Origin of the sequence: Leptolyngbya sp. AN10, assembly GCF_050565645.1 — a bacterium.
Lineage (GTDB): Bacteria > Cyanobacteriota > Cyanobacteriia > Leptolyngbyales > Leptolyngbyaceae > Leptolyngbya.
On sequence record NZ_JBNXVP010000008.1, the window covers coordinates 230,686 to 283,426 of the forward strand.

A 52,741-nucleotide genomic window follows, 5' to 3' on the forward strand; every position below is an offset into this window, starting at 1 on the left:
GCAACCATCAAATCGTATATTAAAACCTTGCGGCAAAAAATGCATCGAGCAGGCGCACCGATTGATTTGATTGAGACAGTTTACGGGTTGGGCTACCGCTTGAATCCCTCGGAAGCAGACACTTCAGAACCATCTCAACCCGATCAAATCGAACAGCAAACAGCATTAGCGGTTCAAAAAGCGCGAGACAGTTTCAAAACGAAATTGAGCGATCGCGTAACGATTTTAGAGCAAGCGATTCTTGCACTAAATCAGGGCAGCTTGAGCGAGGAACTACGCCAGCAAGCTCAACATGAGGCACACAAGTTAGCTGGAGCATTAGGAACCCTTGGATGGACAGAAGGTTCTCGATGGGCAGAAGCGATCGAGGATGGACTTCAGGCTCAAAACCTTACCAATCAAGCTCAAACGCTTAACCAAGCCGTGAATCAACTTCGTGATCTATTCGAGGATGTGCCCGCGCTTGAACGCTTGTCTCCCCAAAATCAAGCTCTGCTACTCGTGCTGAGTCAGGATTCAGAATCGGTTAAACGCTTAACAGAAGCAGCAAAAAATTGGCAATTGCAAGCTATCACAGCTACAGTTGAATCCGATTTGTACGTCGAGCGAGGTCTGGGGATTGTTGCCGCTCAAGCTCCTGATATTGTGCTTTTGGATCTAGAGAGTGCCCCAAGCTTCCAAGAGGGCTTAACGCTGCTGTCGGAACTATCTGAGCAACCCTTACAGATTTTTGTTTGGACTGAACGAGAGGGATTACTCGATCGAGCCGAAGTTGCTCGACGCGGGGGAAACAAATTTCTGCACAAATCACTATCGGCTACTGCAATTCTTAAAGAAGTGATTGAAAGCCAGAAAAGTGATTGGACTGAAGCGAAAATTCTACTCGTTGACGACGATCCACAAGTTTTAAGTACAATGCGATCGCGATTCGCCTCTTCGTCCCTAAAGCTAACTACACTTGAAGCCCCAGAACAATTCTGGCAAGTTCTCAACGATTGCGCTCCAGATTTGCTCATTCTAGATGTCGAGATGCCTTACTTGAATGGGATTGAACTTTGTCGGGTTATTCGCAGCGATCCCCATTGGTCTGACTTGCCAATCTTGTTTCTCACAATACATACCGATATTGAAACCATTCATCAAATCTCTTTAGCGGGCGCAAATGATTGTGTAAATAAATCGATCGCGGATTCAAAATTACTCACTCGTATCTTCAATTGCTTAGAGCGAAACACGGACAAAGTGGCGAAATCAGACGATGGTTTAGTGGGCTGATGTGTCTTATTTAACTATCTCTACCAGTTGATAGAGCAACAAACATAGCTATGATGCTAATCTGAGCCATTGCTCTCAGCATCGTCTGACACGATTCATCCGAGCAGTTTTGACTAAAAGGGTTTTGCAGCACCGTTTGACGAGATTTTTCAGGATGTTGACTTAGCTAGCTGCATCGAGACTATACAATTTTTGAGGAACTATCCATGAAACAACACACTTTGATACCCATTATCTCTGCAACTCTGATGTCCTTAGTTGCATTACCAGCACTTGCTCAAACATCCGCTCGATCCGCTCAAACTTCGGGAAGTACCCCCGAACGCAGCAATGCTTCCTCTCTTCTGTTCGTCTATGGAACCGTTAGCAATCCTACTGGAAATCGATTTATCCTGAACCGTAGTAATGATCAAATTGTTGTCACCACTGGACAGTATGCGATTAATCTAGCCCCCAATGAACCAATCGCCGTGACAGGAACACTCAACCCACGAACAGGTCAAATTGAGGCTTACTCAATTACTCGATCGACCGGAACTAATATTACGCTCCTTCCAAGTGGTGTCACAATTTCCCCACCGATTGAAGGAATCAGTGAGTTACCCACACAGGTGATTCGAGTGCAATGATTCAGGAGAGAACACAAAAGTCCAAGCGTTGCAATAACGCAGGAGCTAATCATTAAAACAAAATACGGACGATCCGAAGTAGCTTCGTCTAACAACTCGGCTTGAAGTTGACGCAGGCGATCGGCAGCAAGCGGTTGGCGGCGAAATTTCCGCGATTTGCTTCTCTTTAAGATTGGCACAACCAACTGTGAAAACTCATAATCCAGTCTCGTGTTGATCAACAGATGTCAGCAGAAGGTTTCTCTTAATAACATCCTTATCGACTAGGATGGTTCTATAACTCAACCGCTTACGGAAAGCAAAATCATCCACCCCTAACGTCTTGGGAATGTCGTACACAGGCAGTGGCTGTTTGAGCGGCAATCTTCGGTCGCGTCGATTTAACAATCAAGCTGTTGAGCTATTGGTTAAATGTGCGGCACTCTCCAGCTTCGCTGCACCGAAGGTGTCCGCATGATTCAGATTGCTAAACCGGATAGCTATCGACAAGCTTAATCTCAGCTTCCCTCAATCCTAGAACAGTCGCTTTTTCGATTCATGCAACCAAGCCGTAAGAAATTGAAGATAAACAGAACCCAGATAGTCGTACTCGCGGTATCGAGAAACGGATTGAGTCCCCAAATTAGTTTCACCATAAACAACGCCAGCCAAACAAAGCTCAAGAGCAACATTGGTACATCGAGCTAGTCTTCAAGCTGTTGGAGAACTTCGCTACGAGCTTGAGACAGAGAGGGTTCGGGTGGGCTTGCCTGATTCATACTGCCGATATAACTCGTTTGGTGTGGCTATAACTGCGATCGCGCTTCCCATATTGAAGATTTGCAGTCGTTCCTCGAACATTAAGCTAAATCAGCCTCGTTAACCCCTCTCTGTAGAACGATTTCAGCAACACGACTAATCGTTGTATCGAGCAATTTGGGCGTGATTCAGTGCAGCCACAAGCGACACTCCACCCACAATGTTGCCAAGTAATGTGGGTGCTAAGAATTGTCCAAGGTACTGTCCCCAAGTTGCTGCCCCTGTCATGACCAGGTATAGCACCTCAACTGAGCCTGCAATACTGTGGGATAACTCAGCTAAACCGACTAAAGAAGTAATCAAAACAATCACCCAGAACTGAGACGCTTCTGCGGATGGGAGCAACCAGACCATTAAAGCGATCAACCATCCTGCAAAAATTCCCTGCCAGAATGTTTCTACTATTCCACCTTTGAGCGCTTCTAATCCAATCTCTGTAAAAGCCCGTTGGACATCAACCGAAAACACCTGAATGTTTCCAATCACCATCGCAAATAAGCCTGCTCCAGTGAGATTACTCAGCAACACAATTGACCACAAACGCAGGACTTGTAGCAGCACGGCTAATCTCGTTTGAGAGAGCAATGGAAGAATCGCGGTTAAAGTGTTCTCTGTGAAAAGCTGCTGCCGACCCATAACCACAATCACGAAGCCAACGCTGTAACCGAAACTAGCTACGATCGCGCTCCAGGACTGATCGGGTAAATTTGCGCGAAGTAAACCTTGTGCGACTAGCGAAAATCCCATCGATAATCCAGCCGCTAAAGCAGACCAAGCAAGCGCAGAAGTGGGGCGGCGCAGTTGACGTTCGCCTTCGAGACGAATGACTTCGTGAATCATTAAGGCACTGGGACGAATCCGTTCGATGATGTCTTGTCGCTCTTGTGGACTCAATCTAATTTCCTGCTGAAAACGTTCCTCAGTCAGTGGGGCTGTTTGCTCTTGAAGTGGGTTCATCAAATTCCTTTCGCTGTTTATGCGGTGGATAGTCTAGAACTAGCCTATAGCTAGCTCAATGTTTTTTTATCTGGCTCAGGCATGAACTTTAAGAACAACCTTGCGTAATTCCTCACCACGACAGATGTATGGCTCTAACTTAGAAGGGTGAATTGCCCATCATAAACAGAGTGACCAATCTAGCACCGTCTACAGATCAATCTGTAGTTGGACTTATTTTGATTTTGCGTGTTCAGAGTGCCGCAAGAAAGCGAGGATATAGATTACCTGAGCTTTCAATGTTAGACGCGATTTTGCCATTATTTTATTTATTGCGTGGTCTCGTAGCCTCATGTCTCTAAACAACTATCAAATCAAATTATTAGCAGCAGTCTTGATGCTGGTGGATCACATTGGCACAGTCTTTTTCCCGGACAGATTGATTTTCCGCATTCTAGGACGCTTTAGCTTTCCGCTCTTTGTCTTACTGCTGGTTGAGGGTGAAAAACATACCCGTCATTTCGGGCAGTATTGCCTGCGCTTATTATTGCTGGGAATCGTATCTCAGCCGATTTATCGGCTTCTATTTCGCTCAACGCTATGGAACATTTTGTTTACATTATTGCTGGGGCTGCTCTGTCTGCGACTCGTGCGGCAATTTCCACGATGGCAGCTATTAATCTGGGTTGTGGGAGCTACGATCGCTCAGTTGTTGTTCCTGGAATATCAAGCTTACGGAATCGCCTTGATTGCCCTAATCCATCGTTTTCGAGCGAGTGCGTCTTGGTGGACGGAATGGATCGTCTTTAACCTTAGTTTGCTGATTGTTGCTCCAGAGTTTTTTCTCTTTCAGTTTCCCGTCATTTTTGTACCGTTCTTGCTGTCTCTCGCAAATTATCAGCAAGGACAGAAAGCAAAATGGTTCTATTTGTTCTATCCCTCGCATTTGTTCGCGTTATGGCTCCTTCGTTACGTTTAATGACTCGGTGATAGAGACAGAGGCTCTGATAAAATCCAGCCGTGATTCGTTTTGCATACCTACTGACTTGACTTCTTTCCTCTGATTCATCGAGGGGAGAAGTCAATTGTAATGCTGTGCCATTAAAAGCTCTTCATACTCATGGAAGCTTCCATTTGCGTTGAGATAGTCTAAGCGATCGTAGATTTCAGAATGCGGAAGAGAATATTTTGTGCCATAGATCCCTACACTAGAGGTTAAAGAAGCGTAGATATGGCTGATCTTTTCCTCGTAATTACTTCCATTTCTCAACTCGCCAGCAAAATCGGGTAAATCTGTAATCTGCTGCTTCGCGAGTTGAGAAATCCGAATACATTGCTTTTTGTGATCAAGTTGCACTAAACCCGCAGGAATTAGCACCTGTCTACCAACATACTCCAATCCCGTCTCAACAATCAGAAGCCGAAAACGACCTGTTTCCTCATCGACGAGAATGTTTTTTACTAAGCCTACTTTCTCATCGTTAGCTGCATACACATCAACATTTCTGATTGTGGAGCCGCCAAAAGGATCTTTGTAATTTGGATAGTAAATATCAAATTTCCGCAGCACTATCATTCCTCCTTCAAGTCTCATTAATAGGTGTCTGGATAAGCTAACACAGTATTTTCAACATTCTGATCCTGCTACCAGAAACGTTAGAGATCAACCGTGGAAAACTGGTGGAAAAACATGATGAGTTAGTAAATTTGCTTCTAAAGGAATAGGTTGTAATATCAGTTCAAATCTTTGCGGAATTTCAAATCAGTAGACTCGCGGTGAGCGACAACACCGATTTTCTTGGCACTGATAGAGATTTGACGCAGGGACATAGCCCTCAAACCTGACTGCAAGGTTAACTAAGCTTGAATGCTACATTTGAACTGTCTTACAGCCTATTTTCCGCTCGATGCCTTATTCGGGGATTGCAGAGGGGTAGAGTCCATCTGCTACTAAAACCGGGCGATTCCGATACTCTGCTTCTAATGTCCGCACGAAACCTTGGTCCCAGTTAAAATCGTACTCTCGCTCTAAGTCAGCAACAACGAAAGGACGAACCACTCCTGTAACCGCGATCGTATCTCCGGGTTTGACAGCTAAATTTGGATTGGCTGCATTTTGCAAGGGTCGGGCATTCAAGACTAATAAATCTTGTGTGCCAAACAGTTTATCCTCATCCAATGTGAAGACTTGCGGATTCTGCACCGCCTCAATTTCTCCAGTGACCGCAATCGTTTTGTTGTAATACTGCTTTGGATTCTGACCAATATCTCCAGGTTCGGGAGCAAGCGCGATCGATTGTGCGATGATTGCAGGCTGGCTTTCATAATCGCGATACAGATTGGGATCTAAGCCTAACTTGTACTCCCGCTCAATATCAGCCAGAACGAATCGGCGGACTTGTCCAGTAACTTGAACGTCAGGTCCTTGAGTCGTGGGTAGGACAAACGGTTTGCCCGATGCGTTGACTACCAAAATTGGTTCTTGCCCAAAAAACTGATTGCTGCTCATCGTAAAGGTATTTGGAGCAATCTTTTGGAGCGGTTCGCTTCGGATCGTTACAGTTTGTCCAATCCAGCGATCGGTATTGCTTGCAACCTTCTGAGCAGTTGCATTGTTAGGAGCCGTTGCCTGATTACTTAGGTTACAAGCAGGCAGAATAAATGCCATGAGTGCTAGGGCTGCTACTCCACTGCGCTTGTATAGTTTGCGATTGAACTGAGAGCGACGGAGCAATTGATTGAAACTTGATCGATTCATGTGTCGAATTTCTCTTTTTAACTGCCTTCTAAGCATAGTAATTCTCGCAATCTTTTCTCTCCCTCAATTGATAGAAACTCAATTAAATAATTATTCTCAATACTTTCTAAACATCGCAATAGACAGCCTTTGTAGTCGCGTTTTCCTGAGTTGGAATCCTTGCCATAAGCCTAATTCTTAAAGTTTATAGAACAAGTAATCAACTTTTAACTCGTGAAAATGAACGCGCAAGTATACAAATAAAAGGTGGAAATCTTGTGGAGATACTCGAATTTATAGGCTAAACAACTTGCGTCTTATATCTGATTCATTTTCATAACAAAAACACTGTCATGATTATAGAGAGCAAGAATGCTGACCTACGATCGCTCTCGGTTCTAATGAAAATTCTAGATAACCAGGAGCAGTGTACTGTAGATTGCTGCTCCTAGCGCAAATGCCCAAAAGCGACTTTCCCGTTCCTCTGGTAGCTCTTCTTTTAGAACATTGAGAACGACTCCGCCTGCTAAGAAGGCAAATAAAACAGCAATTGCGGCTTCGTGAATTGCGATCGCGCTTCCAATCACCCATCCAACAATGATTGCTGCCGCTAAAAGCCACCGTCCAATCCGGTCATATCTCTGCTTGTGATGCTCACGCAGACCGTAATCATTCACCACAAAATGCACTCCCATTGCACCAGCAAAGAACAGTAAGCTGAGAAGCCCTGTCTGCTCACGATGCAGCAACAAATAACCGATCAGCACATTATAAGCCGCGAATGATGCCATGTGAATCCAGAACACTCCAGCCGTAGTTACGTCTCCGTCCCCTGTTTTCTGATTGCGCTGTCGAGATTCATCAGCAGCACGCTCTAGCCCATAGAACATAGCTAACCCTAGCAAAGCAAGTAAGTAAACGTGGTGTTCTAAAAAAGCAAGTTCGGCAGCAACACTATCTCGAATGGTGTCCTGATACTCGTCTAGTTCAGGCAGAATGTGGATAAAGACATACGCTACCGAAATGCCACCGCCAAAGGAAAGCCATCGGCTACGTGGGGTCGTTCTCAGAAAGCGTAGCCTACCGGAAAAAACGTGAACGATCGCTAGAAGAACCGCAAAGAAGGCGGAGAGAAAAACAATCGGGAGAGGCGAAGTTTCCATAGCAAAGGTAGGAAATCTGATGCCCATAATTGTGATGATTTTCTGCTATAGCGCCATCTTGCAATTGGAATAGCACAAAGAATTCAAGGTGACAGTAGCTAGATCAATATCTAATCAATACTTGTAATTGCTTTTGCGAGTTGGAGATTCTCTAAACATTCAAGATTCTATACGTTATAACTTGTGATAGAGGATGACTGCATCTTTATTCAGTTTTATTGCAGTAAGCATTGGTTTAAGTATAAATCTCACATAGCATAAATGATTCACTTCACATTATAACTGCTGTAATCTAAATGTACCGCTTCTATCATCGATTAAAACGTCAAGCAGTTAAGCTTTTGCTTCTAGGAAGTGGGCTGATGCTATCTTGGGGAACTATGGCTCCAGTAGAAACGATCGCTTGGTGGTTAAGACAGGATGATGAACAAGTGCAACTAAACACCGCACCGACAGCGGGCTTCAATGGGTTCATCCGCTCCGTTCCAGCCAGTCCTACCTCCATTAATTGCTATATTGTTTTCTTTCCGGGTGTTGGCGATTTTGCCGCAGACGATCTATCGCCTGGTCAAACCTGGTTAATCGATCGCTTGGTTGAACAACATCCGAATTGCATTGCGGTTAAAGACGTTTTCCCATATTCCGTTGCAAGCAACAACTTAGGCGAACTACCGATTGAGGGAGCATTATGGAAAGCGGCTTGGGATGCTGAGGGCTGGTTGAATGATTTAGATGTGCTTGTCAAGATTCGCAATCTCTGGCAATTTGCTATGTCTGCTGACGATCGCTACAGCCCGATTTATAGTCAGGGAATTGCAAAAGCAGTCGTCGATCGCATGAACGCGGCTCATCCTATCTCCCCTCATCAACCCATCAACATCATCCTCATGGGAACAAGCGGTGGTGTTCAAATCGCGTTAGGAGCAGCACCCTATTTAAAAGATTCGCTGAATGCGAAATTAACAGTGATTTCACTTGGAGGGTGTTTTGATGGAGGTGTAGGACTGCAATCAGTTCAGCGGATGTATCATCTACACGGACAATACGATTGGGTTGATGATGTTGGAGCAATTATTTTTCCATCGCGCTGGCAATGGGTGGGTAGTTCCTCGATTGATGAAGCTAAAAAGCAAGAACGATACGAGGCGAGAATGAGTGGTCCTCATACGCACGATGGCGAAACAGGTTACTTTGGTTTAGGAAAGCTAGAGAATAGCCGTTCTGCTAAAACCTATGTGCAGTTAACGCTGGAGCAGCTAAATCAATTGCCAATCTGGGCAGAAATGACATTGCCTAATCACAAGCAAATCTAGAAGAAAAGGCAGGTGAAGAGTTCCTCCACTACAGTGAGTTGAGGTTCACTCTTGAAACCTGCCTGTTGATTGCAAAATCCGGAAACTGTCTCGTCGGCAATCATTCAGACGAGGAATATTACCGAATTCGGGAACGATCGCCGCGTCGTGCAATCAGTTGGTTTTCATAGTCGCGGAAACTACCTGTTGCACCATAGAAGGTCGGATAGCGATCGTAGATACCTGGACCTGGAAGGGGATATCCTGTGCCACCAATAGGGTCTGTCGGAGCTAAGGGACTGTAGATAGTTCGCACTCGCTCTTCGTAATCGTCGTCAATTCTCAAATCTTCTGAAAACTCTGGTAAGTTCTCAACCTGCTGTTTAGTCAGTCCAGGAACAACCACCCGTTTATCCTCGTAGTCCACTTGAGCAAAACCAACCGGGAGCAACACTTCTTTCCCCAAGAACCAGAAGCCCGTATCGACAATGAAGTAACGGAATTTTCCGGTATCTTCATCCACCAAAACATTCTTCACCGTGCCAACCTTGTCATCGTAATCTGCATAAACACCAAAGTTCTTGATGTCATGACCTGCAAAGCTTTCTTTGTAATCTGAATAGAAATCATCAACCTTGTAGAGTGCCATAACTCAATCTCTCCTAATTAACGTTAATGTCGTGATTCAATTCGTGAATCTTTCTAGCGAAAAAGCCCGTTTACTCTGCCCCAAACTCTGAATTTTGATATGAACTCTGCTGTACTAGCATTGGAGAAACCTGCTGCAAGATCCTCTTACAGCAGGAAAGAAGGTTCAAGGAGAGACACACGGATTAGAAACTTTTAGAGGAAAGTTAAATTTTCCTAGTATCTGCTTGGGTCGCGATAGGCTGTTGCATCATTACGATTGGCATCTCGATTTTTGCCTCGACCTACCAGTCCGAATAATCCGACTAAGCCAACTAATCCCCACAAGCCCCAAGCATCATTGTCATTGTCGTAAATGCCTTCCCGCTCAAGACCAACACCCGGCTGGGCAACTTGAGCTGAGGCAAGAAGTGACATTGGTAATACAGTGGCTCCAGTAGATAGGATGCCAATGCTAATGAGCTTAATCCAATTGTTTCGATTCATCGTTCGGTCTCCTTACGGTACTTTCCTTTTGAATGTTTGCAGTGCTAGTTGCAGATTAATTGCAGCATCGACAGATTCGTCAGAGTAGCGCGGTTTCTGTACTAGTAGAATGCTCGATCGCTACACAATGTTTAGAGGAACAATTCGCAGTACAACTGCGAGTACGATGTTTGGTAGCAGGTAGGTTAAGTTTGCTTATGGTTTGACAGTAAGCGGTGAAGGTGGAAATGAAGTGGAAGAAACAGAGAGTTTCTACTTCATCTTCACTTGAAAATTGGATGTTCTCTGTTCATCTCATCCTTTCAATAGAGGAACACAGAATATTAGTTCATAAGCTAAGAGTGAAGTCCTTGATTTTGGAGATGAACAGAATGTCATTAATGAAGATTGGAGATTTTTATCCAAGCTATAACCAGGATTCAGAGTTTAGAGATCTGAAGCACTTTGATGTTTATGCTCAAGACGATAAAGTTGGATCAGTTTGCGACATCTTGGTTGATAGCGAAACTGGACGACTTCGCTACTTTGCAGTTGATACAGGCTTTTGGGTGTTTGGTAAAAAAGTGCTGCTTCCGGTGGGTCGCACCTCGATCGATCATAGTGATCGTAAAATCTATGCCATGAGCATGACTAAGGATCAAGTCGAAAGCTTGCCCAACTACGATGAGCTAGAAGAGATTGATTACGACTACGAAGAGCAGGTTCGCGGCGTTTATCGCTCAGATGCAACAATGGGTACGGCAACTCTGCCGACCTACGATCGTGATTCCTATAACTATGACTACGATTCTGACTTGTATAACTACAACGATCAGAATCAAGACTCGCTGAAGCTTTACGAGGAGCGACTGGTTGCAAACAAGCGGCGTGAAAAAACAGGCGAAGTGTCGATCGGGAAACACGTTGAAACAGAAACTCAAAGTGTGGCGGTTCCCGTCGAAAAAGAACGAATTGTAATTGAGCGATCGACACCAACGCGCCAATCCGCTGCTCCTGGTGAAGCACGATTCCAAGAAGGTGAAGTTGCTCACATGGATCTCTACGAAGAAACGCCCGATATTCGCAAAGAAGCGTTTGTGCGTGAGGAAGTGCGAGTTAGAAAAGAAATCGAACAAGATACGGCAATGGCAGAGGAAACACTGCGTCGTGAAGAGTTGGACATTGATTCAGAGGGTCGCCCGGTTGTAGAGAAGTGATAGTTCAGAGAAAGTTAGGAGAAGCTTTATCTACTCCACCAAATTTCCACCGTTCATGCTTATCGTGGAAATATTCCACACCATAGGCAAAACAACAGCATTCCGCAAGGACAATAAACAATCCTTGCGGAATTTTTTGGCTGACCATCGGTAGTAAAATGACCGCTCTGTAGTTTGTGACTGTACCTACTCGCTAATGCTCAGTTGACGTAGAGAAATTTGCTTGCAAAGACATTCAACGGCTAAGGTCAAAGATTGCATCAATTCAGATTGTTCATGATAGTCAGCGGGGGCGAAGTTAGAAACTCGCTGGCTTGAAGTGACTTCAACTTTCTCCCACTTTTGCTCTGTATCGGGCTTGTAAACCCCGATCGCAATTCCATTTTCATCATTAATCAAGGAAAAACAAGGCACATCAGATGCACCATCTCCGACATAAATAATTTGAGCGAGGGGAACGTGCAATTCTGACTCTGGGGCATCACGGTAAGCAAAAGCGCGACTGTCTTCTTCAGGGCTACCGCTGCCTCTAGCAACTTGAAGTAGATAACGAGCTTTTTCGGTGTGACTGATACTGCGTTTTAGAAATTCGATTTCATGTCGATCGTTGTAGTGAAACTCGCATCCCCAAATTTGCTTGAAGCAATCCGCGATCGACGTATTCCGAACAATTTCGCCAAGCCCTCCAGTAATGCAGTAAAACTCAAGCTCTGTCTCTGGATTAAGTTGTTGAACAGTTTTGAGCAAGCGATCGAACATTGCTGCAACGCCATCATAGATTGGGAAAGTTTGACCCATCTCAATCAAACGCTCTTGGGTGATTTTGTTGGTATCTGAGCGTTGATGCGATTCTTGAATCAGACAATAGAACCGAGCAGCAACCTTGTCCCATCCTTGATCAATTAAGGGTTGAACGTGCTGTTGTCGAAATTTATCTACATCTACTTCTAGTCGCCGGAGCAATTCATCAAAGCTATCGACTCCTAGCGTGTCATCGAAATCGAATACGATCGCGATACGATTGCAGAGGGGCTTTGTGTACTGTGATTGTTTTGGTTTAGAATGTTTCTCTGTTTGCATACGAATGTTACCGTGACAGTCAGAATTTTGAGCCAAACTAATTGAGAACTCGTTGTTGTGCGGGTGAGCAGTAAGCTAAGTTTGATGCTGCAACATAGCCTTGCACTGGGAGTTCGATTTGTACCCAACCGTTCGCGCCTGGATTTACAATATTCACAGATCGACCATTCTCTAGTGTCCGAATCACTGAGCTAGAAACCGAAGGGGCTTGTCTGATATAAGAACCAGAGGGGGCAGAGATTCGTCTACAGCTTGCGGGCGGAATAGCTGAACCACACTGTTTTAAGTATCTTGAAGAAACATAACCCTGCACAGGTTCATTAATTGGAACCCATCCATCTCGCCCACCGTTAATGATAGAAACTCTTGCGCCATTTGCAAGTTGACCGACCACTGGACTATAACCAGAAGCATCTCGCTGAATCGTTAATCCATCGCTTGCACTAATACGGCGGCAAGTGTCGTCATTAGATTGTGCAGAAGCGATCGATGCAACTGAAAAAGCAGCCGAAACAATAAACAGAGAGGCGATGAGTCGATTTTGGTTACGAAAATGGTTTTTTAACATGATGAACCTCTAGGTAAACAGAATTGAAAAAGAAGTAAAAAAGACTAAGATGACTATGCGTGACGATCGACATTGACAACCACGTTCTGGAGTTCTCCAGATTTAGGAACAGCAGCTTTGATATTTAACTTGATCACGCCTGCAATTTCGACCCCGACTTCCAGTTGAACATTCTCTGTAGGAATTTCTCGCTCTCGAACTTGTTGTCCTGCCACTTCAAGCACATGAATTGCCTGATCGACCGCGATCGCAATGGTATCTTCGGTCAACTCTGAAATCATCTCTTTTGGTCGGTGGACAAGTTTATCGATCGTGCGTTGACTGTACCTCCAGATCGAGCGAAAGAAGGAGTGAAACATTAAGAGTCCAGATTGTTGTAGACGATCAAGTTCTCGCCGCTGAAAATCCATCGCTGTGTCAATCATCTAATTGTTTCGAGTCAGTGAAAATTCAGGAGGAAGAAGAACAGAGTTAATCGGGTAAATAATGCCGTTGGTTGCTTGAATGCTTGGCTCTGTAGCTCGATTGCGATTGACCTGAACCTGATCGCCTTGAATCTGTATTGTTACGGGAGCGCCTGTTAACGTATTGATTTCAGAAGCTTGAGAAGTCGAGGTAACTTTGGCAGGAACAATGTGATAAGAAATCAATTGCTCTAATTGCTTTCGATTCTCTGGTCGCTGGAGTTGTTCTAGTGTACCAGCAGGCAAGGATTCAAAGGCACGATCTGTCGGCGCAAATACTGTGTACTGCACATTTTGAGCGAGTGTCTCTGATAGTCCTGATGCTTGAATCAACCGAGTCAGCGTCTGAAAATCATCATTGTTAACGAGTTGCCAAGTAATACTGTTTTGGCGTTCCTCTGGTGGTGCTACATTAATTCGATCGTCGGCAGTACTGGGAGCATCTACAACACCAGGGCTTGTTGTAATGGGGTCATTTCTAGAAGCACAAGCGGATAGAACGATCATGCCGCTAACTAAGGCTAAAATAAAGGGTTTAGAACTACTTAATTTCATATCATTTTCCTTCCAGTAGAGGAGCGGAAGTACATCATGCTGAAAGAGTAATAATTCTAGTCCCGAAACTCCTCAAACTTATGGAAGAACTTTCGCGATGAACCTACTCTTTTGAAGAAGTAACAGTAAGCCATAGCTATCTTGAAGAAGTTATAGAATTGAAACATTGGGGGTGCTAGTTCGCTTTAACGATCGAACAGTTTTTTATTGAGCATTTTTTGCAGAGCAACACGGTTTAAGAAGAACTTAGTTGTCATGAATGCTATGGATGTACACAGGAGTAACGTATGAATAGAGATACTTGGATTATCGTTGGCATTTCTGCATTCATTACCTTTCTGATCGGTCTTGGCATTGGGGTACAACTTTACTCAGTCACTTCTGAACCTTCTGTTCGTGATAAAAATAATCCTGGATTGCAGCAGAATTAAAATAAAGCACCTTGAGAATGCTGCGATCGCGATTCCTCGCTTGATCCGAGGTCGCTGAAGTGCCCGAACCAGTCGATTTAACACCGTTGCTGCAACAACCGCCGCAAAGACGAGCAGCAAGACTTGGCGAATCTGCCACAGAATGTAAAGTGCAATTACGATCGCAACAACACCGAGCCATTGCCCAAATCGAGAGGATCGACCTCCAGTACTGGTCGAAGCGCGGGATTGCTGCTTCATAACTAAGGGGTGGCAACGCTTGGTAGTGAAAGGAATATCCTAAGCTAGTTGAGCGATTAAACTCAAACATAAGCTTAGGACGCGGCTGAATTTTAGTTAATTTACTCGTCCGATCGCGACGGCTGCAACGAAGGGTTGATTGACGTATTCCTGTTCGACTTCAGGAGTAATATCAATGCCGTACTCTTTCTCAACATCTGCCACTACAAGATTACGAACAACCCCAGTCATTTCAATATTAGTGTTGGCTGGAGGAGCTGGATTTTTACTGACAACAAGGACGGTTTGCCCTCGCAGGGATTCAACATCGTAAACAGTGAAAACATTGGGTGTGATCACTTTTTGGACTTTCGTGCTGACCGTAACATTTTGCCCGACTAGCTCCGCGAGCGGTCTAGTAATTGGGATAGGTGAAGTAGTCGGTGAGGCTGTTGGTGAGGCAGGAGTGGCAGGAGCGACAGGAGTAGCAGTGGTCGGTGAGGCAGGAGTAGTCGGTGATGGTGAAGCAGGTGCTTGTGAAATCGGGGCGACAACTTCTCGTTGCTCAGTTGCACAGGCAGAAACTACGAGAGCAAGAACCCCGGCTGTAATCATTCCCTGAACTCTTCCAGAAAAGGAGCGCTTAACACCCTGTTGAATCTGAATACTGCTTGTTTTACAAACCATGAGAAAAATGCTCCTCAACAATGAATTTTGGTGGCAATCGTCCTAGAGTGCTGCTTGAGATGACGATTGCCGAATGTGCCAAAAAGCTCGCCTGAGCAGTCACAAACGTAATCAGTAGATTTAGAAGTATGAAAGCTTGCAACAGCCATCATGATCGCTATAAAGACCGATTGGCACATCAGTTACTTGAACCGTAAGCAATGCGGGTGGAAAACTGGTGGAAAGTCGTAGAAATTAGCTCAAGTTCTCTCTGGGGAGGTAGGGATAGAAAACTCTTTATTTTGAGAAAACAGGTGCAATGTCATATCAACAGCTTGCTTTCTGCCTTTAGTCAGAGGGAGCCGAAGTCATCGTTTTCTAAGTTGGAGTTTGTCGATCGATTAGCCGCTTCTGCCTCCAGCCGGGCTGCCTGATCGCGTCGGAGTAACTGATTTCGCTCTTTTTCAGCTTTGGTGCGAGCAGTGATGTCCTGCATAATTTTCGAGAACCCGCGAAGACTTCCCATCTCATCGCGTAGGGGAGTCATTACACACTGCGCCAAGATCGAGAACCGTCTTGCCGAAGATGCCAGGGTCAGTTTCATCTTGTGCCATATCTATATTTGAATATTGCTCCTGGTGCATCGATGAGTGCAACTGCAACGGATATGACTCACTTTATGCTGGCGCATTTATTAAAGGGGCAGTATGAAAGCTCGCAAATTCTACAGCCGGAAACAGTGCAATTGATGCACCAACAGCACTTCACGCCACACCCAAAATTACCAGGAACAGGCTAACTGCTGAAATCGCAGCAGCAGGAATGAATGTGTTTGCCGCGATCGACATTATTGATTCGCGCTTCCTTTGGGCTTGCGAAGCAAACCGCCTAACTCAAGCCATTCAAGCTCGTTTATTAAATCCAGGCTTCAATGTGACCCCATTAGTCAATATTACTGTTTTAACCGCTCCTTAAAAGGCAATTCACCCCTGAAGATAGAGGACTTTTCTCGTCATTTTTTCTAAGCTCGTCAGCAACGACTGATAGGCAAACAGCAACTCATGACTACTGCGATATCAGCGATCTGGAAACAGCTTGAATCAATGGTACGCAGCTTCTTAGTGCTGCTACCAAATTTAGCGATCGCGATTATTGTTTTTTTCATTTTCTTTTTTATTGCTAGAAGCGTTAAGCGAGTGGTCAGACGAACCACTGCCAATCGTCGCCATGCTCGTAACTTAGGTTTAGTGTTAGGGCGACTCGCGCAAGGAACCATTATTCTCATTGGTTTATTCGTTGCATTGTCGATCGTCATTCCTTCGTTTCGAGCAGGTGATCTCGTTCAGCTATTGGGAATCAGCGGGGTAGCGATCGGCTTTGCGTTTCGCGACATTCTTCAGAACTTTCTATCCGGCATCTTAATTTTATTAACCGAACCGTTTCGGATTGGCGATCAAATCATCTTCAAGAATTTTGAGGGCACGGTCGAAAACATCGAGACTCGTGCAACGACAATCCGAACTTACGATAATCGCCGGATTGTGATTCCGAATGCTGAACTCTTCACGAATTCTGTGACTGTGAATACGGCGTTCGACAATCGACGCATGGAGTATGACGTGGGCATTGGCTACGGAGATGATTTAGAGCAGGCAAAACAATTGATTTACGAAGCTCTTGAGGAGGTGGATGAAGTGTTGAGCGATCCAGCGCCAGATGTGTTGGTGATGGAACTAGCAGAAAGTAGCGTTAACATTCGAGTGCGTTGGTGGATTACGCCGCCGCGTCGGATTGATGATCTGCGATCGCGCGATAATGACTTTATCGCGATTAAACAAAAGCTATACGTTGAACATGGCATTGATTTTCCCTATCCCACGCGGCAAATTTTGTTTCATGATCAAACGGAAGAAACTGATGGCGATCGCGCTCGACAGCGAGAAGGATGGCCCGCCGGAAAAAATCGAGTGCCGCGCTCTCGAAGCATCAGCGATGCACTCCGTAAACTAGCTGAACCCAACTCCCAACGCAACGGGCATCATCCTTCCACTGATCATGAAAAACACGAAGCTGAGTAAATACTGGGACACACTGCTATCGAGCTATTGGTTTTTACCGTCGCTCATCCTGATTGCTGCGATCGCACTTGCCTTGACAATGCTCTACCTCGATCGCACCGGAAAGCCCGGCATCACTAACTTATGGTGGCTCTACACAGGCGGTCCCGATGGCGCACGATCTGCGTTGTCTGCTATTGCTGGATCAGTCATCACCGTCGCAGGAACCGCATTCTCGATTACGATCGTCGCTTTGCAACTCGCTGCCTCAAATTTTGGTCCTCGGCTCCTGCGAACATTCATGAAAGATATCGGCAATCAGATTGTTCTCGGCATCTTGATTGGGACGTTCATTTACTGTGTCTTGATTTTGCGAACCATTCGCGGCGAAAACTATTCACCGTTTGTTCCACAAATGTCGGTCACGGTTGGCGTTGTTCTGGCAGTTCTCAGTACTGGAGTCTTAGTTTATTTTATTCATCATGCTTCGACGATTATCCAAGTCTCACAAGTAATTACGAATGTGAGTGATGATCTCGATCGTGCAATTGATCGATTGTTCCCGGAGCGAATCGGGCAGAGTTTACCAGACGCACCACGGCAAATTACAGAAATCCCCCACGAGTTTGAGCAACGATCGGCTTCCATTAAAGCAACGCAGAAAGGCTACCTCCAAGCGATCGATCAGGAGAAATTGATGAAAGTGGCTTGTCGGGCAGATGTGCTGTTATGCCTCAAAACGCGACCGGGAAAGTATGGGGTGCCGGGCACTCCTCTCGTGCTGGTCTATCCGCCTGAATACAATTCTGAAAAACTCGCGCAGCAGATCAAGCAAGCGTTTATTTTTGGCAAAGAACGCACTGAGCAACAAGACATTGCGTTTCCCATTGAACAATTAGTCGAAATTGCCTTGCGTGCGATTTCTCCAGCCGTCAATGATCCATTCACGGCGATTCGCTGTATTGATCGCCTCAGTGCTGGCTTAAGCCAACTAGCACAACGCACCTTTCCATCGCCCTACCGCTATGATGACCAGCACACGCTCCGAATCATTGCAGAACCAACCACCTTTGAATTCCTAGTCGATCGCGCCTTCAACCAAATCCGCCAATACGCCCAGTCCGATGCTGCTGTGACCATTCGATTGCTCGAAGCGATCGCTCTCATTGCAACCTATACGAAAACGCCGAAACAACGGACAGCATTGCGCCATCATGCAGACATGATTCGGCGCGGCAGTCAAACTGGATTAACCGAGGAATGCGATCGTAAAGATGTTGAGCAGCACTATCAACAAGCGCTGGCGGCGTTAGATCCGAAAGACACAAAGTTTGAATTGAGGCAACTCTAATGTTTAGCACAAGATGGAAAGGATATCGTCAACTCGCTTGGGTTGGACAAGGATTACTCGGACTAGCCGTCATCGTGGTCGCCGCTCAAGGACAATGGCAACAAGCGTTAACGCTTGCGCTATTCCTGGGGGCATCGCTCATCTTCGTGGTGCAAGATGATAAGCTACCGACTTTATTTGACTTTCTATTTGTATTGGCAGCCTTGTTGAATGCGGCAGGCTGGGTTTGGGGATTGTTTAATGCACCCGGACTCTATGACGAGATTGTTCATGCTTACACCATCTTTGCACTCACGCTTGCCTTTAGCTTTTTGGTCTATCGACCGATGCTCACGATTTTTCGTCAGCATACTATTTTGTATCTAGTGACGATCGTCAGTTTTGGCATTGCATTAGGAGCATTGTGGGAAGTGGCAGAATGGTCAGCCGAGAAGATTTTATCGACTCAAGTGATTCCGGGGTTGGATGATACGATCGTAGACCTCATCATGGACACGCTTGGAGCAGTGTTGGCAGCCTTTCTGAGTCTTGGAACACTCCGACAATGGACAACTTCAAACCAGGGGCGACGTTAGCGCAAGGTGCGACAGCGACAGGCAAACTTCCTAAGCTCGCTGTTCATTGGGCAGCATCGTAAAGCGTGCCTAGCCAGAAGCCAAATAGGGCTTGAAACTTTAATTGAAGCGTTAGCAGAAGTGCTGTGTAAAATGCTGCACCTAATGCAATGCCCAGAAGCGGCTTTCTCGCCCTTCTGGTAGTTCTTCTTTGAGAACATTCAGAACCACTCCACCTGCTAGAAAGGCAAACAAGACTGCAATCGCTGCGAGATGAATTGTGGTAGCACTCCCAATCACCCACCCAACAATAACGGTTCTGTCGCAAACTTTATAAAGTGACAAGCGAACTGCGTCAATCGTATTGTCTTAAGCGCTCACTTCAAAGAGTTCTTCAATGAACCTCATTTGACACACACTGTTCCCTTGACTGACTCTTTTCACTTGTCCTTTTCTGCTCATACTCATTGCTTCAATCCCGCTCAACGTTCTTCTCGCACTATTGAACGACTTGAACCCCATCATCGGTTTGACAATCCGCTTGATGTTTCGATGCTCCGGTTCGATGATGTTGTTCAAGTATTGAATCTGCCGCAGTTCCGTCTCTTTGGCAAGCGTCTCATCCGCTTTCAACTTGTTTATCGCCACCGAGTAAGCAGCATTCTTGTCTACTGTAATCACTCGCGGTGTTTGGCTGTGGTGAGCCTTCAGTACTTTACGGAAAAACCGCGTCGCCGCTTTCCCATCTCGCTTGGCACTCAGCATAAAGTCCAGCGTATTGCCTGCCGAATCCACCGCACGATAAAGATATTTCCACTCGCCTTTCACTTCGATGTACGTCCCGTCTACTCGCCACGAATCATTCGTTTCACTTAAATCCGGTCGAAGTCGTCTGTCGAGTTCTGGCGCGAACTTCAATCCCCATCGATTGATTGTGGAATGTTCCACTTCGACTCCTCGCTCTGCCATCATCTCTTCCAAGTCCCGGTAGCTCAAGGGATAGCGACAGTACCACCGCACATTCAGCAAGATGATTTCAGGCAGAAAATGCCGCCATTTGAACAAGGATTGAGAAGCCATTTAGAATGAGATGAGAGAAAATTGACCCTCCCCACCCTACCATTCTTGCGACACAACCCGGCAACAGTTATTTTAGCTTTATTTCTTGGTACTGCTTGACGGTTCCTTCTAGTTTCTCCGATAATCCGAAGTAGTTCCTTCATGTGATCGCGCTTCAAAGTTCCTAAGCTCTTCTTGGTTTAGCTAGGTAATTGTCCACTAGCTCGTAGAATCGCAATCTGAGCCGCGTAAATTTCCTTCTTATTTGTATAGCGTTTAAAGCTGCGACGATCGCGATGTCGAGTTAGCTTCATCGCTTCTCCTTCACCCAAGCCATATCTGATCAGCAAATTCGTCGCATACGTATGCCGTCCCCGATGCGAATGCAAATCAATCCCAGTCTGCTCCTTGAGCGATCGCATAATCTCCCGAATCCCCCAATACGTCAAGCGCTGTTTCTGACTCTTTGTCCGATTCGAGTACGACAAAAACATCGGATCATTCGCTTCAAGCGGTCGTCCTAGCTGTTCACTGTACCAGACAAGGTAAGTTTCAAACTCGGCAATTCCTTCCTCAAACAACACCACCCACCCAGTACTGCCCGCTTTCGCTTCTCGAATGTGCAACTGCTTCGACGCATAGCCTTCCACTATCTGTGTCTGGTAATCGCCCACATCTAAATTTGACACCTCTTCTCCACGCAGTCCATGTAGTAGTGCTGTAATGATCGCTCGATCGCGCTCTCGAAACTTCGAGTTCTGCACTGTCTCATATAATTTCTCGACTTCCGCATCGGACAACTCTTGAGATTCGCCTTCTTCAGCTTCCGGGAGTTGCACCCCTCTCGTCGGGTCCTGCGTCACATGACCGGACAGGCTCATCCAGCGGTAGAACGACTTTAAGGTTTGTAAAACTCGGCGCACCGTGTTGTTCGACAGTTTACGATCGTCGAGCAAATACGACTTAAACCCAATGACCTGCCGTTGACTGACTCCATTCCACGGACGGTCACACCAATCCATAAACTGCTGCAAATCTTGCTGATACGATCGCACACTATTTGGTTGCAACTCCCGCGCTGCTAGAAACGAGTCCACGAAGGTCTGACGCAAATCAATCGGTGGTGAAACAGAAGATCGCTCAACCGAAGTAACTGGTGAAACTGCTAATTTAGGAACAGGGACTGGACGACGCATGAGAATCAAATCGTAACGTTCTAAATTAATACACCTGCATCATAAACGAAAACTTACTTCATCAAAAAATTCAGCACTCTACGTTATCCCATAATTTGTGTTATCAATCTTCAAATTTGAGTCCAAGTGTGAGACAGCTTGATTGCCCCTCCCAGCTCAGTACAGTTGCATTATTCACTCCTTCAAACCTGCACCAAATTTTCAAAAATTTGGTATTTTGGTCTTACACCCAATTTTGTCATCTTACATTTGTCTTACACCAGATACTTGCTGCACATTTGGGATGAAAGGCAGCGAATATCTAGCAGCAAAGGAGTTCTCGCTTGCCTGACACTCAATGTACTGCAACGTTGCAGTACAGCTGGCTGATTTTGAATGGCGACTTGCGTTAAGACAATGTGCCTCATAGGACAGAGACGTACGGGGTTAGGCTATTAGGCTGTTCAAAATCTCAATTTCCTTGGTTGAAAGCTCTGTCGCACGAGCAATGATCTCCCATGCAACTCCATCTCTGAGTAAGCTCAGTGCGATCGCTTGTCGTTCTACCAAATTTTGATTGACCGTCTCAGAAGCTCTCTTCAATTCAGCCGTCTGAGCATCCTGCTGATTTCGGCATTTTCTAAAGAAAGCATTGATTGCTGCCTCTTGCTCTGCTCGAAGTGTATAGCGTCGAAATACTGATTCACTTTCAATTCCACCTAATCGACGGGCATGAGAAGGATCAATGTCATTCAGTAGAAGCTCAGTTAGATAAGTGTGCCGAAAAATGTGAGGATGCAGATTTTCTAGTTCAGCAATTTCAGCTATTTTTTCAACTACGAAGTAGAGTCCATGATACGTTAAACGCTCTCCTCGCCTCGTCACATGATGTGAGAGCAGCAAAGGACGATCCGAAGTTAGTTCTTCTCCTTGAGTTCGCCGCCACGCTAAATAACTCTCAATTTCGTTCCAGGACTCAGGGGCAATGGGGACAATTCGGGGACGATCCGTCTTCGTATCTGCAATGAAAAGGATCTTCCCACTGAAGTTGTCAGTTGCATGGTTGCCGATCGCACCTATATTCAAATCAACCACTTCACCCGCTCGTAAGCCGTGGCTCAGAATGTGAATCAAAGCGCGATCGCGCAATTGAGTTTCTCCCCGTTGGGCAACGGCATTCCAAACTAATGCTTGCTGCTCATCCGTTAAACTCTGCGCTTCAGGCAGGGGAATTGCTTTGCCCTTGAGACCGATCGCTGGATTCGTTGGTGCTAAAGTTGGATAGGTCTTGTGCAGCCATGCAAAAAAGCTCCGCAGTGCCATCACTGCCAGATTGCGACTGCTTGCTGAAAGTCGTTTTCCTTGATTCGTTCGGACTTCTTCAGTTAAGTACTGCAAATAATGAGCATTGAGATGATGCGGCTTGATTTCGCTCCACAGCAATTCTGACCACAACAAGAAGCGGTAGAGTTCACGTTCGTAATTTCTCCGGGTATTTAGCTCAAACCCTCCCGCGCTGAGAAACTCTCGCACTTTTACACTCCGAATGTCGGTCGGCGGCAGCCGAAGCGTTGCAGCCTTACCTTTTTGTCTCGGAGGTGAGATGTGATCGTCGCTCGACGACAGCATTAAATGAGCTTCAACTTGTGGGAGTGATCGAGCAACCATACTTTCAATCCATTCACAATTCAACAATGACAAGAAAAATTCAGCGTTGAGTGTATCCAACAATCCAGATTTCTCCTTCGTACCAATCTCCGCGTAATTCCAGCAAGAATCCTCCTAATAATAATGCTAGCCAAACCTCGATCCAGGGTCGGTTTAACTGCTGACATAACTCAGCAAAGGAAATGGCATGAACCTGGGTTGTCTCCCAAAACGTGACGATCGCTTGCGTCCACTGAGCAACATTTTCATTGTGAGCGGTTTCTATTGCAGCTTTGAATGCCTCGGCTACTTCCTCATCGGCCAACTTTGCTTCTTGCTGCAACTGATCACCCATAGCGGCGATCAGCCTAGCCGGATTGACTGATCCCGCAGCAGATTCAGCCGATTCTACTTTCGTTGGAGACTGACGATACTCTGGATAAGGAGCAGGAAGATCGCGCTCGATTAGCCTGGACAAATTAAACTCTTGCGTCTGCATGAATAAATCGGATCGACCGGAAATATCGACGATCGGCTCAACTGGATCATGCTGCTGCTTCCATTCTTCAATCAAAATATCGGAGCGCAGGCAAATTAACTCAGCAATTTGTTGCAAAATCTCACCTGCTAATTCAAGTTGTGTCGAAGCAGGTTGTGTCGCAATCATCTCAGCCCATTGATCGTAAGTCTGCCACACTGTCGTCAACATCTCTTTCTCATCAGGACATGCCGTCGCTATTTCTAGCGATCGCCATAGATCGAGTTCGAGTTGCCGACTATCCATAGGCTCTAATTCGTTTACCGCATTGGGCGACCTGTACAAAGCGGACAAAGTGCGAGGTGACGTTCATCTCCTTCATCATGCAACCGACCAATGCGATAGGTCTGGTATTCCGGAAAATTTTCATTTAAGACTTGGTTAAGCGCCTTTACCATACTTGGAATGAGGTAGTCTGTCACGTCCTTCGGTGCTAGTCCACGACAATGGTACGGTCCAGAGAAGGCAACCATCTGATCTCCTAGCAGCAATAAAGCTCCGATCGCGTGTAATCGACTTTTGGGCGTTTCCCGATACCAGAGTAACTGTACATAAATCCGCTCAGGAGGCAAGACTGGAGCCGCTTGAGGTATCCAACTTCTAAGCAAATCTGATGTCATCAGTTCACCACTCTGCCCCTTAATTTGATCGATCATGCCTTGCTGCTTGGCAAGCTTTTTACGCTGATATTTTTCCCGACGTTGAGCATTAATTGTTTCTTGATTGGCGTAGTAATACCGAAGCTTATGGCAAGGATCACCTGCCCAGCAGCCATCGCCACCTTGAGCAGCATTATGGCGCTGCTTTGCCTCCGCATCGCTTAGGGCAGAGCAAATTTTGCATTTTGGATCAGGATTTTTTGGCATGGTATTCGCTCTCGATCGCTCCAATCCTTCCTCTATCGTCATTCAAGCAACATTCTTAGTACATATAAACTTAATAGTTGATTAGTACTTATGTACTTACATTGAATGTCGCTAGAGCTTCGCTAGAGTCAAGATAATTGAATATTATCTTATATCAAAAGGGTGAGTTGATCTGTACGGAGGGTGAACGTAGAATGGGGAGGCAACCACGCTGAACGACCTTCCTGGGTCGTGGGGTTTATGAAGATCTCCACCGAGCAAGCCTCAATTCAGGCGGAAGTCCAACATCAGGACATTCCAATGCCTCCTGATATTCTAATTTTTGACGACGGAGAACCCTTGGAAAGCCCTCGCCATCGTATTGCGATGAATTTACTCATTCGCTCCGTGCAGTCTGCACTTCAAGATCGTTCCGACTTTTTTGCAGGCGGCAATATGTTTGTCTATTACAGCCGCACCCAAGCGATGAATCAGGACTTTCGCGGACCGGATTTCTTTGTGACGTTAGATGTCGATGGCGATCGGGAACGGAAAGCCTGGGCGACATGGGAAGAAGAGGGACGTTTTCCGGATGTGATTGTGGAGTTCTTATCGCCAAGTACCGAAAAGGTCGATCGTGAGGACAAGAAGCGCTTATACGAACGAATTTTCAAAACACAAGATTATTTTATTTTTGACCCCTTTGACCCCGACTCTTTACAAGGCTGGCACTTACAGACTGGACGGCGAGGCTATCAACCGCTCCAACCCAATCCACAAGGCTGGCTCTGGTGTGAAGCGTTGGAACTGTGGTTGGGAACTTGGCAGGGGGTGATTGATCGCGAACCCGCAACTGGAAGCTGTGATTGGCTGCGATTCTACGATCCAGATAGAAATCTCATTTTGCTTCCAGAAGAAGCTGAACGAATTCAGAAAGAGATGGAGAGAGCAGAGAAGGAAGCTGAACGCGAGAGAGCTAATCGAGTAGAACAAGAACATGCGAGGCTGATCGAGCAACTTCGAGCCAGGGGAATTGATGTCGATGAATTGCTGGATCGCTAAGGTTTTCTGAAAGAGGCAAAACAGTGGAAACAGCTACACCACGCAAAACGCTAACGATCGGGAAAGTGTCGCTAGGAGATCTCACTTCCCTCATCCAGTTGGAAGAAAAAGGGGTTGCCGCCTATCCTTGGCTGAATAACCAGGGCATTACTTTGACAGAAATGGAGCAGCAACAATTAGCGATCGTTCAGTCTCGCCTACTCAACGATCCAACCCATCTGCTAAACGAGGCAACCATTTGGTCACGCGCCATCTATCCATTACTGCTCCTAGCAGAACGAGACAATATTCGGGCTTGGGCAGAAGTTACTCTATCGGCGCAATATCCAACCTTTGACATTTCAGGCATTGCAGATGGCGCGATTGGGCAAAGCATCGCAGGACGGCTGATATCGCCTTATCTCGTGGTGGTAGAAACGAAAAGAGGAATTGAGGGAGCAGACCCGATTCCTCAACTTTACGGACAGCTTCTCGCAGCAGCGTATCTTAATTGGAAAGCAGATAATCAAGATCCACAAGAAATTTTTGGATGCTACACCATCGCAGATAGCTGGACGTTTCTCCGAGGCGAAATTAGTCAATTCGAGGCGGATCGCCCAATGTTGAGGGTAGAGTATTCCAGAGAATACAGCGAAAAGTATGATGCAAAGCCAATTCTAAGAATCCTCAAACAGATTGTAAATCGGCAGAGTAATTCATGAAAAGGTGAGATAACTTTGAATACAAAATTCTAAATGCGAAGCATAAAGATTTCGTATTCGATCGTTAAAAGCTGATGCTTTAAGTCCTTGACCAGTCTGATTACTGGGCAATCGTGGTTTTGTACTGCAACGTTACAGTACAGAGCGAAATTGCTTTCAGTTGGTGGCATTCTCAGGCGATCGCTCCCAAGTGGATACGCTGACAGGAGAAGCCATAAAACCAAAAACGAGAAAGCAAAAACAAAGCTTGGAATTTTGTTGGAAATTGGAATAAATCCAGTACTATATGAAATCAACGCTCGAAGGTTAGTGCAGTATTGACCTGTACTGCAACGTTGCGGTACAGCCCTAAAGGTTACGTTTCAAGCGTCTTGAAATGGCAAAAATACTCGATTCGAGGGACTCAATCAGGCACAACCTGAAATGAATAAAGCATTTTCTCATTGGTTGAACATGACTCAGCAATAGAATACGGACACTGAAACTTATGCAGGTTAGACTTACGATCGAAAGTAACACAGGTGGTTCTGGAAAAACGACACTAGCCAGCCATCTTTCCTACGCATTAGCGAAGAAGAAGCATCGAGTGGTGATCATCGAACTCGATCCCAACGGTTCGATGGCATTGTTCACTGGTCTACCAAAGTTGCGACCAGATGAAGTGGAAGACTCGATTGCTTGCATTTTTGAGCGTCAATTTAAAGGCGATTATCCTCTGGTTCCAGTTTGGGAAGATTACACAAATTTAGTTCAGGTAATTCGAGGAGGTTCTCCTTTACATACCGCAATTCGTGGGCTGCATTTACACGAGCGTCCCTACGAAGTTCTTAAGGATCGATTAGAGGATTACCCGATCGATGCGGATGTCATCATTGTCGATACTCCTGCCTCAGTTGAACCAATGGGGCTAATTGCTTTAGCAGCCGCGACTCACTTTATTGCCGCAATCAAGCCGGAGTTCAAAGACTCCTGGAGTTCAAGCGATATGCTGAACTGGTTTTACGAGAAAGTAGATTCGCTGCGTCTACGTCCCCGCCCCGAAATTCTGGGTTTCGTTCCGTCACGGGTCGATCTTCAAAAAGCTGTCCATCGTAACTTACTGGGTCTTAAGCCTGACGGCACTAAGAATGACAAAATTGACCCGGTTGACACCATCCCTTATCAGCTAGAGCAGCTTGAAATTCCTTGCTTTCCCCACATTAAAGAATCTGGCTTTTTTCTCAGTGCCAGTGGAACAGGACTTCCGGTTCATCTCTACCGCCCTGACGATAAAATCACCAAGTCTTTCGATCCGATCGTCAAAGAAATTGTCAAACATCTGAAAAATAAATAGAGGAGTCTACTATGCCGAAACCCCCAGCAATTAAGCCTTCTGCAATGTTTGCGGATGCTGGACAGAGCCAGCAAATTTCTCGGCTGAAAGGTCGGGTCGAAGAACTAGAAGCAGAAATTGCCGAACTCAAATCCAGTGGATTTAGCACGAAGGAAAAAGCTGAGCTTGAATCCAAAATTCAGTTTTTGGTGCAAGAACTGTCGGAAACGCAAGGAGTCAAACAAATTGACTTCAAGGATATTAGCCGTAACCCGCTGCAACCTCGCATTGTCTTTACTCAGGCGCAGCAGAAAGCGTTCGCTAATGTTTTGAAGGAAGAAGGGCAACTTTCTCCAGTGCTGCTGATCGAGATGACTGAGGAGGTGCGAGCGCAACTAAGGGCGTACGAAGAACAAGGACTCTTCATCGCGGATCAGCCACTCTACGACATCAATCTTCCCTATCTTATGTTTGACGGAGAGCGACGATTGCGTTCGGCTCCACTGAGCGGGCTATCCAGCCTTAAGTCAGTCATCATGCCCGCTAAAGGTGCGATCGATCTTTTGGAAATTCAGTCGAAAGCGGTTTCGACAACGATTCACCAGAAGAAACTCCACGACTTAGAGATGGCTCAAGTTCTCGTTTGCCAGTGTGCCCATCGTTATCCTTATCTCAAAGATGCTTTGGACGAGCCACTGGACGTTGCGCTTCCACGCGCACTCAATACAGCTTTGACACAGTTGAAGCGGCGACTCAGACGAGGAGATCAGTCTGCCGATTTAGCAGAGATTTTGACTGCCGATCGAGCCGTTCAAAGAGAGTGGATTGACAATTCAGGGTTAGAAGAGGAAGCAAGGGCAATTTTAGATGTCATTCTGGGCTACCAGCAAAACCCGGCTACCATTTCTCGATATGTTCTTCCCTTATTGAAGCTACCAGACGATTTGAAGCAGGCAGTCTGGGATGAAGGAATGGAACCTGCGAAACTTCGCCTTCTGAATCAATTGAACGCAGAGGCGCTAGAGCTTGATGAGGCAGAAGCGAAAAAGATTCGGATGGAAGTGACTCAAAATGCGATCGCAAACAATTGGAGTACACAAACGATCAATGAGCAAGTGAAGACCCTTCTGGCTCAATACAATCCGGCTGCTGCACCTGAACAACCAAAATTGCCGAAGGAAATTACAGCATTAGAGAATACCGATTTTTCTGAGTTATCTCCTGCTCAACTTCGAGAGTGCCAGCAAATTCTCAACCGTAGGCTGAAAGAGGTCAAACAATTGATCAGCCAAGAATCATAGGGATAGACGTACTCATAATTTGAGGGCTGACTGCTCACAGTGGAATCAGCCTCTTTTTTGGTTAGAGTTGCGGTAGCTTTGCTTCACGTAGTGTTCGTACTCGGTGCAATCGACCTAGAGGCATTAAAATGCAGCAAAATCGTGATCGCTTGGTTCGTGCAGAGCCTTTATTCACGATCACGCAAGAACCCGTCAGCCGTCTGGGATTGGCGAGTCAGTACCTCAAGGACCTGACTTGTATTCAGACTGCTTTTGAAGCGGGAATCAATTTCTATTTTTCCTACGACTTATCTTCTGATCCACTGGTAGATGAACTGATTCCACTGCTGAAAACAAAGCGAGATGATATTTTTATTGCAACAGGGAGTGAAGCGCGCGATTCCGAAGAATTACAACGCTATTTGGATGAGAGTCGTCGATCGCTAAATACAGATGTCATTGATGCGTTCTTCATTGAATATTTCTCGCCAAAAGATAGTCCTGACGAAATTCAAGCTGTTCTTGCTCAGTTGCAACAGTGGAAAACGGCGGGAAGCGTTCGGTACGTTGGAGCCAGCACTCATAATATAGGAGTCGCGCTGCAACTGATTCAGCAAGGTCGGGTCGATGCACTCATGCTGCGCCATAACATGGCACATCGAAAGGTAGAAGATTAGGTTTTGCTAATGGTGCAAACCGCAGGATTACCTGTCATCGCATTCACCTGTACTCGTTGGAGTACCTTGCTCAAAGGACATCCACAATGGCAACACCCGACCCCAACTGCCGCAGAGTGTTACCGCTATGTTTTACAGCATCCAGCGGTTCATCTTGCGCTCACGGCTCCTGCTACCTCCAGTCAATTGCAAGAAAATTTGACCACGCTCACGGCTCCGACGATGACGATCGAGGAAGTTGAGCATTGGCAGACTTACGGCGATTTGATTTACGGCAGTGGACAGGATGCTTTTGAAACGCAGTGGATCTGAGGCTAATTTGCAAAACTGAGTAGATGTTCTGCAACAGATCGCGGTTGATCGAAGTGCGGCACATGACCTGCACTATTGATCCAAACCAGTTCGCTGCCTGAAATGGCTACCCGAAATCGAGTCGCATCTTGGGTTCCTAAAATATCATCGGACATTCCCCATAAAATTAGGGTCCGATGCTGAATTTGATGAATGCGATCGCTCAACTCAGCATATCCCCCACTTTGACTAAATGAGACGATCGCCTCTTTCCATCCCGGCATTTCTTGATGCAGCAAAGAACAACGAAGCGCATCGACCAGCCCTGAATTCATCATGGGAAGTGTTAAGGCAGCACTCAGAGCCGCTGATTTACGAAACCGCAGCCAATCGGCTCCCAACTCAATCAGAGAACGCGGAAGAAATTGTCCGACTGGAAAACTGCCTGAAAAACCGACGCTATCAATCAAGACGAGCGATCGCACCCAGTCAGGATGATGCAAGGCGAAGTCGATCGCCACTGCACCTCCCAACGATGCACCCACTAACTAAAATGACAGGCTGATCGATCCACGTTTGAACAATCTTCAGTAAATGATGACGGATGAAGGTAGGATTCACGCTGACGGGCGGAATGACTTGGGTAAAACCAAATCCCAAGAGATCGATCGCCCAAGTCTCATGTTGAGTGGCGAGGCGTGGAAATAATCGTCGGAACTCCAAAAGTGAACTATCAAATCCAGAAAGCAGCACGATCGGAGCAGCACGAAACGATTCAGGAGCAGCGTGAATGTAGGACGTTAATATTTCTGCTCCTGACTCAAACGGAATTTGGACGACTCGCTGGTGGAGTTGTTGGAAAAGTGCAATCGCATCCTCATCCCGAATTGCGGTGGCTGAAGGTGGCAGAAAATCGGCGGTCATTCGCCCTAGCCTACACTAGGTAATCCAGCAAGTGCCATCGCGACTTCCTTAGCACTATACTCCGTATCAACCAGCTTTCCTGCCTGATAGTCCATGTACGCTTGCATATCGAAGTGTCCATGACCACAGAGGTTAAACAAGATAACTTTGCTTTCCCCCGATGCTTTGCATTTTAGGGCTTCGTCGATCGCGGCTTTCACTGCATGATTTGCCTCTGGAGCCGGAAGAATTCCCTCCGATCGTGCGAACGTTAACCCTGCCGCAAAACAGCCCAATTGATACTCAGACCGGGGTTGAGCAAGTCCTAGATCAACAACGTGACTCACCAATGGAGCCATACCGTGATAACGGAGTCCGCCTGCATGAATGCCTTCAGGCACAAATGTGCTGCCCAGCGTATGCATTTTCACAAGGGGCGTGAGATGGGCAGTATCGCCAAAATCATAGGCATACTTGCCACGAGTTAGCGTCGGACACGCCGCAGGTTCAACCGCAATGATTTCTACCTCGCGTTCTCCACGCAACTTCGCACCCAAAAACGGAAACGCGATCCCTGCAAAATTGCTGCCGCCGCCCGTACAGCCAATTACGATATCAGGATAGTCGCCTGCCATTTCTAGCTGTGCCAATGCTTCTTGTCCAATGATCGTCTGATGCAGTAAAACATGATTGAGAACGCTGCCCAAAGCGTACTTACTATCCTCATCCTGTGCCGCAATCTCAACGGCTTCACTAATCGCGATGCCCAAGCTGCCTGTGCTATTTGGATGGGTTTCTAGAATTGATCGTCCTGCCTGAGTTTCACTGCTAGGACTCGCAACCACTCTCGCTCCATAAGTTTCCATCAAAGCGCGACGGTACGGCTTTTGGTTGTAGCTCACTTTTACCATGTACACCAGCACTTCCAGTCCAAACAATGCTCCTGCAAAAGCAAGCGACGATCCCCATTGTCCGGCTCCAGTTTCGGTCGTTAGTCGTTTGACTCCTGCCTGCTTGTTGTAATACGCCTGAGCAACTGCGGTGTTCGGCTTGTGGCTTCCAGCAGGGCTAACACCTTCATATTTGTAGTAAATCTTCGCGGGCGTATCCAAGGCTTGCTCAAGTCGGCGTGCCCGGTAGAGGGGTGTGGGTCGCCATTGGCGGTAGATCGATCGCACTTCGTCGGGAATCTCAACCCATCGCTCCTGAGTCACCTCCTGCTGAATCAGACTCATCGGAAACAGGGGCGCTAAATCATCCGGTGTAATTGGCTGTCCTGTGCCGGGGTGTAGCACTAGAGGCAAAGGTGCTGGTAAATCGGCTTGGATGTTGTACCAAGCTGTAGGCATTTGATCTTCAGAGAGGAGGTACTTGATGGTGTCCATTGCAGCGCATTGCGACGGTAGAAGGTCGAGTCTCATTGTCGCCGATCGCTCTGCTAAAGAAGATTTTGCTCAACAACTTTTCAGATCTAGGCAGGCGCGATTATCGATCGATGTCAACAACAGAAATAAAAAAGAACTAATTCTGCTTGAGAAAACAAAACGACAAATAAATCAACGGAGTGTGAATTGAATCGTCAAATCGGAGTAAAAGAGATGCCCAGTCAAAAACGACGCACTCAGTCGAGTAAAAAACAGTTCATAGGCAAGCAGATGATGATGGCTCAACGAAGTCGATCGATTAAAGCATCGCTACTAAAAAGTTTATCGATCGACTTGGCTGCACTCTACTATCTAAATTCGCAGCGAGAGGATCGAAATCGCGCGACTCGCGAAGCTTCCACCACAAACCCAGCAAATCTGGAAAGCCAGCGTTTCACGATCGAGAACCAACTAGAGAAAAGTGAGGAGCAATGTTCGCAATCGCCAAGCAAAATAGAAGCAGCCGTTCCGAACAATGAGAACAAGCAGTTACCACCTAGTGCTATTCCACAGTTAGAGCGACAAGATAAGCCACAAAGTGCTATTCCACAGTTAGAGCGACAAGATAAGCCACAAGCAGCAACCGTAACACTTCTGATCGCCCGGTGTCTCGCGTTTCTAATTGGCTTATTAACCCATTACGTCATCTCTTGGTTTTTTCCCCAGTCGTTGATTCTTTTGTCTGGAGTTGCGATCGCAATTAGCGGAACTAGCATTCTTGCAGCCGTCACCCTAGCTCCCTGGAATCGCAAGCTGCTATGGAATCTGTGCAGTTTATTCGGAGGACTGTTGTTTGCAGTATTCGTTCTATGAAACGTTCTTCCAAGCATCGAGTTTTTCAAATTCAGATCGTGATTATTGTTCTGGTTGCCCTGGGAATTGCAGCAAGTCGATTGATTTGGCAATACAATCCTGCTCTCGTTGCAACACTCTTTCGTTCCAATGATCCCACTGAAATCCAATGTGCGGAAATTCTTGCTCCGGATGCCTCACTTAGCCGTAACCAAACCTTAAAGCTAATTAGTATCGCCGAATCATCGAGCAAAGCAAGCGTCAGGGCAATTCTCAAAATGCCATATTGCAGACTGAACCCCATCACAATTCGTTCAGGCGTTAAAGCTGACCGTGAAGCCTATCCTCTAGCATCTGATCCAATGCTTTGGGCGATCGTGCTTTACGAAGGCAATGAATTCGTAGGTGTTCGGATTGTTCCTCGTAATGGCTCCTGCACAAATGCCAGCCCATAATTTCAAAGTTTGCACATCTGGAGGTGAATCACTAATGGATTTATACCGCTATTGCTTGCTGCTATCTATTTTAGGGACAGTTTGCGAATTATTTGCCTGTACTCCGATGCGTTCTGAATCAGCAATCTCAGGCAAACCTGTAGACATTAAAATTTACCAGAAATGGGAGATTCAGCGTGGAGCGCAGATTAATGACTATACGGTTGTAAGTGGGCTTGGGGAACTTGCGATCGCAACTCAAGGAGCAGCAATTTACGCGCCCATGACTGGTGAGGCTCGGATCGATCAAACAAGCTGTATTTTGTTTTTTGGTGCTGAAGTTCCTGGCTATCTCTTTCGGTTATGTGGGTTGAAAGCACCTCAACCTGGGCAACGACGACAAGGGCAACCACTAGGTAATGCCGACCTCCTTGTCTTTGCGACATTCCGCAAACAATCTGACGGAACTTGGGCATTTGTGGAACCGAGTCCAGCGATCGTAGAACGAACACTGAAACCAAATTGAGCTATGGAAGGCTTTTTTATTCAAGTGATTGAAGGTTCTCCGTTTGATAAAGTGCTAGAGCGGTTTCCAGAAGGATTTCCAGCACTCATGTTGGCAGATCAGGTTGCGGGAAAGCTCTATCCAGCACGATTCAAGCGGGCAAAAAGCGGCGACATTTTTTGGCTGGTCGATCGTCAACAGCTACGGCTTGATCAATGGATTGCCTTAGATATCTTGCACGGGCAATGTATTGAATGCGTTTGGGTTAATTGGGAGCTATATGCCGAATTGACAGGCGAACTTAGCTCGGAGGAGCGTTCTAATGATGAGGAAGCACTTTACCCACTGTTAGTCGAAGTTCTCGATATCCCGATCGTTCTGTTCGGAACCTCTTTTGGCATCTCTGAACGCTGGGTGGAAAAGAGCGATCCTCGTATTCAGCGCATGATTCAGGCTCAAGAAGTCCTGCGCTTTACGGAGGGGCAAATCAAGCCGATGCAGTGATAGTAGGGCGATTCTTTTTTCGACGAGAGGGCAGAGGGATTGAGGTGTTTTGGCACGTTGGACAAAAATAAATAATGCGAGTCTTTTCCTCATCATCTTGAGCATGAACGACCTGCTTCTGCTGTCGAATCGGTGTAGCACAGCGCAAACAGGGTAAGTTCGTGCGTCGAAAGACATAGTGACGGTTGCCGAACTCGCTACCCAAGCGATAAACCAGGGTCGAATCTTGCTGCATTCGCGATCGATCCACCTCAGAAGCAGTCACTCCTGCCGTTTCATAAGCGCGACGAGCAATCTGCGGAATTATCTGGCAAAGCGAATCTAGCTCTGGCTGCGTCAACTCTTGCACTTTCCGCCAAGGATCAATCTGACACAGAAATAGAATTTCAGCCCGCAAATAGTTCCCAATTCCAGCAACGATCGTTTGATCGAGCAATGCTGCGCCAATAGTGCGCTCCGAGTGTTCTGGCATCAGCAGTTAATCGCGAAATTGCGCTTGATCAAATGCTTCATCAGGTTTCGGCAGAATATCAGGACCGAGTGATCTTAGAACTTCGACTTGAGCATAGGGATCACCTTGCCCAAGTTGAAATACGGGAGCCGAGAGCAAGATTGCACCTGCGGTTGGGGTGACAATCCTAGCGTGTTCACGTCGATCGATGATTTCTGGTGCATCACCCTCGAAGGTCATCCAGCGCCCCCACATCATGAGATGAGAATAGAAATAATAGTCGCCCTCGATCCAGCCAATCAAATTTTTACCATGCGTTGTAATTTGACGAATCGTGCGCCCGATTAAAGCTTCTGAGTGAGCAGCTAACCAGCGTTTAGCAACCTGAGTTCGAGCAGTCAGTTGCACGATCGATTGATTGGCTAACGTATGTTGGAGTTGATCAGCAAAACGATGTAAGCTGAACGACATTTGGTTTGCAGGATCAAGCTGAAATCAAAGCATTGCCTTTGTTTTTGACCCTACGTTTCCATTGAATAACGAGTTCACCTTGATTCAGCAAGCGGTCGAGTAATGACATAAGTTCGTCCACCGATTGAAATAGACGATGAGCAATAAATTCCTTGCATGAGTGCCACACTAATTCAATCAAGTTGAAATCGGGACTGTAGGGCGGCAAGAACAGCAATTGTAGATTGGGAAACTCCGCCGCAATCTGCTCTAGCACTGCTTGTTTTTTGTGATAGCTAGCATTATCCAGCACCAATAGAATCTTGGGTCCAGCTTGTTCAAACTCAGTCTCTAGATTGCCCGCTTCAGTCCACTCTTGCTTCACAAAAGCATTGAGCTTCTCAAGACTCGCATAGAAGCTGTCACTGTTGCCTTGCTCGATGAAATAGCATTGTCGCTGTCGGTCGTGATAGCGCAATCCACCCATCACATTCACTCGTCCGCGTCGGCGTTTTCCTGACACAGATTTACGCGCTCCTCGTTTCCCCCATTGCTTGCGTCGAATGGTGCGTAAGCTAAAGCCACTTTCATCCCAGAACCACACTTGTCGCTGGTTCGGTGCTGCGAGAGTCGTTGCTAATTCCTGTTCTAATTGTGCCCGAAATGCTTGTCGTTGCTTCACATCTTGCTGCTCCTCTAGGCTAGACTTTGCCCAGAGGTAACCGTACTTTTTTTGCTTGAGAATCCGCTCCACTTGCCGACTACTCAAGGCAATCGTCGTCGTCTTTGCCAGATGCGCTGCAAGTCGCGCGGTACTCCATCGACCAAACTCGTACCCCAATTCTGATGGCGCTTGTTCGATGACCTGCAACAATTGCTCAATGTATTCAGCGGTCGCTTTGCGATAGTTCCCATGTCGCCGTTCATCTTTGAGGCTCTCCAGGTCATCGGGATTGCCTTGAACACACCAATGAGCGACGCTCCGATATGAACACCCGATAAACGCGCTGATGTCTTCATACGTTTTTCCGTCATTTCTCAACAGCAGCATTAACGCGCGTTGTCGCTGATGCGGGTCAGGACTCTCTCGCAGGACGGTTTGGAGATTCTCTTTTTGGCTCGGATTCAGAAATGGGGCAACAGGCATGGTCGCTTTCAGGTCAACTTTCAATTCCTATTTTAGGCACTCTAGATGTCGATTAGCTTACTTCAGGTCCTTCAGGCATAAATCGATAACCGGAGTAATGCGGTAAGTAGTTTGACCTTAATCGCTGCTACTACCCGTTGTCGTCTGTCCCAAGAACCACTCCCGCATCTCACTTAAGGTACGACTGTTCAATTACTTTTCAACAAATCGACCACCTGTGCATTAACTGTGTTGTCCTTCACATACAGGCAAGCAACAGAGATCGGCAGCTTGAAGCGTCTCGGTCCCGCGCTGCCTGGATTGAGAAATAGGATACCCTCTCGTTCTTCAAGGCTGGGCTTGTGCGAATGTCCACTAATTACGACTTGCACACCCGCCCTTTTTGGATCAAGTCTCAGGTCTTTAGCAATGTGCAGTAGATGAATCGAAACATTCTCGACAGAAATCGTTTCTGATTCGGGAATGGTTCGTGCCCAGTCTCCGGTATCATTGTTGCCCCGCACGGCGACCACTGGAGCGATGGTGCTAAGTTCTTCGAGAATCTCTGGCTTACCAATATCACCCGCATGAAGAATCAGGTCAGAACCCGTCAGTGCCTCGATCGCTTCCGGGCGCAGTAAGCCATGCGTGTCAGAAATCACGCCAATCTGGGTTCCTGCTATGCGTCGCTGCCTGTTGTTCACCATGCCTGGAAAATCACTTCTAGCTGAGTTAGTCATCTACCAAAGTTAATTCTAGCGCTGAATTCAGGGCAGTCATTCGCACTCAGGATATATCGTTTACGGAGACACTCATGACCTATCAATCCTTTCACCAAAAGTACCGTCCTCAAACGTTTGCAGAATTAGTTGGGCAAGACGCGATCTCGCAAACGCTCACTCACGCAATCCAGCAGTCCCGCATTGCTCCAGCTTATTTGTTTTGTGGTCCGCGAGGTACGGGAAAAACATCGAGCGCCCGAATTCTGTCAAAATCGCTCAATTGCCTCCAATTCGATCATCCCACGCCTCATCCTTGCGGTGTGTGTGAAGCCTGCCAAGCGATCACTCAAGGTAATGCTCTGGATGTCATTGAGATCGATGCTGCTAGCAATACGGGAGTCGAAAACGTGCGAAGTTTGATCGAACGTGCCCAGTTCGCGCCTGTTCAACTGCGAATGAAGGTTTTCGTTTTGGACGAGGCACATATGCTTAGTACCTCCGCGACCAGCGCCCTGCTTAAGACACTAGAAGAACCACCCGAACGAGTTGTTTTTATCCTGGCAACAACTGAGCCGCACAACCTCTTACCGACGATCGTGTCTCGCTGCCAGCGATATGATTTTCGACGCATCAAAATTGAACCGATGGTTAAGCACTTAGCTGCGATCGCGAAACAAGAACGGCTCAAAATCGATGATTTAACCCTTCATCTCATTGCTCGACTTTCGCAAGGTGGATTACGGGACGCAGAAACGCTATTAGAGCAACTCAGCATTTTAGGTAAACCGATTACAGCCCAACAAGTCTGGGAAAGTGTTGGAGCCGTTCCTGATGAGCAATTGATTGACTTGATTGAAAGCCTACTATTTCCGAAAGATCATTCAACTGAAACGTTACTGGTTCAGCTTCAGCAATTACTAGATAACGGTCAAGAGCCAATCGCGATCGTTCAAGGACTCCTGAGACTGATGAAAGATTTACAGATTGCTCAAACGCTACCTCATTGCTCTGAGCTTGGCAGTGTGATGCCTGAGATGTGGCAACGTCTAATTGAGATGAATTCGATTGATTGCACTCGTCTTGCCGAGGTGCGATCGCATTTACGACAAGCTGAAGCGCAGCTTTGTCAAACCAGTCAGCCTACTTTGTACCTAGAATGCCTCATCCTTGACCTCATCGCTCCGACAGCTTCAACTAAATTAGCTCAGGTTAATCATTCCTCTGTTAATCTTGACGACACTTGGCAACGAACATTAAAGCAACTATCGGCGAATCATCGCCCTGTCTTTCGACAAGCGCAACTCGTGCATTGTGCGTCTAACGGTGCAATGATTCGCTTCCGAGCAACGTCATTTTTGAATTTGGCAACAAACTATCAAAGCGCGGTCGAGCAGGCACTTTCGCAGGTGCTTGGCTATGAAGTTCCAGTCCAACTTTGCATTTAAGAAGTATGTTCAAACCACCAATCGGTCAGTCAGCCGCGATCTCAAAATTGCAGGCTGCAATCACCCAAAATCGACTTACTTCAGCCTATCTCTTCACAGGTCCAGACGGAGTAGGACGCAAGCTTGCGGCGCAATGGTTGATTGAACAATTTCTCTGCGACCAAAGCACAATACATCCGGACGTACTATCGATTGAGCCAACTTTTACAAAAGATGGGCAGCAGTATACTCTTGCTGAGGCTGAAGAGAATGGGCTTACAGCTAAATCACGATCGCAAATTCGTATTGACCAAATTCGGCAAATTACTACGCTGTTACAGCAGCCTCCTTTATTAGCTTCGCGATCAATTATCATAATTGATGGAGCAGAAACAATGACCGAAGCAGCAGCTAACGCGCTTCTCAAGGTTTTGGAAGAACCAGGACAAGCTACACTTATTCTGATTGCGCCAGCGATAAATCACCTGCTACCAACCATTCGTTCGCGTTGCCAGATCATTCGATTCAAGCGATTAACTTCTAAATTACTCTCTCAGGTTTTGCAGGAGCTTTGTCCAGAACTTATCAAGTATCCGGATTTGATTCGCTTTGCTCAGGGTTCTCCTGGACAAGCGATCGCTGCATGGAAAAATCTACACCAGATTCCAGGCTCTTTGATCAAAGCATTAAACCAACCTAATCGCCCTATTTGGGCATCTTTGTCTCTATCCAGGCAACTTCAGACCCTTGACTTCGCTCTCCAACTCTGGCTATTAAATTATCTTCAGTTCCAAGCTTGGCAGAGATCGCGCTCTAGCACTGTTTTTCATCAATTTGAGCAAACCCGAACTTATCTGTCACAACATTGCCAAACCCAACTCGTTTGGGACTGTCTGCTCACTTCATTACCTGAAATTCAATGGCAATTTCCAGAAATTATGCGATCGCAATACCAGCGACTCTCTTCCCCTCCAAAGCCTGAAGTTCTAGAACAGGTAAATGTCAGACAGCTTACTGATCCTGAACTTGCCAGCAAACGTGGAGGACGGCAAACCGATCTGTTTGAGGCATTTAGTACAAAGCGCAACTTCAATGGCAACTCTTCCTCTAGTACTATTCAACCCCCTTGAAAACATTCAGTTTACGGAACTGCTACAAACACTTGACCCAAATCACTTGCCGCATATTCTCTCAATGGGATGCGGAATTGATTCACTATCCTTGCTCATTGAGTACATCGAGAATCCAGACTCGCGAGACTTTCCGCTTGAGAATTTGATTGTCGTTCATGCCGTCGTGGGTGGGGAGTCGATCGAAACCAAGCGCCTGATGGAAGATGTCTTCTTTCCCCTCTGCCGACAGTATAACATTTGGGTAATTCAGGTTTGCCGCAACGGAGAGTATGAGAAAGATGGCATCACGATTCTTTCTTCAACTCGCCAACCGACTAAGTTTTACCTGCGTGGTGATTACTGCCTGTTTACTCACTTGATTATGAGCGGGACAGTTCCGCAACGTGGAGGCAGTGGAAGGCTGTGTACGCTCAAATTTAAGGGTTGGGTAATTGATGTCGTTGCATTGCTCCTGTTTGGAGATTCTCCCCGACAACGATACATCGGTTTTAATGCTGATGAAGCGAAGCGGGCAAAGACAGAAAGCAGGATTACTGAAGAAAAGTCACCTTACTATCTGATTGGCTACAACGCTGATGAAACCAGACGGTTGAAAGATAAGAGCTTTGGCAAACATCAAGGCTACGATTATGCGATCGGGTTCAATGCCGACGAAGCAGGACGGATTAAGGAAAGCAAGGAGCGTCGCCAAATCTTTCGCTTTCCACTTATCGAGATGGGTTACGGTCGGAAGTGGTGCGAGATGCGGGTGAATGAATTTGTGACACGATTCACACGAGGACAGATTACACAGGGTAAAAAGTCCTTCTGTGTGAATGGATGCCCCTTTTCGGAGTGCAACGGCAAGAAGCGCCAGCGTGGGAATAACACCCACGGCGATTTACGCCAAGACTGGATCAATGAGCCTGAATACGGTGGAGAGGCGGCGTTTATAGAACATATTGCCCTTGCTATCAATGAGCATCAGCCACTGTACGTCGAGCAGTTTGTGATTGAGATCCTGAACGAAACACAGAATGATGCCGCGATCGCACACTACGAAAAATTGCTAGCAGGAGCATGGACACCACTGGTCATCCCTTCCTACGAACGTTTGATCGAAGGTGCAATTAAAGCACAAGCCAACCGAAACAAAAAATCACAACGTATCGCAGAATTTATCGAGCGAACAGAACGGCAAATCGACAATCTGAAGCAAGGCAAAACCTGGGCAGTTTATCTGGTTCGACGGATGTTCACCCACAGTTCTGATAGCACGAAGAAAGATCCAAAACCTTTTCGGCAGACTCGCATTCTATTTCAGGGAGAGCAGGAAGAGTGCGATCGCTATCTGAGTGAATTAGCAGATCACTATGGCACAGTACCTCAACTCAATAAGCTCTCCAGACGCTTCTGGACAATCAAGCGACCCGCAGGTAAGAAGCCGCGCCCATTTGTCGAAGAAATGCTAGTTGTCTGCCCTGCTGTCGTCATTCAAAAGCAGCGCATCGAACCCGCAGAATATGACCTCAAATGGCTCGGCATCACGGGTACGCATCCACATATCCTTGGAGTTGATACAACCCATGAACAACTCATCTCAAACAGTCGTATTAGAGTCTCCCGAATTAGAGCGAGTCTCAGAAGCCAATGAATTTCTGTTTTGCTGTGTGCGAGGTGTGCAATGCCGGAACGACTATTGGATGACAAAGTTCACATTCGCTCAGATTGAGACATTGATGCAGCCATTCTTTTCGCGTCCCAAAGAAGCCGCACCTCTGTCTCTGGCACAACGAACTCTTGATGCTAAACGATCGAAGAAAATTGCTCGTTACATTATCGATGGATTGTCAAAGCCTGAAGCGTTTTATATTCTTTTACCGCTCGTGATCACGATCGACATTCCAGAGTGGGAGTGCTACGACTTTCAAGCGATTGATTTGGACATTCCCGGTATTGAGGATCTAGGCTTACTCAGTCTTCCAAGCTCTACTACTTTTTGGATTCCAGATGGGCAGCATCGAGCTTTTGGCTCCATTCAAGCACAGCTAGAAGCACCTGGGCTGGTTGCGAATGAAACGATCGGGGTGATGCTCATTCCCGATGCTGGTGGACAGAAGCGCCAGCAAATCTTTCTGGATGCAAACCAATTTGGCATTAAGCCCAATCAGTCCATCATTTCGCTCTTCGACCATCGAGATCAGTACAGCGAGATTGCACGGGCAGTTCTGACAACTGTGGATGTGTTCCGCGATCGCACAGCACTGGAAGCGACAAACATTCAAGTCAAGAGCAAAGATTTTTTCACGATGAACTCTATTCGAGAGTCTTGCAAACTTCTGCTGACTGACGTTGAAGACGACTTACAGCAGGAAGCAGTTGAATTTTGGCAAAGTGTCGCGGCACATCACCCGCACTGGCAACAACTTCAAGCTAGTAACGATTCATCTTTACGACAGCAAAGCATTGGGTTTAATGCCTTAACGATGTGTGCATTAGCGATCGTGGGGCAGCAACTTCGGCAGCAGAATCAGACCGAGAAAATTGCCAATCTTGACCGCATCAACTGGCAGTTAAACAATCCTGCATGGGAGATTTGCAAACTGAATAATCGCATCGTCAAAAATAGAAGCACAATTCAGGCAATGGCAAAATACATACTGGAGGAAATCATAGTGTAACTCTTGAAATTACTGCACCGTCTTCACTGCTCCTGTAGAAATCTGATTTGATCGTGCAAAGTGGAAATTAAGCCTCCGCAGCCCTGATCAGTGCAACTCAGTGACGCTCACCTTTCCATTACAGCCTCTATCAACTGGTAGCCCCGGAGGACGACAACGCTCAACATCACAAGCACCGCAGCAACCAGAAACACAATCCGAACTTCTGTTGCGAATTCCGGAAATTATGGGATCTTGCTCACTTTAGGTGATTAAAGCTTTCAAATCTGAACTGTTTCGGGCGAGAGCTTGGATTGCCTGAAACGGGAATTGCATCTATGGTTTAGAACGAACGGGTTGAGCAGATTCGCTCGTCACGGTGACATTACTATCTTGGGCGTTTCCCCTTTTGTATATCCGATTAAAAGCCTCTGGATCATCAAGTAAATGCGATCGTAAAAACAAGGCGCTCCACCGAGCGATCGTCGCAATTGCTTGAGTTTGATTGAGCGTGGGTCGGCTGCGATCACGGGGATTATCTTGATTGGTCATGCTGTAGTGATTCGCTCCCTTGACGATGATGAGTGCTTTCGGCGGCGTTTGAATTTGCTGGTATGTTCTTTGGGTTTCGTCTAAGTCAGAGACACCATCCAGACTCCCCGCAATTAAAGCGGTCGGAATAGTTTGGTTATTGATTGCTGGAAATGCGCCTGTGATCGGTGGCGTTCGGAAATTCGTGCCGTAGAAGATGCCCGCTTTTAACTCTGGTGGTCGAGTAAAAGTGCCTGTGCAAACCCCTGGGAAGCACTGATTTTGAATCGCGCCTAATCCGACATAACCGCCGAGCGAATGCCCCAAGAGTCCGAGTTTAGTCGTGTCAATTCTGTTCGCGAGGCGGGATTGAGGATTGGCATTTTCGGCAATCATTTGTTTGAGGACATCGTTCACTTGCTGTTGTTCTGCGGCTAACCCAGTCACGGTTTGTCCATTGGGAGCGCTCAGCGATCTCGTGTGATTGGGAACGACTACGATGAAGCCAGAGCGGGCAATTTCAGTGGCGAAGTTGGAGTAAGCGGATTTATCAACTAATGCTCCTTGCAGGAGTAATACAATGGGGATTTTTTTCGTGAGGTCAGGGGTACGAGGAAAGTAAACATCTGCGGGGTCTGAAGTGGCAGCAGATTGTTTGGGAGTTTGGGAAGCGATTGTGATGGTGCTGCGATCGACTTGCTGGAACAAGGGAGTTGAATCCTGTGCAGCCGTTTGTGGAGACGGTGAAGCAACGGCTTGCTTTGTATCAAAAAACACATTGAGAGTCAGACAGGCACAAGTCAAAGCAGCATAAACTGTCTCTTTCATTACTTTTGCTCCTCAATTCAACTCATGAATCTTTGATGATAGTTCTCATCAGTCGCGATCGCACTCGTTACCAAGGTTAGTTTTTGATCGCAGAGGATGGATTGAAGTGAGGAAGTGCGATCGCGGTTTAAGTCATGATGCGGAACGTTCAAACAGGGAGCAGGAATGGAGGCGGGTTCCTAACACCTGATTGGAGGGTGGGATTACTCCTTTGTTTCGGGGTTTTTGTCTTCTTTTTGCTTGGGCTTGCGGGCAAAGCGTTGAGACATTTCTGCCATCATTGCTTCGAGGCTGGCTCCTTGTCCGCTGGCTTTGGCGTGACGATAGGCGGTGAGGGCGTTTTCGTAGGCTTCGCTGCCGATGGCGATCGCAGTAGAATCGACGAGATCTCTCAGTTGGGTGAGTGCCATCAAGATTGTGGAGAGTCGGTTGCTCCGCAGTTGCGCTTTGCGCTAAACGAAGGTGGCTAGGTCTTGATTGAATTGGTCGATGTCGAAGGAGCGGGGGAGGAAGTCGGATTTTTGTTGGATGACTTCTGAGACTTTGCCTGCGAAGATGCGGTTCTTGTTGCCCATGCCTAACATGGATTTGCGTTCTTCGGCGCTGAGGTCGCGTAGGAAGGGGAGAAGGGTGTTGATTTGGGTGATCAGTTGCAGGATGGTGTCTCGGTTGCTTTGCAGTTGCGCTTTGCGCTAAACGCTTTGGCTCAAGGGTTCAGCACTGGTGGAACCGAGGGTGTCGGCGGAGAAGGAGGGCAGAATGGTTTGAGGGGTGCTGTTGCCGTTGCTTGTGCCGTTGCCGTTTGTTTTTGAGTTGCTCATAAAAGATGTTGAATCTCGTAAACATGAGCCTATCGTTCCCAGGGTGGAGAGTGCGATCGCGATTGGGAGAAGTGCGAGCTATTAACATCCGAATAACGTTGCTCACCACCCATCACAGATAACCTCGAAATCTCACAGACAACTTTTGGACAATCGCGTGTATTGGGCGTTGTTATACAGCGCAGATTCGATTATATGTTTAACTTTCTAAATGGTCTATTTAGGGCTTGCTGAAAAAGTTGAAGAATAGGCTAGATAAGAGCTTTAAGCGCTTCTCGACCAAACAAGTGCAAGTTTATCGACTCTAGAGGCTCAAAATGCTTGCACTTCGCTCGAAAATTGCCGGGTAAATTTCTGATTCAAGCGACAGAACTTTTATTCTGCAAGCTATCTGACTCCTAGATTCGCTTTGTAGACTTTTTCAGCAAGCCCTATTTATATATTATTTTTCCGTTAAAGTAATAATTAGATTATTGTTGCTAACTTCTCTTTGTACTTCAAAAGCATCTCCAGGAAATACATTAATTGTTCCACTACCTTCCCCATAAAAAGAAGCTTCTTGCCCATTGTTATTGTAAGTACCAGATAGCTCTACAGAATAACTATATTCTCCAGGTTTTGGAACTGTAAACTCTTTTGTTGATCTTGGAACACTACTGTTGCTTGTAATAAAACCAATCTTCTTTCTCTGAACAGTTATATCGACACGCTCGCTTATAGCGCCTTGTGTAAGGTTATTGATAACTGTAAATTTAGCCTCGTTTGGCTGAAACGCAGACCCAATCATCCACAATATCAAACCAGTTAAAATAGCCGCTATTCTAACTCCTGTATTAGCTTTCAGCAGTTTGAATTCTCTAATGCTCAAACCACCGCCTAAAAGTGCCGTCAGAACGAGGAGAATTATGAGGATAAGTGTTAAAGACTGCATGATTTAGTCAATGGCATCGATATTCTTGATTAACTACCTTTAGTCTTGCTAGTGTCTCGCCGTGATTGTTCAATTGTTTTGGCTCTCTTAAAAAGCGCTCGCGCTCGCCTACCAACAGCCAGACTTTTAGCCCTGATTTCGCCACCTGACATAATAATTCCTTCATTAAGAATCTGAGACTGTCTACCTTTAAGTTCTGATGTGTCAATGTCTTTGTTATCTAAAAACTCCACTATCTCCTCAAGTAGGGCACTTTCAATAACCTTCAGATACATATCTTTGTCAAGTATTTGAAAGTACTGGCGATAAAGAGTGCTACTAACATTTTCACGGATGCTAGTAACTGAACCATAATTAAAAATGGGATTCTCTTTGATAATAAGAGTATCTATACACTGCTTTATTGTGTCGATAAGAGGCTTGAGTAATTCATAAACAGTACGTGAGAATGATAGAGGCAAAATGAAAACAGATATAATCAGAGACTGCCATACTAAGTCAACTTTTTGCATAAAAGTTGCGGGAGATTGAATTCTATCAATCGCATGAAAGCTTTCTTGCAGAGGAGGAAGTAAAAAATATTTTGCTTCCATAAATAAGTTCTTTCCAAATTTTGTGAATCGAAGCACAATTGACACAATCAATTCTCCTTTCCAACCTACTATTTGAATGCGCTTGTAGAAACGATTAGCTTTAGCAGGCTCTTCTATAGATGCTTCTAGAAATTGTAAGCAAGTCGAAGGTCTTTCAAAAGGGTTATTTAAGAACCTTGTATCATCTCTGATTACTTGACCATCAATATAATAAATATCTTCAACGCTAACATCGATACCATATAAATGAATTTCATTAATTGAACGAGCAATCTGTTCATACATCTCATTAACCTCAAACGGGATGGGTGTACAAACTTTGCCCAAGCTTTCTTTCCCTTTGCTTGTGTTTAGCGAAAATGACCATCCCCCAATGTCATAACCACACCCGACGAAGGGTGAATATCGACCATAGATAACTGCCTTACTATTCTGCTCTTTCGCGATTTTTTCAAGCTCTTCCTTAACTTCCTGTATTTTTTTAGCAGTCTCTTCTGATGTGTTAGAGCTAGAAGAATTTAACTCACTTTCCCAATCAACTGAATCTGGATCGAATGAGTTTTTTGAAAAGTTATTTTTTACTAGAACATGGCGAATATTCCATCTTTCTTGATATATAATTACTACAGCAACGACATATAGAACAACTAGGGAAAACAGCCCTAGAGAGCCGCCAATCAATGAGAATAAAATTGCTGCTCCAAATAAGGATGTTAACTTAAGATCTCGTCTTCTTCTCTTACTGCTGGCAATTAAACAGTGTTTGACCACTGTTGGCAAATGAAAGCCATAGCAAGGCGCAAGTGCCTGTCGATCTTCCTCTAAAGTTTGCTCAATAACCTGTTGACAAAACGCCTCATTTGAATATGCAGAGGCGCAAAGATAGCGGGTGGTTTCTGTATCTTTTAATTGCATATGTTTTCACAGAGTTCTAGAGCTTTTTCAGTTGCTTGCGTGTAGTATACTCTAGCGAAGAGTTAAAATCCAAAGATTTTGGTAATGAAAGGTAAGAGTTTAGTACACGCTTCGATAAACTGAGTTGCATTAGGCAATTCAGTGAGCATTCCCTTTAATGTTCTGCTTGCGGCTTTTACCAGTTTTTGCGTTGTCTCGCTATCTGGATTGCGTCCTGCCTTGGCAATTTCTTGTACTTGCTCTAGTGCATCAGCTTTCCCCGATGGAGGTAAATTAGAGTCATTCTCAATCGCTGTTTGCAGTTGTTTGAGGTACTCAGCTAGCGAAGCTGCCGAGGCAGCTTCGCTAGACTTCAATTCACTAATTGTCTTATTAACCGTTCCACTGATAATGGCAAATCTACCTACTGCTAACTGGTCAGCAATAATGGTTCCACCGGACTGGACAATACCTTCATTACTCTGTTGATTACTCATGATGACTATCTCAAACAGTAAAAGTGCCTTTGTCTCAAACATCACCCTGACTTAGAGTATGAGACCTAAGACTCTAAGGTTTGCGTGTGCTAAATGAAACTCTGTATTCCATCTCAAGCACCACACGAAAACAGGTAGTTACTCTATCAATAATTCAGCCGCATAACAGCTTCACTAGCTACTTTTCCCTTCACATCCTAAGATCCTGAATAGAACATTAGGTCGCGTCTCTACTGAATCACATTCCAAATCAGAACATTATCTAGCAATTCCGTAGCCTGGTACTCCAATTCGTACACTAAACCACGTTTCTGCTGCTTAATGGTTCTATGCAGAATTTTGCCTATCATTCTTGACGAACTACACCCCAGTTTGGGATGTAGTTCGTTAGACCAATCTTAAGATAACCTCCTTGTTCTTATTCTGCAAGCAGATTTAAACCTATCTTTAGAATCGAGACTGCCAGATTAGGAATGACGATCGCATCCAAGAAAACCCGCTCCGCTTCTGAAGCTCACCCTCGACCCTTCAAAGCTGACGCATGAGCTTCTCATCCTCACCCCCTGAGCTTCCAAAGCTGAAACACAAGCTTCCAGAGCGATCGTACAATCTCCCAAAGCCGACCCCCGAACTTCCGAAGCTCACCCCCTGAACTTCCAGAGTCGATCTCTGAGCCTCCAAAGCTGAATCGTGAGCTTCCAACACTCACCCCCTGAACTTCCAAAGCTCAACCGTGAGCCTCCGAAGCTGACGCATAAACTTCCGCAGATCAACCGAGGAGATGGAGTGCGATCGATAAAGGAACTCAACGCGGAGTTGCCCTTCAACACCGATCGCACAATCACTGTGAAAGCCAAGCTTCCAGATCGATTAGCGTCCTAAACTCTAATAACGCTTCTCCGAGTGCCTCTACTTGGTCGATCGGAAGTTGGTTAATGCGATCGCGAACTTCAGACGGCAAGGTTCCAACTCGCTTGGTGAGCAGACGCAGAACGATCGCTCTCCTTGCTCGATCCCTTGCTCAATTCCTTGCTCGATCCCTTCTTGCATCCAACTGGTGACAATCTGCATCACGCCCTCCCTCCGTTCTGGCTCAATTTTAGCAATTTCCGCCTGAAATGCCTGAGTCTCGATCGCATTCAGTCTCAGATAGTTAACCTAAGTCACGGAGTCGCCCCCGTGACTCGGCTCCAGAACCGTGCATGAGACTTTCACCTCACACGGCTCCTCAACTATCAGACCTTTTGACAAAGGGCTGCAACAGCTTATCCAAGGCTGTTTTAGTGTCGTGGCAATGACGGTGCAGAGCTTGGAGGTTCTTTTCTGTATTTCCTCCCCCTGACCGAATTGGGATTTTGTGGTCGAACTCAATTCGGTCTTCTGCTTTGAAGTACAACTTGCACAGAGCACACCTCCCTTGTTGTGCATTGAGGATTTTGAATTCCTTGGATGCCCATTTGGGAGCTTTGCTCATGCGTCTTGACCAATACACCCAATCGCCGTCAAACGGTGACTTTGTTCCTTTCACTCGAACATGGCGCTGGATGCCCGTTCTGGATGCTTGCAGGAGCAGACTCTCTGGGGTAGAAAATCTTAATGCGCCATTCATGCGTTTCCAGTACTTGGCGTAAATCCATCGCTTGCCTTTGTTGGGGTGACGTTTCAGCGCCCACCCCCAGAGCATTTGGAAGATGGCATAGTCGATTTGACGAAAGGTTACCGCGCTGTTCTCCGTGCGAAAATAGTTCGCCCACCCTCGGATAATTGGATTGAGCAAGTAAATCAGGGTTGCTTGCTCACCAGGATAGTTCCTGACCACAATTTCTTTGAGTTTGGTCTTGAATTTACGAACAGAGTCCAAGCTCGGTTTGATGATGGTTTTATAGCCCAGAGGAGTGCCATCGGTTGATTTTGCTCCTCTACCCTTGGAGACTCGATACTGTCGGATGTTGAACCCTAGAAAATCAAATCCAGGTTCTTGTCCGTCATAGGAGTTGAGGGTATGAACTATTTTGGTCTTTTCGGCTTTTAATTTCAGTCCATAGTGCTGGAGCCATTCCTCCAGGAGTTCTTTGGCTTTGATTACTTCTTTGAGTTCAGCATGGAACACCACCAAGTCATCCGCATAGCGAATGACGATGGGAGCGTATTGGCTCGTTGTTTTCCCATCGCTCAGGCGCTTGGCAGTTGGGAATGCCTGACGGATGTCGTTTTCCATCCCATGCAACGTAATATTTGCCAGAAGTGGAGAAAATAGAGTAGGGACAGAGCGCACCTTCAGGTCTTTCGACTTGCGTGTTTCATCCATCCCTCTCCCCAAACGAAGCGTGACAGTTTCCCGTCACTTCGCTTTCCCTCATTGCAATCGACTGTGATCCCCAAAGGTCGCAGTTTCCGCGTGACAGCTTCGGCAGAGCAATTGCAGATTCTCTTTGAGCGCTTTTCCCCCGTAGCGTTTGGCTTTGAGGTGATGAAGATCTAGATTCTCCCGGCTGCCGCAGAGGTCGCACTTCGCTCCACGTTCTGCTTTGATCTCTTCTTTCAGTTCGCGCCACTCCTCGTTGTTCTCGGCGTTGCCAAGCCAAACGACTTCGGACTGTGGAACTTCGGCAAGGTTGAGCGTTGTGACCCATTCTCCAGCGAGATATGGATTCGGGGGATTGCGTGACCGATATTTGGTTATCGGCTGGTCGCTCATTCGATAAAGATACAAGGTTGTCTCTCCATTGCGAATGCCCCAGTTGTCTCTGGTTCCATGTTCTCGTTGCTTATACAAGTCAATGATCTTACGCGGCGGGAGCCGATGTCGCTTTTGCAGCCAGAGAAACAGCCGTTCATTCACCCAGAAGTTCAGGTCTTTTGCTGTTTCCTTAGCATTAGAATAGCGAAAGTAGTTGATCCATCCTCGTAGTACGGCATTGAGCGCACTGAACTTGAGTAGGGGTTTGTCCCGAAATCGATGACGGTCAGTCATCTCCTTGATTTTCGCTTTCAATCGTGTCACTGCTTTCTGACTCGGAGTGACTAACATCTTGGGTCGGTCATTCTGGCTCGTATAGCGGCGGACGTGAAAGCCCAAGAAGTCGAACCCGTCTGTGCCCACGAGATACGCAACCAGTGCAGGGATAAATGCTAGAAACAAGACACAGAGGAGATTCTAAAGTTCGCTAAATTCGCTAAGAAAAGACATCGAGTCACACTGCATGGAGGCAGTTCCCGATGTCAGAAAACAATGTTAGCTTTACTGTAGCAGGTTTGTTAGAAGTTACCACCACAGAACAATCCAATCTTGCCATTCCAACTTGGTTGGCGGAAGCACTTTTGGTGGGACAATACTGGAATCAAAGTGGCTTACTTGAACAGCTACAGCAACAGGTTCGAGTGAGTCGCGGACGGATGGGACAGTATGAGGTGTGTGACTTCGTGCTTTTACTGCTGGCTTATGCCGTTAGTGGAGTCGAAACGTTAAAGTTATTTTTCGAGCAGCTAGAGAGCGTTAAACCTGTGCTAATGTCAGTCTGGAAACGAGCAAAGTGTCCAGTCGCAGCAACCTTGAGTCGTTTTCTAGCTGATGTCGATGAGTCTACTGTTGAACAGTTGCGAAGCTTATTTGAAATGGATTTACTGGCACATCCGATTGAAATGAACACAGCAATGGGATTGAGCGACCGCACTGGAAAGAACTGGGTAGTCTTTGATGTCGATGGAACAGTTAAAGCGACGCGACATCGAGCTTTAGTCAAAGCACCCACGCATCCACAGGTAAAGCGGCGAAGTGAGAACGCTTGCGCTCCAGGATACGGTGGACGCAAGCGCGGAGACTATGTGCGTACGCGAAGCACGGTGGCTTGTGCCCATACGCATGAATGGTTAGGCACGTTTGCTGCTCCTGGCAATGGCACACCTAAAGCAGATTTAGCCCGTGCTTGTGGGTTGGTACAACGCTATCTTCAGATTCAAGGGTTAACTATCGAGCAGGGCATTGTTCGACTCGATGGACTGTATGGTAGTGCAAGCTATGTCAGCCCACTGCAACAAGCGAAGATCGCTTATGCTATTCGTTGTCGTGACTATCATTTGCTCACTGATCCGATAGTTGTAGAAGCGCTAAAGCAACCTCCTCATGCCACGATTACCTATCCGGATAGTCCTCATCCACGGGAGCTGTTCGATATTCCTTGCCTGGATTCCACGCGGCGAGGCTATCATGAGCCAATGCGCCTGGTGATTGTTCGCATGGAGCGATTTGACAAGCGCAAACGAGCCGTGGGCAAATGCAACGGGAAGTACATTCATGAGCTATTTCTCACCTCCCTTCCAGTTGAGCAATTTACCGCAACCGATGTGCTGAATCTCTACTGTGGTCGGGGTGGATTTGAGCAAACGCTTGCAGAAGAAGACAAAGAACAAGATGGCGACCGATGGTGCAGTTGGCAGGCGCAAGGACAAAGCTTTTGGCAGATTCTCAACCAATGGGTGTGGAACTGGCGGATTCGGGCGGGAGCCGTACAGTCGCCTCAGTTGTGTGGGCGGCAAACAGAATGGTCGTCTGCTTTACCAGAGAGAACCGAGGAGTGTGCGGCTCCCCAACCAGAAACTCCTCAACCTGCATCTGTACCTCAATCGAGTCACCCTACACCTCGCTATGGAGCGATGACGGTCTCGGAGGGTTGGGCAAAAAGTCGTCACAAGTATGCAGGCAAGGACTTCAAAATCCTGGATGATGAATCTGTGGAATGTCCCACTGGGCATCGCATGTACCGCCGTGAAATTCGCTATACGCGCCGGGGCGATATGCAAATGCTGTTTAGTATGAATCCGCGTATTTGTGCCAGTTGTCCCGTGAAGCAACATTGTCTGTCCGAGGATTCCAAAAACACCAATGGCAGACGAATTTCAGTCATGCGAACGAAGCTACCTCCGGTTCCGACAGTTGCATTAGAGCCTGAGATTACGATTATTGCTCAAGCTCCAATGCAGACTGTGCAGGGGACTCAAGCTTTGATCTGGACAGATATTCCAGCCACTCAGCTCCGGCGAGAGATTCGACAGCAGCTTCGACGACACCAAACTCGAATTGAACAGAGCAATTCAGCCACTCGACCTGTCGAATCCGCGATCTCCTACCTGACTCGCAGCCAACGCGCTCATCGACGGCTCGCTTGGGCTGAACGATTGAAACGAAATGCAGCCCGATCCAATACACTCCAGATTTCTGTTGAGATTTTTGGCGTGTCGCCCAAGTTGATTGAATTCGTCAACCGCATGTCAGACAGGCGTTCTGAGTCTTCTTAATGCACTGGTTGCGTATCTCGTGGGCTGTGAAATGTCAATTACATAGGACAGATTTTTTCATCGAAACTAGAAGCTAGATTTGCAGAAATGAGATTGCAGAAATGAGATCAAAATGAGACAGAGATGACGAGAACAGCAAGCAGCAAAGCTGA

At 46.4% G+C, this 52,741-nt stretch carries 64 protein-coding genes (1 of these 64 cut by a window edge); 27 read left to right on the forward strand and 37 right to left on the reverse strand.

What is annotated here, in order from left to right; all coding sequences use genetic code 11:
- Both ACQ4M5_RS14130 and ACQ4M5_RS14135 read left to right on the forward strand, forming a co-directional pair.
- Positions 1–1,275, forward strand: partial view of a response regulator gene (locus tag ACQ4M5_RS14130; protein ID WP_430676270.1) — the 3' portion only. The gene continues 561 nt to the left of window position 1, outside the view; only the last 1,275 of its 1,836 coding nucleotides appear in the window; the start codon falls outside the window, past its left edge; it ends in the stop codon at positions 1,273–1,275.
- A 206-nt stretch (positions 1,276–1,481) separates the two neighbouring features.
- On the forward strand, positions 1,482–1,904 hold the full coding sequence (locus ACQ4M5_RS14135; protein ID WP_430676271.1) for a hypothetical protein: 423 nt from the start codon (positions 1,482–1,484) through the stop codon (positions 1,902–1,904).
- 711 nt (positions 1,905–2,615) lie between these two features.
- Here the strand turns inward: ACQ4M5_RS14135 and ACQ4M5_RS14140 are convergent.
- Complete coding sequence (locus ACQ4M5_RS14140; RefSeq protein ID WP_430676272.1) at positions 2,616–2,744, reverse strand: hypothetical protein; 129 nt, start codon at positions 2,742–2,744, stop codon at positions 2,616–2,618.
- 54 nt (positions 2,745–2,798) lie between these two features.
- Positions 2,799–3,659, reverse strand: coding sequence for a formate/nitrite transporter family protein (locus tag ACQ4M5_RS14145; protein WP_430676273.1), 861 nt, complete (start codon positions 3,657–3,659; stop codon positions 2,799–2,801).
- 331 nt (positions 3,660–3,990) lie between these two features.
- Here ACQ4M5_RS14145 and ACQ4M5_RS14150 point away from each other — a divergent pair, with 331 nt between their 5' ends.
- A complete protein-coding gene (locus ACQ4M5_RS14150; protein WP_430676274.1) occupies positions 3,991–4,617 on the forward strand; it encodes a TraX family protein in 627 nt (208 codons plus the stop codon).
- Positions 4,618–4,719: 102 nt separating this feature from the next.
- On the opposite strand, the gene ACQ4M5_RS14155 is transcribed toward ACQ4M5_RS14150, so the two are convergent.
- The 3 genes from ACQ4M5_RS14155 to ACQ4M5_RS14165 all read right to left on the reverse strand — a co-directional run bounded on the left by ACQ4M5_RS14155 (position 4,720) and on the right by ACQ4M5_RS14165 (position 7,538).
- Complete coding sequence (locus ACQ4M5_RS14155) at positions 4,720–5,208, reverse strand: PRC-barrel domain-containing protein (protein WP_430676275.1); 489 nt, start codon at positions 5,206–5,208, stop codon at positions 4,720–4,722.
- Positions 5,209–5,550: 342 nt separating this feature from the next.
- Positions 5,551–6,396: a hypothetical protein gene (locus ACQ4M5_RS14160; protein ID WP_430676276.1), complete on the reverse strand. Its 846-nt coding sequence runs from the start codon at positions 6,394–6,396 to the stop codon at positions 5,551–5,553.
- 389 nt (positions 6,397–6,785) lie between these two features.
- On the reverse strand, positions 6,786–7,538 hold the full coding sequence (locus ACQ4M5_RS14165; protein ID WP_430676277.1) for a hypothetical protein: 753 nt from the start codon (positions 7,536–7,538) through the stop codon (positions 6,786–6,788).
- 380 nt (positions 7,539–7,918) lie between these two features.
- On the opposite strand from ACQ4M5_RS14165, the gene ACQ4M5_RS14170 reads away from it, so the two are divergent.
- A complete protein-coding gene (locus tag ACQ4M5_RS14170) occupies positions 7,919–8,851 on the forward strand; it encodes a hypothetical protein (protein ID WP_430676278.1) in 933 nt (310 codons plus the stop codon).
- A gap of 118 nt (positions 8,852–8,969) precedes the next feature.
- Here the strand turns inward: ACQ4M5_RS14170 and ACQ4M5_RS14175 are convergent, their stop codons facing one another.
- Together ACQ4M5_RS14175 and ACQ4M5_RS14180 are read right to left on the reverse strand one after the other, a co-directional pair.
- Entirely contained in the window at positions 8,970–9,479 is a 510-nt protein-coding gene (locus ACQ4M5_RS14175; RefSeq protein WP_430676279.1) for a PRC-barrel domain-containing protein, read from the reverse strand.
- A 215-nt stretch (positions 9,480–9,694) separates the two neighbouring features.
- Positions 9,695–9,964, reverse strand: coding sequence for a hypothetical protein (locus ACQ4M5_RS14180; RefSeq protein ID WP_430676280.1), 270 nt, complete (start codon positions 9,962–9,964; stop codon positions 9,695–9,697).
- Positions 9,965–10,335: 371 nt separating this feature from the next.
- Between ACQ4M5_RS14180 and ACQ4M5_RS14185 the strand changes: the two genes are divergently transcribed.
- Positions 10,336–11,160, forward strand: coding sequence for a DUF2382 domain-containing protein (locus tag ACQ4M5_RS14185; protein WP_430676281.1), 825 nt, complete (start codon positions 10,336–10,338; stop codon positions 11,158–11,160).
- 4 nt (positions 11,161–11,164) lie between these two features.
- On the opposite strand, the gene ACQ4M5_RS14190 is transcribed toward ACQ4M5_RS14185, so the two are convergent.
- The 8 genes from ACQ4M5_RS14190 to ACQ4M5_RS14225 all read right to left on the reverse strand — a co-directional run bounded on the left by ACQ4M5_RS14190 (position 11,165) and on the right by ACQ4M5_RS14225 (position 15,747).
- The gene (locus ACQ4M5_RS14190) at positions 11,165–11,308 is read right to left on the reverse strand and encodes a hypothetical protein (protein WP_430676282.1); all 144 of its coding nucleotides are present in this window, start codon (positions 11,306–11,308) and stop codon (positions 11,165–11,167) included.
- Between the two features lie 38 nt (positions 11,309–11,346).
- On the reverse strand, positions 11,347–12,240 hold the full coding sequence (locus ACQ4M5_RS14195) for a hypothetical protein (protein ID WP_430676283.1): 894 nt from the start codon (positions 12,238–12,240) through the stop codon (positions 11,347–11,349).
- 37 nt (positions 12,241–12,277) lie between these two features.
- The gene (locus ACQ4M5_RS14200; RefSeq protein WP_430676284.1) at positions 12,278–12,808 is read right to left on the reverse strand and encodes an SH3 domain-containing protein; all 531 of its coding nucleotides are present in this window, start codon (positions 12,806–12,808) and stop codon (positions 12,278–12,280) included.
- Between the two features lie 53 nt (positions 12,809–12,861).
- Complete coding sequence (locus tag ACQ4M5_RS14205; protein WP_430676285.1) at positions 12,862–13,233, reverse strand: hypothetical protein; 372 nt, start codon at positions 13,231–13,233, stop codon at positions 12,862–12,864.
- A complete protein-coding gene (locus ACQ4M5_RS14210; RefSeq protein ID WP_430676286.1) occupies positions 13,234–13,827 on the reverse strand; it encodes a fasciclin domain-containing protein in 594 nt (197 codons plus the stop codon).
- Positions 13,828–14,198: 371 nt separating this feature from the next.
- Positions 14,199–14,498: a hypothetical protein gene (locus ACQ4M5_RS14215; RefSeq protein WP_430676287.1), complete on the reverse strand. Its 300-nt coding sequence runs from the start codon at positions 14,496–14,498 to the stop codon at positions 14,199–14,201.
- A gap of 96 nt (positions 14,499–14,594) precedes the next feature.
- Positions 14,595–15,164 (reverse strand): hypothetical protein, encoded by a 570-nt coding sequence (locus ACQ4M5_RS14220; RefSeq protein ID WP_430676288.1) that lies wholly within the window; start codon positions 15,162–15,164, stop codon positions 14,595–14,597.
- A gap of 331 nt (positions 15,165–15,495) precedes the next feature.
- Positions 15,496–15,747 carry a hypothetical protein gene (locus tag ACQ4M5_RS14225; RefSeq protein WP_430676289.1) on the reverse strand — a complete coding sequence of 84 codons (252 nt, stop codon included), beginning with the start codon at positions 15,745–15,747 and terminating at the stop codon, positions 15,496–15,498.
- 3 nt (positions 15,748–15,750) lie between these two features.
- On the opposite strand from ACQ4M5_RS14225, the gene ACQ4M5_RS14230 reads away from it, so the two are divergent.
- The 5 genes from ACQ4M5_RS14230 to ACQ4M5_RS14250 all read left to right on the forward strand — a co-directional run bounded on the left by ACQ4M5_RS14230 (position 15,751) and on the right by ACQ4M5_RS14250 (position 19,126).
- Complete coding sequence (locus ACQ4M5_RS14230) at positions 15,751–15,942, forward strand: hypothetical protein (protein WP_430676290.1); 192 nt, start codon at positions 15,751–15,753, stop codon at positions 15,940–15,942.
- A gap of 23 nt (positions 15,943–15,965) precedes the next feature.
- Positions 15,966–16,118 (forward strand): hypothetical protein, encoded by a 153-nt coding sequence (locus ACQ4M5_RS14235; RefSeq protein WP_430676291.1) that lies wholly within the window; start codon positions 15,966–15,968, stop codon positions 16,116–16,118.
- Positions 16,119–16,204: 86 nt separating this feature from the next.
- Positions 16,205–17,221, forward strand: coding sequence for a mechanosensitive ion channel family protein (locus ACQ4M5_RS14240; protein ID WP_430676292.1), 1,017 nt, complete (start codon positions 16,205–16,207; stop codon positions 17,219–17,221).
- Entirely contained in the window at positions 17,199–18,551 is a 1,353-nt protein-coding gene (locus ACQ4M5_RS14245; protein WP_430676293.1) for a DUF2254 domain-containing protein, read from the forward strand. The genes ACQ4M5_RS14240 and ACQ4M5_RS14245 overlap by 23 nt, the downstream gene beginning before the upstream one ends.
- The gene (locus tag ACQ4M5_RS14250; protein ID WP_430676294.1) at positions 18,551–19,126 is read left to right on the forward strand and encodes a hypothetical protein; all 576 of its coding nucleotides are present in this window, start codon (positions 18,551–18,553) and stop codon (positions 19,124–19,126) included. Before ACQ4M5_RS14245 ends, ACQ4M5_RS14250 begins: the two co-directional genes overlap by 1 nt.
- A gap of 141 nt (positions 19,127–19,267) precedes the next feature.
- Here ACQ4M5_RS14250 and ACQ4M5_RS14255 read toward each other — a convergent pair whose 3' ends face one another.
- The 6 genes from ACQ4M5_RS14255 to ACQ4M5_RS14280 form a co-directional block, all read right to left on the reverse strand.
- Positions 19,268–19,450 (reverse strand): hypothetical protein, encoded by a 183-nt coding sequence (locus ACQ4M5_RS14255; protein WP_430676295.1) that lies wholly within the window; start codon positions 19,448–19,450, stop codon positions 19,268–19,270.
- Positions 19,451–19,474: 24 nt separating this feature from the next.
- Positions 19,475–20,185, reverse strand: coding sequence for an IS6 family transposase (locus tag ACQ4M5_RS14260; RefSeq protein ID WP_430676296.1), 711 nt, complete (start codon positions 20,183–20,185; stop codon positions 19,475–19,477).
- Between the two features lie 179 nt (positions 20,186–20,364).
- A complete protein-coding gene (locus ACQ4M5_RS14265; RefSeq protein ID WP_430676297.1) occupies positions 20,365–21,360 on the reverse strand; it encodes a tyrosine-type recombinase/integrase in 996 nt (331 codons plus the stop codon).
- Between the two features lie 426 nt (positions 21,361–21,786).
- Positions 21,787–23,007, reverse strand: coding sequence for a tyrosine-type recombinase/integrase (locus ACQ4M5_RS14270; RefSeq protein ID WP_430676298.1), 1,221 nt, complete (start codon positions 23,005–23,007; stop codon positions 21,787–21,789).
- A 40-nt stretch (positions 23,008–23,047) separates the two neighbouring features.
- Entirely contained in the window at positions 23,048–23,770 is a 723-nt protein-coding gene (locus ACQ4M5_RS14275; protein WP_430676299.1) for a hypothetical protein, read from the reverse strand.
- Positions 23,771–23,784: 14 nt separating this feature from the next.
- On the reverse strand, positions 23,785–24,432 hold the full coding sequence (locus ACQ4M5_RS14280) for a hypothetical protein (protein ID WP_430676300.1): 648 nt from the start codon (positions 24,430–24,432) through the stop codon (positions 23,785–23,787).
- Between the two features lie 198 nt (positions 24,433–24,630).
- Between ACQ4M5_RS14280 and ACQ4M5_RS14285 the strand changes: the two genes are divergently transcribed.
- From ACQ4M5_RS14285 to ACQ4M5_RS14310, 6 genes are all read left to right on the forward strand, one after another.
- Complete coding sequence (locus ACQ4M5_RS14285; protein WP_430676301.1) at positions 24,631–25,431, forward strand: Uma2 family endonuclease; 801 nt, start codon at positions 24,631–24,633, stop codon at positions 25,429–25,431.
- 23 nt (positions 25,432–25,454) lie between these two features.
- Positions 25,455–26,132 (forward strand): hypothetical protein, encoded by a 678-nt coding sequence (locus ACQ4M5_RS14290; RefSeq protein ID WP_430676302.1) that lies wholly within the window; start codon positions 25,455–25,457, stop codon positions 26,130–26,132.
- A gap of 487 nt (positions 26,133–26,619) precedes the next feature.
- Positions 26,620–27,465: a ParA family protein gene (locus tag ACQ4M5_RS14295; RefSeq protein ID WP_430676303.1), complete on the forward strand. Its 846-nt coding sequence runs from the start codon at positions 26,620–26,622 to the stop codon at positions 27,463–27,465.
- An 11-nt stretch (positions 27,466–27,476) separates the two neighbouring features.
- The gene (locus ACQ4M5_RS14300) at positions 27,477–28,745 is read left to right on the forward strand and encodes a hypothetical protein (RefSeq protein WP_430676304.1); all 1,269 of its coding nucleotides are present in this window, start codon (positions 27,477–27,479) and stop codon (positions 28,743–28,745) included.
- A gap of 128 nt (positions 28,746–28,873) precedes the next feature.
- Entirely contained in the window at positions 28,874–29,401 is a 528-nt protein-coding gene (locus ACQ4M5_RS14305; protein ID WP_430676305.1) for an aldo/keto reductase, read from the forward strand.
- Positions 29,402–29,410: 9 nt separating this feature from the next.
- Positions 29,411–29,713, forward strand: coding sequence for a hypothetical protein (locus tag ACQ4M5_RS14310; RefSeq protein ID WP_430676306.1), 303 nt, complete (start codon positions 29,411–29,413; stop codon positions 29,711–29,713).
- A 2-nt stretch (positions 29,714–29,715) separates the two neighbouring features.
- Here ACQ4M5_RS14310 and ACQ4M5_RS14315 read toward each other — a convergent pair whose 3' ends face one another.
- The 3 genes from ACQ4M5_RS14315 to ACQ4M5_RS14325 are packed head-to-tail and all read right to left on the reverse strand — an operon-like array spanning position 29,716 to position 32,016.
- Positions 29,716–30,213 (reverse strand): alpha/beta fold hydrolase, encoded by a 498-nt coding sequence (locus ACQ4M5_RS14315; protein WP_430676307.1) that lies wholly within the window; start codon positions 30,211–30,213, stop codon positions 29,716–29,718.
- Positions 30,182–30,616: a hypothetical protein gene (locus tag ACQ4M5_RS14320; protein ID WP_430676308.1), complete on the reverse strand. Its 435-nt coding sequence runs from the start codon at positions 30,614–30,616 to the stop codon at positions 30,182–30,184. Before ACQ4M5_RS14320 ends, ACQ4M5_RS14315 begins: the two co-directional genes overlap by 32 nt.
- 5 nt (positions 30,617–30,621) lie before the next feature.
- Positions 30,622–32,016, reverse strand: coding sequence for a TrpB-like pyridoxal phosphate-dependent enzyme (locus ACQ4M5_RS14325; protein ID WP_430676309.1), 1,395 nt, complete (start codon positions 32,014–32,016; stop codon positions 30,622–30,624).
- 177 nt (positions 32,017–32,193) lie between these two features.
- Here ACQ4M5_RS14325 and ACQ4M5_RS14330 point away from each other — a divergent pair, with 177 nt between their 5' ends.
- From ACQ4M5_RS14330 to ACQ4M5_RS14345, 4 genes are read left to right on the forward strand one after another with little or no spacing between them, the layout of a single operon-like run.
- Positions 32,194–32,832 carry a hypothetical protein gene (locus ACQ4M5_RS14330; RefSeq protein WP_430676310.1) on the forward strand — a complete coding sequence of 213 codons (639 nt, stop codon included), beginning with the start codon at positions 32,194–32,196 and terminating at the stop codon, positions 32,830–32,832.
- Complete coding sequence (locus ACQ4M5_RS14335) at positions 32,829–33,266, forward strand: hypothetical protein (RefSeq protein ID WP_430676311.1); 438 nt, start codon at positions 32,829–32,831, stop codon at positions 33,264–33,266. Before ACQ4M5_RS14330 ends, ACQ4M5_RS14335 begins: the two co-directional genes overlap by 4 nt.
- Complete coding sequence (locus ACQ4M5_RS14340; RefSeq protein WP_430676312.1) at positions 33,238–33,771, forward strand: hypothetical protein; 534 nt, start codon at positions 33,238–33,240, stop codon at positions 33,769–33,771. Before ACQ4M5_RS14335 ends, ACQ4M5_RS14340 begins: the two co-directional genes overlap by 29 nt.
- 3 nt (positions 33,772–33,774) lie before the next feature.
- Entirely contained in the window at positions 33,775–34,254 is a 480-nt protein-coding gene (locus ACQ4M5_RS14345; RefSeq protein WP_430676313.1) for a hypothetical protein, read from the forward strand.
- Here ACQ4M5_RS14345 and ACQ4M5_RS14350 read toward each other — a convergent pair.
- The 4 genes from ACQ4M5_RS14350 to ACQ4M5_RS14365 form a co-directional block, all read right to left on the reverse strand.
- On the reverse strand, positions 34,238–34,726 hold the full coding sequence (locus ACQ4M5_RS14350; protein ID WP_430676314.1) for a hypothetical protein: 489 nt from the start codon (positions 34,724–34,726) through the stop codon (positions 34,238–34,240). The two genes, ACQ4M5_RS14345 and ACQ4M5_RS14350, sit on opposite strands and share 17 nt — an antisense overlap.
- Before the next feature lie 6 nt (positions 34,727–34,732).
- Complete coding sequence (locus ACQ4M5_RS14355) at positions 34,733–35,176, reverse strand: DNA-formamidopyrimidine glycosylase family protein (RefSeq protein ID WP_430676315.1); 444 nt, start codon at positions 35,174–35,176, stop codon at positions 34,733–34,735.
- Between the two features lie 13 nt (positions 35,177–35,189).
- Positions 35,190–36,302 (reverse strand): IS630 family transposase, encoded by a 1,113-nt coding sequence (locus ACQ4M5_RS14360; RefSeq protein WP_430676316.1) that lies wholly within the window; start codon positions 36,300–36,302, stop codon positions 35,190–35,192.
- Positions 36,303–36,490: 188 nt separating this feature from the next.
- Positions 36,491–37,021, reverse strand: a complete 531-nt coding sequence (locus ACQ4M5_RS14365; RefSeq protein WP_430676317.1) for a metallophosphoesterase family protein — start codon at positions 37,019–37,021, stop codon at positions 36,491–36,493.
- Between the two features lie 74 nt (positions 37,022–37,095).
- On the opposite strand from ACQ4M5_RS14365, the gene ACQ4M5_RS14370 reads away from it, so the two are divergent.
- Genes ACQ4M5_RS14370 through ACQ4M5_RS14385 form a run of 4 tightly spaced genes read left to right on the forward strand, consistent with a single transcriptional unit; the run spans position 37,096 to position 42,220 of the window.
- A complete protein-coding gene (locus ACQ4M5_RS14370; RefSeq protein ID WP_430676318.1) occupies positions 37,096–38,448 on the forward strand; it encodes a DNA polymerase III subunit gamma/tau in 1,353 nt (450 codons plus the stop codon).
- A gap of 5 nt (positions 38,449–38,453) precedes the next feature.
- Complete coding sequence (locus ACQ4M5_RS14375; RefSeq protein WP_430676319.1) at positions 38,454–39,557, forward strand: DNA polymerase III subunit delta'; 1,104 nt, start codon at positions 38,454–38,456, stop codon at positions 39,555–39,557.
- Positions 39,520–41,193 carry a hypothetical protein gene (locus ACQ4M5_RS14380; RefSeq protein ID WP_430676320.1) on the forward strand — a complete coding sequence of 558 codons (1,674 nt, stop codon included), beginning with the start codon at positions 39,520–39,522 and terminating at the stop codon, positions 41,191–41,193. The genes ACQ4M5_RS14375 and ACQ4M5_RS14380 overlap by 38 nt, the downstream gene beginning before the upstream one ends.
- Entirely contained in the window at positions 41,126–42,220 is a 1,095-nt protein-coding gene (locus ACQ4M5_RS14385; protein WP_430676321.1) for a DNA sulfur modification protein DndB, read from the forward strand. Before ACQ4M5_RS14380 ends, ACQ4M5_RS14385 begins: the two co-directional genes overlap by 68 nt.
- A 315-nt stretch (positions 42,221–42,535) precedes the next feature.
- Here ACQ4M5_RS14385 and ACQ4M5_RS14390 read toward each other — a convergent pair whose 3' ends face one another.
- On the reverse strand, positions 42,536–43,558 hold the full coding sequence (locus ACQ4M5_RS14390; RefSeq protein ID WP_430676322.1) for an alpha/beta hydrolase family protein: 1,023 nt from the start codon (positions 43,556–43,558) through the stop codon (positions 42,536–42,538).
- 203 nt (positions 43,559–43,761) lie between these two features.
- Positions 43,762–43,968, reverse strand: coding sequence for a hypothetical protein (locus tag ACQ4M5_RS14395; RefSeq protein WP_430676323.1), 207 nt, complete (start codon positions 43,966–43,968; stop codon positions 43,762–43,764).
- Positions 43,969–44,196: 228 nt separating this feature from the next.
- Between ACQ4M5_RS14395 and ACQ4M5_RS14400 the strand changes: the two genes are divergently transcribed.
- Entirely contained in the window at positions 44,197–44,370 is a 174-nt protein-coding gene (locus ACQ4M5_RS14400) for a hypothetical protein (protein ID WP_430676324.1), read from the forward strand.
- Positions 44,371–44,821: 451 nt separating this feature from the next.
- Here ACQ4M5_RS14400 and ACQ4M5_RS14405 read toward each other — a convergent pair whose 3' ends face one another.
- The 3 genes from ACQ4M5_RS14405 to ACQ4M5_RS14415 all read right to left on the reverse strand — a co-directional run bounded on the left by ACQ4M5_RS14405 (position 44,822) and on the right by ACQ4M5_RS14415 (position 47,294).
- Complete coding sequence (locus tag ACQ4M5_RS14405) at positions 44,822–45,310, reverse strand: hypothetical protein (RefSeq protein ID WP_430676325.1); 489 nt, start codon at positions 45,308–45,310, stop codon at positions 44,822–44,824.
- Positions 45,311–45,339: 29 nt separating this feature from the next.
- Positions 45,340–46,818: a hypothetical protein gene (locus ACQ4M5_RS14410; protein WP_430676326.1), complete on the reverse strand. Its 1,479-nt coding sequence runs from the start codon at positions 46,816–46,818 to the stop codon at positions 45,340–45,342.
- Positions 46,819–46,880: 62 nt separating this feature from the next.
- Positions 46,881–47,294, reverse strand: a complete 414-nt coding sequence (locus ACQ4M5_RS14415) for a hypothetical protein (protein WP_430676327.1) — start codon at positions 47,292–47,294, stop codon at positions 46,881–46,883.
- Positions 47,295–47,984: 690 nt separating this feature from the next.
- Here ACQ4M5_RS14415 and ACQ4M5_RS14420 point away from each other — a divergent pair.
- Positions 47,985–48,176 (forward strand): hypothetical protein, encoded by a 192-nt coding sequence (locus tag ACQ4M5_RS14420; RefSeq protein ID WP_430676333.1) that lies wholly within the window; start codon positions 47,985–47,987, stop codon positions 48,174–48,176.
- On the opposite strand, the gene ACQ4M5_RS14425 is transcribed toward ACQ4M5_RS14420, so the two are convergent.
- The 4 genes from ACQ4M5_RS14425 to ACQ4M5_RS14440 all read right to left on the reverse strand — a co-directional run bounded on the left by ACQ4M5_RS14425 (position 48,136) and on the right by ACQ4M5_RS14440 (position 50,436).
- Positions 48,136–48,255 (reverse strand): DUF4351 domain-containing protein, encoded by a 120-nt coding sequence (locus ACQ4M5_RS14425; protein ID WP_430676328.1) that lies wholly within the window; start codon positions 48,253–48,255, stop codon positions 48,136–48,138. The two genes, ACQ4M5_RS14420 and ACQ4M5_RS14425, sit on opposite strands and share 41 nt — an antisense overlap.
- Positions 48,204–48,365: a hypothetical protein gene (locus ACQ4M5_RS14430; protein ID WP_430676334.1), complete on the reverse strand. Its 162-nt coding sequence runs from the start codon at positions 48,363–48,365 to the stop codon at positions 48,204–48,206. The genes ACQ4M5_RS14425 and ACQ4M5_RS14430 overlap by 52 nt, the downstream gene beginning before the upstream one ends.
- A 157-nt stretch (positions 48,366–48,522) precedes the next feature.
- Positions 48,523–49,602 (reverse strand): group II intron reverse transcriptase, encoded by a 1,080-nt coding sequence (locus ACQ4M5_RS14435; RefSeq protein ID WP_430676329.1) that lies wholly within the window; start codon positions 49,600–49,602, stop codon positions 48,523–48,525.
- Between the two features lie 48 nt (positions 49,603–49,650).
- Positions 49,651–50,436 carry a group II intron reverse transcriptase gene (locus tag ACQ4M5_RS14440; RefSeq protein WP_430676330.1) on the reverse strand — a complete coding sequence of 262 codons (786 nt, stop codon included), beginning with the start codon at positions 50,434–50,436 and terminating at the stop codon, positions 49,651–49,653.
- A gap of 77 nt (positions 50,437–50,513) precedes the next feature.
- On the opposite strand from ACQ4M5_RS14440, the gene ACQ4M5_RS14445 reads away from it, so the two are divergent.
- A complete protein-coding gene (locus ACQ4M5_RS14445) occupies positions 50,514–52,589 on the forward strand; it encodes a hypothetical protein (RefSeq protein WP_430676331.1) in 2,076 nt (691 codons plus the stop codon).
- Positions 52,590–52,741: the final 152 nt, after the last annotated feature.

Bases quoted from the DNA above. Each gene is read 5' to 3' on its own strand.
- ACQ4M5_RS14205 (WP_430676285.1), bottom strand. From the start codon at position 13,233: ATGATTGACACAGCGATGGATTTTCAGCGGCGAGAACTTGATCGTCTA.
- ACQ4M5_RS14330 (WP_430676310.1), top strand. From the start codon at position 32,194: ATGCCCAGTCAAAAACGACGCACTCAGTCGAGTAAAAAACAGTTCATA.
- ACQ4M5_RS14355 (WP_430676315.1), bottom strand. From the start codon at position 35,176: ATGTCGTTCAGCTTACATCGTTTTGCTGATCAACTCCAACATACGTTA.
- ACQ4M5_RS14375 (WP_430676319.1), top strand. From the start codon at position 38,454: ATGTTCAAACCACCAATCGGTCAGTCAGCCGCGATCTCAAAATTGCAG.
- ACQ4M5_RS14340 (WP_430676312.1), top strand. From the start codon at position 33,238: ATGGCTCCTGCACAAATGCCAGCCCATAATTTCAAAGTTTGCACATCT.
- ACQ4M5_RS14370 (WP_430676318.1), top strand. From the start codon at position 37,096: ATGACCTATCAATCCTTTCACCAAAAGTACCGTCCTCAAACGTTTGCA.
- ACQ4M5_RS14345 (WP_430676313.1), top strand. From the start codon at position 33,775: ATGGAAGGCTTTTTTATTCAAGTGATTGAAGGTTCTCCGTTTGATAAA.
- ACQ4M5_RS14310 (WP_430676306.1), top strand. From the start codon at position 29,411: ATGGTGCAAACCGCAGGATTACCTGTCATCGCATTCACCTGTACTCGT.
- ACQ4M5_RS14195 (WP_430676283.1), bottom strand. From the start codon at position 12,240: ATGCAAACAGAGAAACATTCTAAACCAAAACAATCACAGTACACAAAG.
- ACQ4M5_RS14335 (WP_430676311.1), top strand. From the start codon at position 32,829: ATGAAACGTTCTTCCAAGCATCGAGTTTTTCAAATTCAGATCGTGATT.
- ACQ4M5_RS14390 (WP_430676322.1), bottom strand. From the start codon at position 43,558: ATGAAAGAGACAGTTTATGCTGCTTTGACTTGTGCCTGTCTGACTCTC.
- ACQ4M5_RS14165 (WP_430676277.1), bottom strand. From the start codon at position 7,538: ATGGAAACTTCGCCTCTCCCGATTGTTTTTCTCTCCGCCTTCTTTGCG.
- ACQ4M5_RS14215 (WP_430676287.1), bottom strand. From the start codon at position 14,498: ATGAAGCAGCAATCCCGCGCTTCGACCAGTACTGGAGGTCGATCCTCT.
- ACQ4M5_RS14405 (WP_430676325.1), bottom strand. From the start codon at position 45,310: ATGCAGTCTTTAACACTTATCCTCATAATTCTCCTCGTTCTGACGGCA.
- ACQ4M5_RS14235 (WP_430676291.1), top strand. From the start codon at position 15,966: ATGAATGTGTTTGCCGCGATCGACATTATTGATTCGCGCTTCCTTTGG.
- ACQ4M5_RS14245 (WP_430676293.1), top strand. From the start codon at position 17,199: ATGAAAAACACGAAGCTGAGTAAATACTGGGACACACTGCTATCGAGC.
- ACQ4M5_RS14185 (WP_430676281.1), top strand. From the start codon at position 10,336: ATGTCATTAATGAAGATTGGAGATTTTTATCCAAGCTATAACCAGGAT.
- ACQ4M5_RS14435 (WP_430676329.1), bottom strand. From the start codon at position 49,602: ATGGATGAAACACGCAAGTCGAAAGACCTGAAGGTGCGCTCTGTCCCT.
- ACQ4M5_RS14360 (WP_430676316.1), bottom strand. From the start codon at position 36,302: ATGCCTGTTGCCCCATTTCTGAATCCGAGCCAAAAAGAGAATCTCCAA.
- ACQ4M5_RS14410 (WP_430676326.1), bottom strand. From the start codon at position 46,818: ATGCAATTAAAAGATACAGAAACCACCCGCTATCTTTGCGCCTCTGCA.
- ACQ4M5_RS14145 (WP_430676273.1), bottom strand. From the start codon at position 3,659: ATGAACCCACTTCAAGAGCAAACAGCCCCACTGACTGAGGAACGTTTT.
- ACQ4M5_RS14365 (WP_430676317.1), bottom strand. From the start codon at position 37,021: ATGACTAACTCAGCTAGAAGTGATTTTCCAGGCATGGTGAACAACAGG.
- ACQ4M5_RS14445 (WP_430676331.1), top strand. From the start codon at position 50,514: ATGTCAGAAAACAATGTTAGCTTTACTGTAGCAGGTTTGTTAGAAGTT.
- ACQ4M5_RS14275 (WP_430676299.1), bottom strand. From the start codon at position 23,770: ATGGATAGTCGGCAACTCGAACTCGATCTATGGCGATCGCTAGAAATA.
- ACQ4M5_RS14385 (WP_430676321.1), top strand. From the start codon at position 41,126: ATGAACAACTCATCTCAAACAGTCGTATTAGAGTCTCCCGAATTAGAG.
- ACQ4M5_RS14170 (WP_430676278.1), top strand. From the start codon at position 7,919: ATGGCTCCAGTAGAAACGATCGCTTGGTGGTTAAGACAGGATGATGAA.
- ACQ4M5_RS14200 (WP_430676284.1), bottom strand. From the start codon at position 12,808: ATGTTAAAAAACCATTTTCGTAACCAAAATCGACTCATCGCCTCTCTG.
- ACQ4M5_RS14225 (WP_430676289.1), bottom strand. From the start codon at position 15,747: ATGAAACTGACCCTGGCATCTTCGGCAAGACGGTTCTCGATCTTGGCG.
- ACQ4M5_RS14265 (WP_430676297.1), bottom strand. From the start codon at position 21,360: ATGCGTCGTCCAGTCCCTGTTCCTAAATTAGCAGTTTCACCAGTTACT.
- ACQ4M5_RS14190 (WP_430676282.1), bottom strand. From the start codon at position 11,308: ATGGTCAGCCAAAAAATTCCGCAAGGATTGTTTATTGTCCTTGCGGAA.
- ACQ4M5_RS14280 (WP_430676300.1), bottom strand. From the start codon at position 24,432: ATGACGATAGAGGAAGGATTGGAGCGATCGAGAGCGAATACCATGCCA.
- ACQ4M5_RS14325 (WP_430676309.1), bottom strand. From the start codon at position 32,016: ATGAGACTCGACCTTCTACCGTCGCAATGCGCTGCAATGGACACCATC.
- ACQ4M5_RS14300 (WP_430676304.1), top strand. From the start codon at position 27,477: ATGCCGAAACCCCCAGCAATTAAGCCTTCTGCAATGTTTGCGGATGCT.
- ACQ4M5_RS14270 (WP_430676298.1), bottom strand. From the start codon at position 23,007: ATGGTTGCTCGATCACTCCCACAAGTTGAAGCTCATTTAATGCTGTCG.
- ACQ4M5_RS14180 (WP_430676280.1), bottom strand. From the start codon at position 9,964: ATGAATCGAAACAATTGGATTAAGCTCATTAGCATTGGCATCCTATCT.
- ACQ4M5_RS14305 (WP_430676305.1), top strand. From the start codon at position 28,874: ATGCAGCAAAATCGTGATCGCTTGGTTCGTGCAGAGCCTTTATTCACG.
- ACQ4M5_RS14320 (WP_430676308.1), bottom strand. From the start codon at position 30,616: ATGACCGCCGATTTTCTGCCACCTTCAGCCACCGCAATTCGGGATGAG.
- ACQ4M5_RS14175 (WP_430676279.1), bottom strand. From the start codon at position 9,479: ATGGCACTCTACAAGGTTGATGATTTCTATTCAGATTACAAAGAAAGC.
- ACQ4M5_RS14395 (WP_430676323.1), bottom strand. From the start codon at position 43,968: ATGGCACTCACCCAACTGAGAGATCTCGTCGATTCTACTGCGATCGCC.
- ACQ4M5_RS14380 (WP_430676320.1), top strand. From the start codon at position 39,520: ATGGCAACTCTTCCTCTAGTACTATTCAACCCCCTTGAAAACATTCAG.
- ACQ4M5_RS14295 (WP_430676303.1), top strand. From the start codon at position 26,620: ATGCAGGTTAGACTTACGATCGAAAGTAACACAGGTGGTTCTGGAAAA.
- ACQ4M5_RS14260 (WP_430676296.1), bottom strand. From the start codon at position 20,185: ATGGCTTCTCAATCCTTGTTCAAATGGCGGCATTTTCTGCCTGAAATC.
- ACQ4M5_RS14285 (WP_430676301.1), top strand. From the start codon at position 24,631: ATGAAGATCTCCACCGAGCAAGCCTCAATTCAGGCGGAAGTCCAACAT.
- ACQ4M5_RS14415 (WP_430676327.1), bottom strand. From the start codon at position 47,294: ATGAGTAATCAACAGAGTAATGAAGGTATTGTCCAGTCCGGTGGAACC.
- ACQ4M5_RS14430 (WP_430676334.1), bottom strand. From the start codon at position 48,365: ATGCAGATTGTCACCAGTTGGATGCAAGAAGGGATCGAGCAAGGAATT.
- ACQ4M5_RS14240 (WP_430676292.1), top strand. From the start codon at position 16,205: ATGACTACTGCGATATCAGCGATCTGGAAACAGCTTGAATCAATGGTA.
- ACQ4M5_RS14150 (WP_430676274.1), top strand. From the start codon at position 3,991: ATGTCTCTAAACAACTATCAAATCAAATTATTAGCAGCAGTCTTGATG.
- ACQ4M5_RS14250 (WP_430676294.1), top strand. From the start codon at position 18,551: ATGTTTAGCACAAGATGGAAAGGATATCGTCAACTCGCTTGGGTTGGA.
- ACQ4M5_RS14210 (WP_430676286.1), bottom strand. From the start codon at position 13,827: ATGAAATTAAGTAGTTCTAAACCCTTTATTTTAGCCTTAGTTAGCGGC.
- ACQ4M5_RS14140 (WP_430676272.1), bottom strand. From the start codon at position 2,744: ATGTTCGAGGAACGACTGCAAATCTTCAATATGGGAAGCGCGATCGCA.
- ACQ4M5_RS14160 (WP_430676276.1), bottom strand. From the start codon at position 6,396: ATGAATCGATCAAGTTTCAATCAATTGCTCCGTCGCTCTCAGTTCAAT.
- ACQ4M5_RS14135 (WP_430676271.1), top strand. From the start codon at position 1,482: ATGAAACAACACACTTTGATACCCATTATCTCTGCAACTCTGATGTCC.
- ACQ4M5_RS14220 (WP_430676288.1), bottom strand. From the start codon at position 15,164: ATGGTTTGTAAAACAAGCAGTATTCAGATTCAACAGGGTGTTAAGCGC.
- ACQ4M5_RS14350 (WP_430676314.1), bottom strand. From the start codon at position 34,726: ATGCCAGAACACTCGGAGCGCACTATTGGCGCAGCATTGCTCGATCAA.